The 54,541-nt window shown below is 61.1% G+C and carries 65 protein-coding genes, 2 tRNA genes and 1 pseudogene (2 of these 68 only partly in view); 41 read left to right on the top strand and 27 right to left on the bottom strand.

All coding sequences use genetic code 11. The features are described from left to right. Both ABAC460_RS35215 and ABAC460_RS35210 read right to left on the bottom strand, forming a co-directional pair. Positions 1-645: the 5' portion of a carbohydrate ABC transporter permease gene (locus ABAC460_RS35215; RefSeq protein ID WP_023453394.1), read on the bottom strand. 231 nt of this gene lie to the left of the window's left edge; only the first 645 of its 876 coding nucleotides appear in the window; its start codon is at positions 643-645; its stop codon lies off the left edge, out of view. Next, complete coding sequence (locus ABAC460_RS35210; protein WP_023453393.1) at positions 642-1,745, bottom strand: ABC transporter ATP-binding protein; 1,104 nt, start codon at positions 1,743-1,745, stop codon at positions 642-644. Before ABAC460_RS35210 ends, ABAC460_RS35215 begins: the two co-directional genes overlap by 4 nt. A 166-nt stretch (positions 1,746-1,911) precedes the next feature. Between ABAC460_RS35210 and rsgA the strand changes: the two genes are divergently transcribed. Then, a complete protein-coding gene (rsgA, locus tag ABAC460_RS35205) occupies positions 1,912-2,931 on the top strand; it encodes a ribosome small subunit-dependent GTPase A (protein WP_031236737.1) in 1,020 nt (339 codons plus the stop codon). A 10-nt stretch (positions 2,932-2,941) separates the two neighbouring features. Here rsgA and ABAC460_RS35200 read toward each other — a convergent pair whose 3' ends face one another. The 10 genes from ABAC460_RS35200 to ABAC460_RS35170 form a co-directional block, all read right to left on the bottom strand. Further along, entirely contained in the window at positions 2,942-3,670 is a 729-nt protein-coding gene (locus tag ABAC460_RS35200) for a hypothetical protein (protein WP_023453391.1), read from the bottom strand. Between the two features lie 66 nt (positions 3,671-3,736). Further along, positions 3,737-4,150 (bottom strand): type II toxin-antitoxin system VapC family toxin, encoded by a 414-nt coding sequence (locus tag ABAC460_RS35195; RefSeq protein ID WP_023453390.1) that lies wholly within the window; start codon positions 4,148-4,150, stop codon positions 3,737-3,739. Next, positions 4,147-4,404, bottom strand: coding sequence for a FitA-like ribbon-helix-helix domain-containing protein (locus ABAC460_RS35190; protein WP_023453389.1), 258 nt, complete (start codon positions 4,402-4,404; stop codon positions 4,147-4,149). The genes ABAC460_RS35195 and ABAC460_RS35190 overlap by 4 nt, the downstream gene beginning before the upstream one ends. Positions 4,405-4,468: 64 nt before the next feature. Next, the gene (locus tag ABAC460_RS48290; protein WP_023453388.1) at positions 4,469-5,101 is read right to left on the bottom strand and encodes a LuxR C-terminal-related transcriptional regulator; all 633 of its coding nucleotides are present in this window, start codon (positions 5,099-5,101) and stop codon (positions 4,469-4,471) included. A gap of 154 nt (positions 5,102-5,255) precedes the next feature. Then, positions 5,256-6,482, bottom strand: a complete 1,227-nt coding sequence (locus tag ABAC460_RS49655) for a hypothetical protein (RefSeq protein ID WP_155914629.1) — start codon at positions 6,480-6,482, stop codon at positions 5,256-5,258. Positions 6,483-6,855: 373 nt separating this feature from the next. Then, positions 6,856-6,928: transfer RNA gene (locus tag ABAC460_RS49650), tRNA-Arg, on the bottom strand. 130 nt (positions 6,929-7,058) lie between these two features. After that, positions 7,059-7,706, bottom strand: a complete 648-nt coding sequence (locus ABAC460_RS35185) for a hypothetical protein (protein WP_023453387.1) — start codon at positions 7,704-7,706, stop codon at positions 7,059-7,061. Positions 7,707-8,380: 674 nt separating this feature from the next. Then, positions 8,381-8,635: a hypothetical protein gene (locus ABAC460_RS35180; RefSeq protein WP_023453386.1), complete on the bottom strand. Its 255-nt coding sequence runs from the start codon at positions 8,633-8,635 to the stop codon at positions 8,381-8,383. Positions 8,636-8,725: 90 nt separating this feature from the next. Beyond that, on the bottom strand, positions 8,726-9,733 hold the full coding sequence (locus tag ABAC460_RS35175) for a phage portal protein (RefSeq protein WP_031236735.1): 1,008 nt from the start codon (positions 9,731-9,733) through the stop codon (positions 8,726-8,728). Further along, positions 9,723-11,552, bottom strand: coding sequence for a terminase large subunit domain-containing protein (locus ABAC460_RS35170; RefSeq protein ID WP_023453384.1), 1,830 nt, complete (start codon positions 11,550-11,552; stop codon positions 9,723-9,725). Before ABAC460_RS35170 ends, ABAC460_RS35175 begins: the two co-directional genes overlap by 11 nt. A gap of 154 nt (positions 11,553-11,706) precedes the next feature. On the opposite strand from ABAC460_RS35170, the gene ABAC460_RS48285 reads away from it, so the two are divergent. From ABAC460_RS48285 to ABAC460_RS35140, 7 genes are all read left to right on the top strand, one after another. Beyond that, the gene (locus ABAC460_RS48285) at positions 11,707-12,546 is read left to right on the top strand and encodes a capsid scaffolding protein (protein WP_023453383.1); all 840 of its coding nucleotides are present in this window, start codon (positions 11,707-11,709) and stop codon (positions 12,544-12,546) included. Positions 12,547-12,587: 41 nt separating this feature from the next. Next, the gene (locus ABAC460_RS35160) at positions 12,588-13,607 is read left to right on the top strand and encodes a phage major capsid protein, P2 family (RefSeq protein WP_023453382.1); all 1,020 of its coding nucleotides are present in this window, start codon (positions 12,588-12,590) and stop codon (positions 13,605-13,607) included. A gap of 76 nt (positions 13,608-13,683) precedes the next feature. Next, positions 13,684-14,583, top strand: a complete 900-nt coding sequence (gene gpM, locus ABAC460_RS35155) for a phage terminase small subunit (protein ID WP_023453381.1) — start codon at positions 13,684-13,686, stop codon at positions 14,581-14,583. 104 nt (positions 14,584-14,687) lie between these two features. Next, complete coding sequence (locus tag ABAC460_RS35150; RefSeq protein ID WP_023453380.1) at positions 14,688-15,173, top strand: head completion/stabilization protein; 486 nt, start codon at positions 14,688-14,690, stop codon at positions 15,171-15,173. After that, positions 15,173-15,391: a tail protein X gene (locus ABAC460_RS35145; protein ID WP_023453379.1), complete on the top strand. Its 219-nt coding sequence runs from the start codon at positions 15,173-15,175 to the stop codon at positions 15,389-15,391. Before ABAC460_RS35150 ends, ABAC460_RS35145 begins: the two co-directional genes overlap by 1 nt. A 13-nt stretch (positions 15,392-15,404) precedes the next feature. Then, positions 15,405-15,938, top strand: a complete 534-nt coding sequence (locus tag ABAC460_RS0124550; protein WP_023453378.1) for a phage tail protein — start codon at positions 15,405-15,407, stop codon at positions 15,936-15,938. Then, entirely contained in the window at positions 15,935-16,384 is a 450-nt protein-coding gene (locus ABAC460_RS35140) for a phage virion morphogenesis protein (RefSeq protein ID WP_023453377.1), read from the top strand. Before ABAC460_RS0124550 ends, ABAC460_RS35140 begins: the two co-directional genes overlap by 4 nt. 63 nt (positions 16,385-16,447) lie before the next feature. Here the strand turns inward: ABAC460_RS35140 and ABAC460_RS48280 are convergent, their stop codons facing one another. The 7 genes from ABAC460_RS48280 to ABAC460_RS35115 form a co-directional block, all read right to left on the bottom strand. After that, a complete protein-coding gene (locus tag ABAC460_RS48280) occupies positions 16,448-17,617 on the bottom strand; it encodes a tetratricopeptide repeat protein (protein WP_155914628.1) in 1,170 nt (389 codons plus the stop codon). Between the two features lie 234 nt (positions 17,618-17,851). Beyond that, on the bottom strand, positions 17,852-18,142 hold the full coding sequence (locus tag ABAC460_RS35135) for a hypothetical protein (protein WP_023453375.1): 291 nt from the start codon (positions 18,140-18,142) through the stop codon (positions 17,852-17,854). Beyond that, a complete protein-coding gene (locus ABAC460_RS35130) occupies positions 18,139-19,149 on the bottom strand; it encodes a phage head spike fiber domain-containing protein (RefSeq protein WP_023453374.1) in 1,011 nt (336 codons plus the stop codon). The genes ABAC460_RS35135 and ABAC460_RS35130 overlap by 4 nt, the downstream gene beginning before the upstream one ends. Then, complete coding sequence (locus tag ABAC460_RS35125) at positions 19,149-19,781, bottom strand: hypothetical protein (RefSeq protein ID WP_023453373.1); 633 nt, start codon at positions 19,779-19,781, stop codon at positions 19,149-19,151. Before ABAC460_RS35125 ends, ABAC460_RS35130 begins: the two co-directional genes overlap by 1 nt. Before the next feature lie 14 nt (positions 19,782-19,795). Continuing rightward, positions 19,796-22,447, bottom strand: a complete 2,652-nt coding sequence (locus tag ABAC460_RS35120) for a right-handed parallel beta-helix repeat-containing protein (protein WP_023453372.1) — start codon at positions 22,445-22,447, stop codon at positions 19,796-19,798. After that, positions 22,434-22,574 carry a hypothetical protein gene (locus tag ABAC460_RS49645; RefSeq protein WP_023453371.1) on the bottom strand — a complete coding sequence of 47 codons (141 nt, stop codon included), beginning with the start codon at positions 22,572-22,574 and terminating at the stop codon, positions 22,434-22,436. The genes ABAC460_RS35120 and ABAC460_RS49645 overlap by 14 nt, the downstream gene beginning before the upstream one ends. Next, the gene (locus ABAC460_RS35115; protein WP_006272295.1) at positions 22,571-22,912 is read right to left on the bottom strand and encodes a hypothetical protein; all 342 of its coding nucleotides are present in this window, start codon (positions 22,910-22,912) and stop codon (positions 22,571-22,573) included. The genes ABAC460_RS49645 and ABAC460_RS35115 overlap by 4 nt, the downstream gene beginning before the upstream one ends. 146 nt (positions 22,913-23,058) lie before the next feature. On the opposite strand from ABAC460_RS35115, the gene ABAC460_RS35110 reads away from it, so the two are divergent. From ABAC460_RS35110 to ABAC460_RS35045, 16 genes are all read left to right on the top strand, one after another. Beyond that, a complete protein-coding gene (locus tag ABAC460_RS35110) occupies positions 23,059-23,931 on the top strand; it encodes a baseplate assembly protein (protein WP_031236730.1) in 873 nt (290 codons plus the stop codon). Beyond that, complete coding sequence (locus ABAC460_RS35105) at positions 23,928-24,476, top strand: phage tail protein I (protein WP_023453369.1); 549 nt, start codon at positions 23,928-23,930, stop codon at positions 24,474-24,476. Before ABAC460_RS35110 ends, ABAC460_RS35105 begins: the two co-directional genes overlap by 4 nt. Beyond that, a complete protein-coding gene (locus ABAC460_RS48275) occupies positions 24,473-25,801 on the top strand; it encodes a hypothetical protein (protein ID WP_023453368.1) in 1,329 nt (442 codons plus the stop codon). Before ABAC460_RS35105 ends, ABAC460_RS48275 begins: the two co-directional genes overlap by 4 nt. A gap of 69 nt (positions 25,802-25,870) precedes the next feature. Further along, the gene (locus ABAC460_RS0124535) at positions 25,871-26,473 is read left to right on the top strand and encodes a phage baseplate assembly protein V (protein WP_162150315.1); all 603 of its coding nucleotides are present in this window, start codon (positions 25,871-25,873) and stop codon (positions 26,471-26,473) included. After that, the gene (locus tag ABAC460_RS35100) at positions 26,470-26,808 is read left to right on the top strand and encodes a GPW/gp25 family protein (RefSeq protein WP_023453366.1); all 339 of its coding nucleotides are present in this window, start codon (positions 26,470-26,472) and stop codon (positions 26,806-26,808) included. Before ABAC460_RS0124535 ends, ABAC460_RS35100 begins: the two co-directional genes overlap by 4 nt. A 12-nt stretch (positions 26,809-26,820) precedes the next feature. Beyond that, a complete protein-coding gene (locus tag ABAC460_RS35095) occupies positions 26,821-27,936 on the top strand; it encodes a phage tail sheath subtilisin-like domain-containing protein (protein WP_023453365.1) in 1,116 nt (371 codons plus the stop codon). 47 nt (positions 27,937-27,983) lie between these two features. Then, complete coding sequence (locus ABAC460_RS35090) at positions 27,984-28,529, top strand: phage major tail tube protein (protein WP_023453364.1); 546 nt, start codon at positions 27,984-27,986, stop codon at positions 28,527-28,529. Positions 28,530-28,567: 38 nt separating this feature from the next. Further along, positions 28,568-28,867, top strand: coding sequence for a phage tail assembly protein (locus ABAC460_RS35085; RefSeq protein WP_023453363.1), 300 nt, complete (start codon positions 28,568-28,570; stop codon positions 28,865-28,867). Further along, on the top strand, positions 28,864-28,998 hold the full coding sequence (locus tag ABAC460_RS50795) for a GpE family phage tail protein (protein ID WP_369794100.1): 135 nt from the start codon (positions 28,864-28,866) through the stop codon (positions 28,996-28,998). The genes ABAC460_RS35085 and ABAC460_RS50795 overlap by 4 nt, the downstream gene beginning before the upstream one ends. Before the next feature lie 2 nt (positions 28,999-29,000). Continuing rightward, the gene (locus ABAC460_RS35080) at positions 29,001-31,358 is read left to right on the top strand and encodes a phage tail tape measure protein (protein ID WP_023453362.1); all 2,358 of its coding nucleotides are present in this window, start codon (positions 29,001-29,003) and stop codon (positions 31,356-31,358) included. After that, a complete protein-coding gene (locus tag ABAC460_RS35075; RefSeq protein ID WP_023453361.1) occupies positions 31,358-31,783 on the top strand; it encodes a phage tail protein in 426 nt (141 codons plus the stop codon). The genes ABAC460_RS35080 and ABAC460_RS35075 overlap by 1 nt, the downstream gene beginning before the upstream one ends. A 7-nt stretch (positions 31,784-31,790) precedes the next feature. Then, positions 31,791-32,264 (top strand): M15 family metallopeptidase, encoded by a 474-nt coding sequence (locus tag ABAC460_RS35070; RefSeq protein ID WP_023453360.1) that lies wholly within the window; start codon positions 31,791-31,793, stop codon positions 32,262-32,264. Further along, positions 32,261-33,271 carry a contractile injection system protein, VgrG/Pvc8 family gene (locus ABAC460_RS35065; RefSeq protein ID WP_023453359.1) on the top strand — a complete coding sequence of 337 codons (1,011 nt, stop codon included), beginning with the start codon at positions 32,261-32,263 and terminating at the stop codon, positions 33,269-33,271. The genes ABAC460_RS35070 and ABAC460_RS35065 overlap by 4 nt, the downstream gene beginning before the upstream one ends. 419 nt (positions 33,272-33,690) lie before the next feature. Further along, positions 33,691-34,035: a thermonuclease family protein gene (locus tag ABAC460_RS35055; RefSeq protein ID WP_023453357.1), complete on the top strand. Its 345-nt coding sequence runs from the start codon at positions 33,691-33,693 to the stop codon at positions 34,033-34,035. 65 nt (positions 34,036-34,100) lie between these two features. Continuing rightward, positions 34,101-34,382, top strand: a complete 282-nt coding sequence (locus ABAC460_RS35050; protein WP_023453356.1) for a hypothetical protein — start codon at positions 34,101-34,103, stop codon at positions 34,380-34,382. 38 nt (positions 34,383-34,420) lie between these two features. Then, complete coding sequence (locus ABAC460_RS35045) at positions 34,421-35,575, top strand: SGNH/GDSL hydrolase family protein (RefSeq protein WP_155914627.1); 1,155 nt, start codon at positions 34,421-34,423, stop codon at positions 35,573-35,575. A gap of 75 nt (positions 35,576-35,650) precedes the next feature. Here ABAC460_RS35045 and ABAC460_RS35040 read toward each other — a convergent pair whose 3' ends face one another. The 5 genes from ABAC460_RS35040 to ABAC460_RS48270 form a co-directional block, all read right to left on the bottom strand. Further along, positions 35,651-35,851, bottom strand: a complete 201-nt coding sequence (locus ABAC460_RS35040) for a hypothetical protein (protein ID WP_023453354.1) — start codon at positions 35,849-35,851, stop codon at positions 35,651-35,653. A gap of 48 nt (positions 35,852-35,899) precedes the next feature. After that, complete coding sequence (locus tag ABAC460_RS35035) at positions 35,900-36,175, bottom strand: hypothetical protein (protein ID WP_023453353.1); 276 nt, start codon at positions 36,173-36,175, stop codon at positions 35,900-35,902. A gap of 160 nt (positions 36,176-36,335) precedes the next feature. Then, positions 36,336-36,635 (bottom strand): hypothetical protein, encoded by a 300-nt coding sequence (locus ABAC460_RS35030; RefSeq protein ID WP_023453352.1) that lies wholly within the window; start codon positions 36,633-36,635, stop codon positions 36,336-36,338. A gap of 8 nt (positions 36,636-36,643) precedes the next feature. Beyond that, a complete protein-coding gene (locus ABAC460_RS35025; protein ID WP_023453351.1) occupies positions 36,644-37,147 on the bottom strand; it encodes a hypothetical protein in 504 nt (167 codons plus the stop codon). Positions 37,148-37,231: 84 nt separating this feature from the next. After that, positions 37,232-37,801, bottom strand: a complete 570-nt coding sequence (locus ABAC460_RS48270) for a helix-turn-helix domain-containing protein (RefSeq protein ID WP_023453350.1) — start codon at positions 37,799-37,801, stop codon at positions 37,232-37,234. Positions 37,802-37,878: 77 nt separating this feature from the next. Between ABAC460_RS48270 and ABAC460_RS35015 the strand changes: the two genes are divergently transcribed. From ABAC460_RS35015 to ABAC460_RS34980, 11 genes and pseudogenes are all read left to right on the top strand, one after another. Next, a complete protein-coding gene (locus ABAC460_RS35015; protein WP_155914625.1) occupies positions 37,879-38,112 on the top strand; it encodes a hypothetical protein in 234 nt (77 codons plus the stop codon). After that, positions 38,109-38,291 carry a hypothetical protein gene (locus tag ABAC460_RS35010; protein ID WP_023453348.1) on the top strand — a complete coding sequence of 61 codons (183 nt, stop codon included), beginning with the start codon at positions 38,109-38,111 and terminating at the stop codon, positions 38,289-38,291. Before ABAC460_RS35015 ends, ABAC460_RS35010 begins: the two co-directional genes overlap by 4 nt. Further along, positions 38,288-39,343, top strand: coding sequence for a hypothetical protein (locus ABAC460_RS35005; RefSeq protein ID WP_023453347.1), 1,056 nt, complete (start codon positions 38,288-38,290; stop codon positions 39,341-39,343). Before ABAC460_RS35010 ends, ABAC460_RS35005 begins: the two co-directional genes overlap by 4 nt. Before the next feature lie 27 nt (positions 39,344-39,370). After that, positions 39,371-39,676: an ogr/Delta-like zinc finger family protein gene (locus tag ABAC460_RS48265; RefSeq protein WP_023453346.1), complete on the top strand. Its 306-nt coding sequence runs from the start codon at positions 39,371-39,373 to the stop codon at positions 39,674-39,676. A gap of 84 nt (positions 39,677-39,760) precedes the next feature. Beyond that, positions 39,761-42,457, top strand: a complete 2,697-nt coding sequence (locus ABAC460_RS35000) for a toprim domain-containing protein (protein WP_023453345.1) — start codon at positions 39,761-39,763, stop codon at positions 42,455-42,457. 1 nt (position 42,458) lies between these two features. Next, positions 42,459-43,223 (top strand): N-6 DNA methylase, encoded by a 765-nt coding sequence (locus ABAC460_RS34995; protein WP_023453344.1) that lies wholly within the window; start codon positions 42,459-42,461, stop codon positions 43,221-43,223. A gap of 5 nt (positions 43,224-43,228) precedes the next feature. Next, a pseudogene (locus tag ABAC460_RS50470) lies at positions 43,229-43,423 on the top strand (DNA translocase FtsK); the annotation flags it as partial. Between the two features lie 270 nt (positions 43,424-43,693). Beyond that, the gene (locus ABAC460_RS50465) at positions 43,694-43,969 is read left to right on the top strand and encodes a DUF2312 domain-containing protein (RefSeq protein WP_035426138.1); all 276 of its coding nucleotides are present in this window, start codon (positions 43,694-43,696) and stop codon (positions 43,967-43,969) included. Positions 43,970-43,972: 3 nt separating this feature from the next. Then, on the top strand, positions 43,973-44,302 hold the full coding sequence (locus tag ABAC460_RS34990) for a hypothetical protein (protein WP_023453342.1): 330 nt from the start codon (positions 43,973-43,975) through the stop codon (positions 44,300-44,302). 33 nt (positions 44,303-44,335) lie between these two features. Continuing rightward, entirely contained in the window at positions 44,336-44,578 is a 243-nt protein-coding gene (locus ABAC460_RS34985; RefSeq protein WP_023453341.1) for a hypothetical protein, read from the top strand. Beyond that, the gene (locus ABAC460_RS34980; RefSeq protein WP_023453340.1) at positions 44,575-46,419 is read left to right on the top strand and encodes a DNA cytosine methyltransferase; all 1,845 of its coding nucleotides are present in this window, start codon (positions 44,575-44,577) and stop codon (positions 46,417-46,419) included. Before ABAC460_RS34985 ends, ABAC460_RS34980 begins: the two co-directional genes overlap by 4 nt. A 5-nt stretch (positions 46,420-46,424) precedes the next feature. On the opposite strand, the gene ABAC460_RS34975 is transcribed toward ABAC460_RS34980, so the two are convergent. Then, positions 46,425-46,997 (bottom strand): hypothetical protein, encoded by a 573-nt coding sequence (locus ABAC460_RS34975; RefSeq protein WP_155914624.1) that lies wholly within the window; start codon positions 46,995-46,997, stop codon positions 46,425-46,427. A gap of 68 nt (positions 46,998-47,065) precedes the next feature. On the opposite strand from ABAC460_RS34975, the gene ABAC460_RS34970 reads away from it, so the two are divergent. The 3 genes from ABAC460_RS34970 to ABAC460_RS34960 are packed head-to-tail and all read left to right on the top strand — an operon-like array spanning position 47,066 to position 49,303. Next, entirely contained in the window at positions 47,066-47,788 is a 723-nt protein-coding gene (locus ABAC460_RS34970) for a hypothetical protein (protein ID WP_023453338.1), read from the top strand. Beyond that, complete coding sequence (locus ABAC460_RS34965; protein ID WP_023453337.1) at positions 47,788-48,135, top strand: hypothetical protein; 348 nt, start codon at positions 47,788-47,790, stop codon at positions 48,133-48,135. The genes ABAC460_RS34970 and ABAC460_RS34965 overlap by 1 nt, the downstream gene beginning before the upstream one ends. Further along, complete coding sequence (locus tag ABAC460_RS34960; RefSeq protein WP_023453336.1) at positions 48,113-49,303, top strand: site-specific integrase; 1,191 nt, start codon at positions 48,113-48,115, stop codon at positions 49,301-49,303. Before ABAC460_RS34965 ends, ABAC460_RS34960 begins: the two co-directional genes overlap by 23 nt. 103 nt (positions 49,304-49,406) lie before the next feature. On the opposite strand, the gene ABAC460_RS34955 is transcribed toward ABAC460_RS34960, so the two are convergent. Then, positions 49,407-49,483: transfer RNA gene (locus ABAC460_RS34955), tRNA-Arg, on the bottom strand. A gap of 186 nt (positions 49,484-49,669) precedes the next feature. Between ABAC460_RS34955 and ABAC460_RS34950 the strand changes: the two genes are divergently transcribed. From ABAC460_RS34950 to ABAC460_RS34940, 3 genes are read left to right on the top strand one after another with little or no spacing between them, the layout of a single operon-like run. Next, positions 49,670-51,442 (top strand): gamma-glutamyltransferase family protein, encoded by a 1,773-nt coding sequence (locus ABAC460_RS34950; RefSeq protein WP_023453335.1) that lies wholly within the window; start codon positions 49,670-49,672, stop codon positions 51,440-51,442. Then, positions 51,439-52,293: a hypothetical protein gene (locus tag ABAC460_RS34945; protein WP_023453334.1), complete on the top strand. Its 855-nt coding sequence runs from the start codon at positions 51,439-51,441 to the stop codon at positions 52,291-52,293. Before ABAC460_RS34950 ends, ABAC460_RS34945 begins: the two co-directional genes overlap by 4 nt. A 2-nt stretch (positions 52,294-52,295) precedes the next feature. Continuing rightward, positions 52,296-52,985, top strand: coding sequence for an NAD-dependent deacylase (locus ABAC460_RS34940; RefSeq protein ID WP_031236721.1), 690 nt, complete (start codon positions 52,296-52,298; stop codon positions 52,983-52,985). A gap of 226 nt (positions 52,986-53,211) precedes the next feature. Here ABAC460_RS34940 and ABAC460_RS34935 read toward each other — a convergent pair whose 3' ends face one another. Continuing rightward, positions 53,212-54,541, bottom strand: partial view of a sensor histidine kinase gene (locus tag ABAC460_RS34935; protein WP_023453332.1) — the 3' portion only. It continues 269 nt past the right edge of the window; the window shows 1,330 of its 1,599 coding nt (coding positions 270-1,599); its start codon lies beyond the right edge, outside the window; the stop codon is at positions 53,212-53,214.

The raw sequence follows: 54,541 nt of genomic DNA, 5'->3' as shown, positions 1-54,541 counted from the left end.
CAGGACCAGGGCCGGGGTGATGGCCGGCAGGGTGATCTGGCGAAACACGGTCCATGGCGTGGCGCGGTCCAGGGCGGCGGCCTCAAAGACGGAACGCGGCACCTGTTGCAGCGCGGAGAGGAACAGCATCATCGGCAGGCCCAGACTCCACCAGACGGTGACGGCGGCCAGGCTGGGCAAGGCCAGGTTCGGATCGCTGAGGAACGGCAAGGCGGGCAGGCCGATCGCATGGGCGCCGTGGCTGAGCAGGCCGCCGTCAATGGCCAGGATCTGGCGCCAGATGATGGTCATCACGGTCACCGACAGGACCGACGAGGCGAAGACGGCGCTGCGCATGAAGGCGGCAAACCGGGTGGCGCGGTTCAGCGCAAGCGCCAGGCCCAGCGCCAGGACGACCAGAACCGGCACGCACATCACGACGAACAGCAGGCTGTTGCCCAGGGCCTGCAGGAAGGTGGCGTCGCGGAACAGGCGGATATAGTTTTCGAAGCCGATAAACCGCGCGCCGCCGAACAGGTTGGCGCGGTTGAGGCTGAGGCCCATGCCGGCCAGAAGCGGGTAGACCAGCAGCCAGCCATAGACCAGCAGGAACGGCAGGGCGAACAGCAGGTTCGGCCAGCCCTGGCGGTTCAGGCGCCCAATCATGCCGGTTCCGCGTGGTAACCGCGGCCTTCGGCGTCGAACAGGTGGGCGCGGGCGCCGTCGAGGGTGAGACCGACGGCATCTCCGGGTTGGTGCGGGCTGATCCCGGTCTCGTTGGCCACGATCTCGCGGCCGTCGGCCAGGCGGACATGAATCCACGACTGCTCGCCCAGGCGTTCGACATAGTCGACCGTGGCCGGGATGGCCGTAGCGGAGGGTGCAGTGATGGCGACGTGCTCGGCGCGCAGGCCCACCTGCCAGCCCTCCCCGGCCGGCAGGCTGGTATGGGTGATGGCCGTGTGGACCTTGTGGCCCGACAGGTCGAAGTCCGCCTTGCCATTGCGGGCTTTGGCGATGGTCCCGTCCAGCACGTTCATCGGGGTGGCGCCGACAAAGCGGGCGACGAACAGGTTGGCCGGCCGGGTGAAGATCTCCAGCGGCGTGCCGACCTGCTGGATGCGGTGTTCGTGCATGACCATGATGCGGCTGGCCAGGGTCATGGCTTCGACCTGGTCGTGGGTGACCATGACGAAGGTGGCGTTGAGGCTGCGGCTGAGCTGCGCCAGTTCTCGCCGGGTGTGCAGACGCAAGCCCGGGTCCAGGCTGGACAGGGGCTCGTCGAGCAGCAGCAGATCGGGCTTCTTGACCAGGGCACGGGCCAGGGCGACGCGCTGTTTCTGGCCGCCGGACAGGGTGGCGGGCTTGCGGGCCAGCAGGCCGTCGATGGCCAGGGCGCCGGCGGTGGCCTTGATGCGGGTGTCGATCTCGGTCGCCGGCACCTGCATGTTGCGCAGGCCAAACGCCAGGTTCCGTTCGACCGTCATATGGGGATAGAGGGCGAAATCCTGGAAGACCATGGCAACGCCGCGATCGCCGGCGGGCAGGTCATGGATGGGACGGCCGTTCAACCGGATCTCGCCGCCATCGACCGTTTCAAGCCCGGCGATCAGGCGCAGCAGGGTGGTCTTGCCGCAGCCGGACGGCCCCAGGATGATGAAAAATTCACCGGGCGCGATGGCGACGGACAGGTCATCGAACAGGCGCAGGTCTCCGAAGCGTTTGACAACGCTGCGTATTTCCAGTCCCTGCGTGTGGTTCGGCATATGCGTGTCTGTCGGCCGGCGTTAATTGCGCCAGCTCCGCCCGCACGATCTGTAACCCAAAGCCTGGAAAAGCAAAAGAGCCGATGGCGGTGGATGGGCATGTGGATTGGACGATACTTTGCCGCCGCAATGCGATAAAAGCCGTCGTCATGATGATGCCAGCCAAATGACCAATCTCGGCCAAGAAACAAACCTGGGCCAAAGAGCAAACCTGGGATGGACGGATTTCTTCGCCGACCAGGTCACCGACGACGAAACCCACCTGGTGCCATGCCGCATCGCCCAGGTTCACCGCGCCCGTCTGAGCGGCCTGTCAGCGGCAGGGCCCGTCCGGCTGAACCTGCCGGTCGGGACCAACACCGGCGAATACGCCGTCGGCGACTGGGTCCTGGTCGATCCGCAGACGCAGGATCTGTGCCGGCGCCTGGAGCGACGGACCCTGCTGCAACGCCCCGTCGACGGTCAGGTCCTGCCGCAGCTGGCGGCCGCCAATGTCGACACCCTGTTCATCGTCACCTCGTGCAATGCCGATTTCAATCCGGCGCGGCTGGAACGCTATCTGGCCATGGCCAACGAAGCCGGGACCACGCCGGTCATGGTGCTGACCAAGGCCGATCTGGTGACCGACGGCCGCGCCTATGCCGACGAGGCCGCGGCGCTGCAAAGAGACCTGGCGGTTGTGACCGTCAACGGGCGTTCGGCTGAAGCTATCGCCGCCCTGATGCCGTGGTGTCAGCCGGGCCAGACCATTGCCCTGGCCGGGTCGTCAGGCGTCGGCAAATCGACCCTGGTCAACACCCTGTCCGGCGCCGATCAGGTCACGGGCGGCGTGCGCGAGCACGATGACAAGGGCCGGCACACGACCACCGCGCGTTCGCTGCACGCCATGGCTGGCGGCGGCTGGATCATCGACACGCCGGGGATACGCAACCTGCATGTCGGCAATTTTACCGCCGGCATCGACACCCTGTTCGCGGAAATCACCGAGCTGGCGCCTCAGTGCAAGTTCAGCGATTGCAGCCATGACCATGAGCCGGGCTGCGCCGTGCGGGCGGCGGTGGCTTCGGGAGAGCTGGACCAGGATCGCCTGACCCGGTGGCGCAAACTGTCCGAAGAAAACGCCGGCAACACGCAGGTCCTGACCGGGCCGCGCGGCAACCGGACGACCCAACGGCCGCGGCGGTAGCTGTGACGGTTCAGTTGGCCGCCACGGCCTTGAGGTGGGCGGCGTCGATATGCCAGCGCAGTTGCTCCGCCGAAGCCCCGTCGACACCATTGACCCGCCGGACCGTGTAGTCGCCCGTGAAGCGCTGGCGTTTGCCGTTGTCGAGCGTCGCATCGATGGTCACCGGAACCGTCTGGTAGATCGACCCGGCGCCGCCTTCGGCGGGCTCCAGCTTGCCGATGGTGACGCGCGTCGATTGGGTGTGGGCAAAGCCGGCCTGGAAGGTTTCGCGGGTCTGGTTGGGCTGGCCGTGGTCACCCCACTGCCGCCAGGCCGTGTCGAAGTCGCGGGCATTGAGCGCGGAATAGTAGCGGGTGATCACGGCAGCGGCGGCTTCGGAGCTTTTCGGCGCCGGAGCGCAACCGTCCATGGCCGGTTCCTTGTCGTCGAAGAGGGCGCAACTGCGGGCGATCTCGTCTTCGATCATGGCGCAGCTATTGGCCGTATTGCAGGGCGGATGGGTCGCCGGCGAGACATTGCGGCAGACTTCGGCGAGGTGGTCGGCGGGGCCAGTGCCGATCTCGGTCGCGCAGGAAATGGGTTCGGACGTCAACACCGTCGAAACGGTGGACGAGGCAACAATGGAACTTACCGTCTCCGTGGTCTGCACGGAGGTCGTTGTCTCCGCCTTGCCGCAGCCCGTTATGGCTATCGACACTCCGAACAAAAGCGAGAGGCCGGTCATCATGCGAAACATCATCTTATTCTCCTGGCCTCACCTAAACCGGATCGTCGGTAAAAATCCAATGCGCCGGGACGATCCGCCTCAGGCGGAGGCCCATGGATTGACCATGTGAAGCGGGAGCGATTCGAAGTCCTTGATATTTCGGGTCGCCAGGGTAGCCCCCGTTGCCGCAACAATACCCGCGATCATCAGGTCGGCCGACGACACATTAAATCCAGCCGACTTGCGTTCGGACCGAAATTGCCCCGCTTTCAGCGCCGCCGGGTGATCCAGGGACAGGACCTTCATGGTATCGAGCAGGCGTTCAAAGCGGGAATGAAGATCGGTTCTGCGTTTGCCCTCCGGAAGCTGACCCAGACCGAATTCGATTTCAAAGACTGTGATGACCGTTGTCGCAATCGGGACGCTGGTTATAGCTGTCAGCCAGGTTTGAACACGTACATCAGGTTCGGCCTTCATCAATTCCGAGACGACATTGGTATCCAGAACGATCATTCACCGAAGGCTTTGCTGCTGAAATCGGGGATGGAACGCTCCGATTGACGATCGGGCTGTTCGAGTTCGACGGCGTTCGCGCCGCCAAACAGTTCGCGGGACAGTTTCCACAGTTCAGGCCCCGTGACGCCGCTCACCGCCTGCCGCAGAATTACCCGCACCTCTTCTTCCATGGAATGGCCGTTCATGGCGGCGCGCACACGCAAGCGCTCTTTCGTGCTGTCTTCGAGATTTCTGATGGTCAACATGCCCATGGCGCACCTCTCTGCACAGTACAGTGTACACGCTGCCAGCGTTGCATGCAATGCATTCAAGCCATCACGTGGGCGCGACCTGTGCGACCTGCGCCATCAATGCCAAGGGGCGGCCTTCGTTGTCGTTGAAGAAGGCCATCCATTCTTCGACGCCGTTGTCATGCTTGTGGATCATGTGCGGCGCATTGATGAAGACCACGCCACGGGCTTCCAGTTGGTTTTGGGCGGCATGGATATCCGCCACCTGGATGTAGAAGATCGAGTCGCCCTCCCCCTTCGACGGCGAGAGAAAGAGACGCGTGCCGCCGCAGTCGAAAAAGGCCAGGTCGCCGAAGGAATAGAGGTGCGTCAGGCCCAGCACGTCGGCGTACCATGTGCGGGCTTCCTCGATATTTTTGACGCCTCGGGCGATCTGGCCAACGGGTCCCAGTTTCATGGTGTCTCTCGTTTCATGTCGATTGCGGAGGGCGCTGCGCAGGGCGACACCCGGCCATTGCCGCAGTTGCGCCCGGCGCGTCAGCCCCAGCTTGGTGAGCGCATTGCTGACGTGGTATTTCACCGCGTCGAGACTGACGTTGCGCAGGGCGGCGATCCGGCGATTGGTCAGGCCGTGGCGAACAGCCTCGACGATCTGCCATTCCGTCGGAGTCAGGATATCGGGATCCGGCGGTCGCCCCCGGGAAGATCGATCGTTCATGCCGGAAGGTTAGCATGGGGGCGGAGGATTTTCCCTACCCGTTTGCAGTCACACGGTCGTGTGCAGGACACGACCCAGCGAATCCTCAATGACGCAATTGATACAATATACATATATTTTTCAAATTATAAATATAGTAAAAAAAAATAGAAAATTACTTATTTGAAATGGAAATTTCTATTGCGTTTATTTCAGATTGCGAAAAATGATGACGTACAAGCGATTGTATAGACTCAACTTTCACAAGATTTGAAAAAATCTTTGACGTTTGAGTACGATCAATTACGCTTTCCGATTCGAGGACATATTCATGTATGTTCGTTGCGTAGCCAAGAACATCATCGTAGCTAAGTCCAGTTTTCATAACAAATCCAGCCATAAATTTTACGATAGGTCGGACAATTTTATGTATATTGAATATTTTTCTGGAAATTCTCTGGCCAGAAGTAAGCCCGGCTTCCGGTAAAATTGCTTCAAATGACTCATCAATCCACTTGACCATTTTTGAAATTTCTATCTCACTTTTAGGCTTTGTAACAATTTGATTAAAATTCAACAATTCCTTTCGAACAATGGAAAGTTCATCACGTAAATCACGTATTACATTTTTAATATCCTGCCTATTATTGGCTCTATCCAGAACTATAGATAATAGTGGCGGAAGCCTGAATGTGCAAACAATAGGAGGGCTATTCCCAACCGATTTTTCCCAGGAAATATTCAAGCCACCGTAAAATCGCTTTTGAAAACCATCTCCCCGGCGTGATTGATTAAGCCTACTATCAGAAAAATATGCCGGAATTCCGAAGCCTGACACGGATGCGTTAATCGCATCGGAAACATCCTTGCTCCAATATTCATCAATAGAAATTTCCGATAATTTTTTACCTAACAATGGACTTTTCGAGAAACTCGCATCAACAATTACACCATTTTCTGATTTTACATATTCGGGCGCGATAATATAATCTATAGAATGAGCCATCGACATTAATTCGTAAGAAAATTCAGACCTATTTTCACTACCCCTTAAGTAAGTTATCAATCCAGAATCAATTTCAACTTTCGCGCCGTGACAAATAACATGAACAACTTCATTCAGCAAAAGAGCCTGACAAGCTAGTTCAGCCCGCTCAATGTCCAAATAACTCGTGACGCCCCCCTCTGCGATTTTTGATATAGCTGCTACCGAAGCGACATCCAGGAATGATGCCCCCATATCCGGGAGATTCGTATCATAAATTGAAACTGCTCTATACTGATCAACAGCTTGCGTCACAGCTCCAAAGCTTGGAATTACTGCTGTCGAAATACCAGTCCTGAGACGCGCTTCCTCAGGCCGAGTTACTAAGAATTGATTATATCCGTGGTATTCGCTCATATTGTGATCACTCAGGTCGAGAAGGCACGAGAGATAAAAAACTTCTCATATCTCAACTTTCGTTTGAAACATACACTTGTTCTCTCACGCCTTAAGTCCACGAGCAAATCCTTCCTCCAAAAATCTATCCAATGGCTTTCGAGATTTTTGCGGGTCAGGGCGGGCACCACTCAATAATAATCCTACCGCTGGTGACGGTGCGGAGCAATTGATGCGCGGCGTTTTAACGCCGCTTACCCCTACGGGGCGCCTCCGCTTCGCTGCGGCGTCGCGCGCCCTTTCGGGTCGCGCCGAACGCAATGGGCGTTCGAACGATCCGGGTGCCATCCAAACCAAAAAGGCCTCCCGCAGGGGGAGGCCTTTTTGGTTTGGATGGCGCACTCGGAGCGATTCGAACGCCCGACCCTCAGATTCGTAGTCTACCAAATTTTCACCATCTTTCATGCGGTTAGGCAGGCTTAGCCTGTAACAACGCCGCATGGCATTCTCACACGTACCTCACCAAGTCCAACGGCCTAGTCTTTTCAGCCCCAGAGTATCGGACGACTTTCGTAACTGTCGATCCTTACTGCCTGGTCAAAGATAATCGCTCAAAAAGGTTCCCACAAAACGAATAAGCTCATCAACATCTGACTTTGTAAACTCCTCCGGTTTTCCGTGCGCCGCGCTGTTGCGTACTGCGGCAGCGGCCGTAATTCGCTTTTGAACGAGGTTATTGTATACGTTCGCTTTCGCAAGATCGGCGTTCATCCTGTCCATTTTGCCGTGGTCAATACTATGATCCGTGCAGAGGCTCCGAAGAGCCGTTTCAAGCACTATGCCGGCTACGACCGCCGCCGGCGACACATATCCCGAGACAAACAATTCCCTCGATATTTCCAATTCTTCGCTAAAAACCTCCGCATGTATCAGGCTACGGAGAGAATTTAGAAAACCTGATTCAAAGTCCTCTTGTGTGGCGCGCAGCGCTGCTCGAATTTTGCGTAGATGGTCAAGGTTCGTCGAGTACATACTAGGTTTTTCGGCGACGAGAACTGCGTGATAATGTTCAGAATCGCGGCCGGATACTAGCTGTATCAGATTTTTAGTCTTAGTTTTCCAAGTTAGATAGGATTCATGGTCTACCATCTCATAGCTGTCTGAACGGTATTTATGCCGCTCAAGTTCGTCCGCTTGGGCGAGCAATTCAGTGAACCGTGCACTGAAGCGTTTTTTATCCTGCATTTGAGCATCCCCTTTTCTACTTCTCGGTCCTACCCCAAAATGTCCGGGGGTACGCGGGAAAAATCTTACCTACCTTACCTCATTGTTTTTACGTGGTTTTCAATCTTATTTTTGTCTTACCTGAGCCTTACCAAGTAACTAACCTATAATATTACTTTTTATAAAAAATAAGTTGTATATATTCAAAGAGGTAAGGAAATCGGCCATCAGATGTAAGACGAGGTTAGACGCCATTTCTTACCCGCGCGAGACACAGCAAGCATCAGAATTAATTACACTTTTTGATATCTGCGACATAGAGAACTGCGCTATTTTAGGCAGGTAAGACTTTTCCCGCGTGCACCCTCAAATTTTGAGCGCAACCATTCTAAAAATAATGTCCAAAAATCCGGCGAAAAACGCCCTCTGACCGCGTCAAACTGCGTCTGGGCTTGGAACTCCGAAAATCCAAACTAAGCCCATGACAGGCCAACATAACACCGCCCTGCCCGGTCTGCATCGCAATCGCCGATTTGCGTCTTTTTCCATGCAAGAAGCCAGCGGGCGAGGCGCGGGGCCTAGCGCGGGCTCGGGGTTTGGCACGGCATGTGTTGCACTTGCGCTACACAATCGAAGAGGCCGACAAGGTCGCCCCTGCCGGCTTGGGATCGTTCTTAGTCTGGGGTTCGCCCGGCCTAGTCGACCTTCGGCTGTCCTTCCCTGGCCATCTGGATAATAGCTTGGGCAAAGTACATCGATCGGGCGAGCTGATCGTTTCCGATCTTGTCGTTATCGCTGTCGAGGATGGCGCCCTTGAGATACGCCCGCGCTGATGCCGGGTTGATATCGCCCACGCCGGGCAGGGATGCGACCACAGCCATCAGGCCGTTGATCTTATTGTTGACGTCACGCAGGTCCGTGGCGTCCAGATACTGGGTTTTAACTTCCATAGATTTCTCCTTATGAGGAGCCCCTATGTAGTTACGGCAAGGCGACAACCTAGGCCCGTGCAACGCGGGTAACGCAACCGTGAAGACTCCCTACGCAGCAGCGGCTCCGGCTGGCGGCTCCCACTTCACGAACGCCACCGCCTCAACGCCCAGCCATTCGTTCAGCTCCAGAAACCGCGCCTGCAACGGCAGGATCTCCACCCGCATGAACGTCGACTCCGCCTTCTCCACATCCCCGAACCCGCCGGTGTTAGACGGCACCACGCCCAGCAGCTGGGGCGGCACGCGGTGCGCAGCCAGGATGTCATCCCGCGTGGTGTTCTTGATGTTGAGGAACTCATCCTTAGCCGAGGCATCCCCGATCGGTATGATCTGCACCCCGTCCTTCTTGCCCTTCGGCGCATGAATGAAGATATTCCGGAAGTTCCCCTTGCCCTTCGTTCCCTTCAGGCTCTCCTCGATCTCATCGGCCGACGTGTCATCGATCGTCTCTTCGTTGAGGTAGAACACGAACCCGGCATGCGCCCCGTTCTTGAAGTACCGACGACGGAACAGCGTGGACTCCTCATTCAGCAGCGCGCTCTGCATCGCCGACAGATACCCGGGCAGACCATAGATTTCCTGGCAGGCGTCATGCTCGATCAGCTGGAAGACCGATCCCTTCTTGAATTCGTGCACATCCCATCGATTATTCACGAAGAAGAACTCCCCGTCCTTCAACCCTCGCTTGGTGTTGATCGCCATCGAATGCCGCAGGGCCATCGGGCGCCCGCCGATACTGTCCACGCGCTCGACATACCCGTTGCCGGCCCACAGGAAGTCGTTGGCCCACTTCGAAAACTCCCCGCGGCTCAACAGAGACGACGGCACAAACAACGAAACCAGCAGGTTACGCTTCACGTCGATAGCCGACCTGTGGTGCGGATTGACGTTCAACAGCCGCGCCAGGTCGCGCATCGCCACCGGCGGCTCGTACCATCGACCATTGCGCCAGGCCTCTGCGTACAAAGCGACATCGCGCCGATCCAGAACGGACTCCGGCTCGCCGAACGTGAACATGCGCCCCTTGCCTGGGCTGGCCTTGGCCTTAGTCGTCATGGAGTACCCTCACTCTGGATTTCTGGCCGCCCTCTCCGGCGTCCAACGGTTCGCAATAAAGACAATTCAACAGCGCCCAGCCGATATCGCCGTGCCCTGTTTCCGCCGACCGCCGCGCGACATAGGTCAGTTCGCGCCCGCCCTTGGTCAGCTCCGGATGGATGGACATCAGCGCCGCGGCCAGATCGGTCCAGCCCAGGTCGAACTCGCACCGGCGATTCCGGAAGACGTTCTGCGCCTTGTGAACCATCAGGCTCTTGGTATGGACTGAATAGTCGATCCGCCGCGCCCGCACGAAGAACTTGGCCACCAAGTCGAAGACCGCCTTGCCGACGCCCGTACAGTCGATGGCGATTTCCGTCACATGGTACTTCTTGGTCAGCTTCCGGATCTCTTCGGCCTGCTGTTCGAAGTCCAGCCCGCGGAACTTCCGCCGCTCCAGAACCCGGAACTTGTCCTGTTTGTTCTTCGGCGCGGCACAGACCACCACGCCGGCGCCGTCGCCCTGCTCGCTGGCGTCCGGATCGTAACCGAGCCACGTCTCGCCGGCATAGGGTCGCAAGGCCAAAGGCTGGAAATCGTCCCACACATCCCAGCTGTCGACCATGCACGGTTTCACCAGCGACAGCGGGAAAGACGACTTGCTGTCGTCGACGAACTCGCACCCGAACAGGTTGGCGAATTCGTCGATCGAATATTGCAGCCGCAATTCTTCGATATCAACCAGGTCGAAGCCCGCCTCGATGGCGTCCTGCAACGTGATGATCTGCCGGTAAATGCCGTCCGGCCCGACCACGCCCGCCTTCAGTGCCTCGTGGCTGATATCGATCTTGACCCGGTCGGCCTTGCTGCGCTTGCGGTTGAACCGTTCGCCCGTCCACATCGGATAGGACGGATGGGCAATCGTCGACGGCGTCGAAAACAGAGTGATCGTAAACCGCTTGTGGGTCGCGATCGCCGACGCCACCTTAAAGATGTCGTCGAAGCCGTAGATCCAGGCATATTCGTCTATGATGACATCGCCGGTATAACCCTGGGCCGTGCGATAATTGGTGCCCAGGAAATACAGGGTCACCGGCTCCAGGATATTGCCGTCCGCGTCCTGGCCGCGGTCGATAACCATCGGGTCGCCGGTCAGCTGGACGCCGGAAACCTTGTAGACAAAATCGACGATATAGTTGCGAAAGATGTTCGCCTGGGCGCGTGACGCCGAAATGAAGATCTGGTTGTTTCCGGTCTCCAGCGCCCGCATGAACCGTTCGCGCGCAAAGTACCAGGTCGCTCCTACCTGGCGCGACTTCAGCAACATCCGAATCCGGCGGCCCGTGGTACTTAGCCAGTTTTCCTGATACCCGAACAACCCCTCCCGGAAGGCAGCATCCAGCTTCTCGACCGTCTCGCGGCTGATCAGGTTCTTGCTGGCCTTCTTGCGGTCACCCTTGTTCCGGTTCTGAACCTTCGGATTGAGGTCGCCTTCATGCCCGCCTGGCGCTTCATAGCGGCGCACCCGGGCCAGCCGTTCCATCTCGCGGCCTAACAGGTCGATTTCCTTGAAATCGTGGCCGGTCTTTTCCTCTTTCATGACCAGCAGATTGAACCGCGTGGTCAGGCAGGTTTCGGCCTGCATCAAAGGTGAAGCGTCATCCCATTTGTCGCGGTCCTTCCAAGACTGGACCGTGGTGCGTGGAAGCTCGATCTCTTCGGCAATCTGCGAAACCGACCATCCGCACCAATACAAAGTCCGAGCATGCCGCTTCGGATCGAAGGGCTTGACGGCCTTGTCTGAGGTGGATGCCGGCTTTTGCTTCATGCCGGCCATGGTTACGCGCGCGCCCGTAGTCTGATGACGTCAACGCCTTGTGATGACGGCAATCACAAGGCGTCCGCGTTGCCAATCCGACCCGGCTGCGCGCGTCAATAGGGCTCAATTTCGGCGTTTCAGACGCCACCCTTTCGACCCTGGAGCCCGTCCCATGAAGCCCAAGAAGTTCCGCGTCGCCGTATCCGGCCCGACCATCGACGGCCGCACGATCGAACCGAACTGGCTGCGCGAGGCCGCCGAAACCTTCAACCCGAACACCTACGGCGTCCGCGTCAATGTCGAACATATCCGCGGTATCAGCGGCGACAAGCCCTTCGGCATGGTCGGCGACGTTGTCGGCCTCTCCGTCCAGGAAGACACCCTGCAAATCGGCGGAAAGCCCGAAAAGCGCACCTGTCTCTACGCTGAAATCCTGCCGAACGATCGCGCCAAGGATCTGAACAAGGCGGACCAGAAGGTCTACACCTCGATCGAACTCTACCCAGACTTTGCCAAGACCGGCAAATATGGCCTGACCGGCATTGCCGTCACCGACACGCCGGCTTCGATCGGCACAGAACGCCTGCAATTCTCCAAGGCCTTCGCAACCGTCCCGACCGACCCGCACGAACACGACAGCTTCAAGTTCGACGAAGACAAGCCGACCGAAACCCAAAACGCCCTGACGATCGCCCTGTCGTCGCTTTCCGCCGCGGTCACCGCCCTGACCGGCGGCAATAAGGAAGTGCCGAAGGTCGAGGTCATCACCCCGAACGCCCCCGCACCCCAAGGCCTGGAATTGTTCGCCGCGGGCATGCAGGCCCAAGCCGATGCCACCGCGGCCCTTGCCAAGTCCGTCACCGAATCCTTCGGCGCCCTGCGCACCGATCTCGACACCCAGCGCCGCGATTTCGACGCGCTGAAGGCCATCGTCGAGAAGACCCCCGACGCCTCCTACACGCAACGCCCAGCCGCCACCGGCGGCGACGGTCGCGTCCTCGCCGTCTGCTGATCGCCCTAACCTCTTCCTGCCCTTCCGGAGCCTAAACGAACATGAAAACCACGACCCGCATTGCGATGAAGCAGTATGTCTCGCACATCGCGCTCATCAACGGGGTGGCCGATGCGACGGAAAAGTTCGTCGCCGCCCCGGAGGTCCAGCAGACCCTGGTCACCAAGCTTCAGGAGTCGAGCGACTTCCTTTCGCGCATCAACATGCCGCTGGTGACCGAAAAGTCTGCCCAGATCATCGGCCTGTCAATCTCCTCGACCCTGGCCGGCCGCGTCAATACGGCGACCACGGATCGTCCGGTGCAAGACCCGTCGGCGCTCGACGATCGCAGCTACGACTGTAAACAGACCAACTTCGACACCGCCCTGACCTATGCCAAGCTCGACCTCTGGGCCAAGTTCCCGGACTTCCAGGTGCGGATCCAGAACGAAATCATCAAGCGCATCGCGCTCGACATGATCATGATCGGCTGGAACGGCACGTCGGCCGCTGCCGCCACCAACCGCGGCACCTATCCGCTGCTCCAGGACGTCAATATCGGCTGGCTGCAAAAGATGCGGACCGAGAATGCCGCCCGCGTCATGACCGAAGGCGCCGAAGACGATGTTGTCACTTACGGCACAGATCCCACGGCCGACTATGCCAACCTCGACGCCCTGGTCTACGATGCAATCAACACGCTTATCCCGGTTCAGCATCGTGACAACCCGAACCTGATCGTCATCACCTCCACCGGCCTGCTGCACGATAAGTATCTGCCGATCATCAACCGCGACCAGGACAGCGAAAACATGGTCGCCAGCGACATCGTCATGTCGACCAAGCGCCTGGGCGGCAAGCCGGCTGTTACCGTGCCGTTCTTCCCGGCCGGAAAGGTCCTGATCACTACCTACGACAACCTGTCGATCTACGAACAGGAAGGCGCCCACCGTCGCACCCTGGTCGATAACGCCAAGCGCGACCAGTACGAGGACTATCAGTCGGGCAACTACGCCTACGTCATCGAAGACCTCGAACTGGCCTGCATGGTCGAAAATATCGAACTGCTCGACGCGGCCTAACCGCCGAAACAGACACCGCAGAGTCGAGAGGGATGGTGTCATGCGCCATCCCTTTCTTTTAGGAGAAACCCCGCCTATGACCAAACTCACCCCGGCCCAGCGCCACCGCGAACGTTACGAAGCCCAGGTCACTGCCGACGGCGTCAAAGCTGCCGAAGCTGAAACAGAACGCGCCGAGAAGGCGCGCAGGCCTAGACCTCAGCAATTCGCCCAGACGCTGACACCGAACCGCGAACGCAAGACCACCCTGTCACCGGCCCAGCGCCACCTCCTGCGTACAACCGCAGTCGAAGCCGTCATCGGCGAATCCGCCCCGGCCCGCCCGACCGATGGCCCCGCCGCCTCTGCCTATGACCTGCTTCGCGCCCAGCTGGGCGAACACATGGTCCAGCTCAAGGGCATCAAGTCGATCGAACGCAAGATCGAGGCGAAAAAGACCTTCCTCGAAGCCTATGACGATCACGTCACCACGGTCCTGGCTACGGCCGAAGAAACCGGCAGAGCCTCCCAGGACGAAGTCTTTGTCGAACTAATGATCTGGCGCATCGATGTCGGCGATTTCGACCTCGGACTGACCATGGCGGAACACGCCCTGAAATATGGCCTGGCCTTGCCGGAACGCTACAACCGCACCCTGCCCACCCTGATCGTCGAGGAAACCGCTGAAGCGGCCCTGAAGGTCCTGAAGCTGGAAAAGGATTTCGACATCGACATCCTCAACCGCGTTGTTCCGGTGGCCGAGTCCTTCGATGTCAACGACATCGTCCGCGCCAAGCTGCAAAAGGCCCTTGGCAAACAATACCTGCGCAACGCCCTGGCGACCGAACCGACCTCTGACGGCCCGGCCGGCGCCAAACGCGCCGCCGCCCAGGCCGCGTTCGACCACCTCACGCGCGCTTTCGAACTCTATGATGATATTGGCGTTGTTAAAGACCTCGATGCCGCAAAGCGCATCCTGGCCAAAACGCCTGAATAGCTGCCCCCGCGGCGCCCGGGGGCGGTGAAGGACCCGGCGGGATTTTCTCCCCCGTCCGGGTCCTGATCCCCACCCCCGGAACTTATTTCCTGCGATGGTGACCGATGACAAACGGCGTTTCCTTCTCCCCCGAACCGGCCCTGTCGCCGGAATGCGATGCCGTCGCCATGGAAGCGGGGTCCTTCTGGCCCCAGCCTTCGGTCAACCATTTCCGCGATGCTATGCGCATCGGCGGCACCTCGATCCCGAACGACCGTATGAAGGAAGCCCTTCTGCAGGCCATGCTGTCCGTCGACCTGGACCTGACGGAATGGACCGCGCTGAAGGTCGAAGCCGGCTATGATCTCCTGATCGAAGTCCCGTCGCCCAAAATCGGCGATGAAACCAAGCTGGTCATGTTGTGGCGCCGCGCCGTCTACCACACCGCCGCCGCGGACCTGTCCGAAACCCACGGCGATATCACTGCCACGCCCGCCGGCGCCGGCCGCGACCAGGAAACCTATCTGACCGCCGGGGATTACCGCCGCAACGCCACCCAGGCTTTGCGCGCGCTTCAGGGCCTGAAACGCACCAGATCGAGCCTGATCTGATGGCTACCCGTACCGCAACCGCCCTTCAATCCGAAACCCTCGACGCCCTGGTCTGGCGCGTCCTGGGCGCCACGGCCGAAGTCGTCGAAACCGTGCTCGGCCTCAACCCCGGACTGGCCGCCATCGCCGACGCCCTGCCCGAAGGGCATGAAGTCACCTTGCCTGCCCTGTCCGTCGCCCCCGCCAAAACCCTGACGATCGTCCAGCTCTGGACGTGACGGATTCCAGCCGATGAAAAAACCCCAGTCCCTCTACACCTTCCTGCTCGACTCCTGCCCGGAACTGAAGCGCGACCCGACCCGGATCAGCATGCAGGTGGTCGACGGCAATCTGGTCACGCGCCAAGGCGACAATCTGGGCTTTGAGATGCGGTACCGCGTCAACATCCTGGTCCTGGGCCTGACCGAACACATCCACAGCGTCCTCCTGCCCGTGATGATCTGGATCCGCACAAACCAGATCGACCTGCTGCAAAACCACGACAAGGCGGACAACGCTCTGGCCTTCGAAGTCGATATCCTAGACCGCTCGACCTATGACCTCTCGATCGAGCTGCCACTGACCGAAGCCATCGACGTCCGACGCCACCCGAACGGCGTCTATCGCATGACGGAACGTGGAGAGCCGCCGCAATGCGGCATGGAAGGCGACGAAGGTCTGGCGCTGCTGCCGGAAGATATCGTCCTGATCGTCAATGACTACGGCGAACTTCGTCTACACCCGGACGGCAGCGTCATGACCAAAGACCCGAACGCACCCGCATGACGGATGATCTTTCACCACTGATCGATGTCCTCGATGCTTGGTCCTTAAACCAGACGCCGGCCATGCGCCGAAAGCTGGCCCGGAAGATGGGCCAGGCCCTGCGAAAGCGCCAGCAGAAGAACATCGCCGCCAACGTCGACCCGGACGGCCAGCCGATGCCGAAACGCAAAAAGCGCCCGCGCGGCTCGATCGCCAATCGGGGAAAGATGTTCAAGGCTCTGCGCCAGCTGCGAAACCTGCGCCTTAAAACCAGCGACACCGAAATCGAAATAGGCTTCCCGCCGGGCAAGGTGTCCGACATCGCCTCGATCCATCACTTCGGTCTGGAAGGCGCCGTTGATAAGGAAGGTCGCATCCGCACCCGCTATCCGGTACGCCGTCTGTTGGGATTTTCGCAACAGGCCGAGGACGAAATCATGGACGCCCTGGCCGGCATGTTCCCTTAATTATCGCCGATCGGGCAATTGCGTACGCCAGGTGCTTGGTCAATTAACTTGCTAGCCATGCCATTAATACGCTTGATCACGACCACAGTTGCAGCTCGCGATATATTTCGATTTGGCATCAGCTATCAGCTTTTCGCCTCGAACGACGTCCTTCGCCACACCCTTTCCTTTGATGTACATCTGTCCAAGCTGCTGCATGGCAAATGAGGATCCTTTAGCAGCAGCTTGCGAGTACAGTGCAGCAGCCTTCTCATTATCTTTTGTAACTCCAAGTCCCCGTTCGTAAAGACTGGCGAGAAGTGCGAAGGATTCTTGGTCCCCTGTAATGATACCTTTTTCATACCATTGGCGGGCTAAGCCGTAGTTTTGAGGAGTACCAAGACCTTCCTCGTAGAGAAGGCCTATCTGGGTAGGAGCAGACCTAGCGCCAAGTTTATTCGCTTTGTCATACCAGGACCTCGCTGTCACATAGTCCTTCTTAAGGCCGCCGACGCCGAACCTATAAAGTCTTCCCAAGTTAACCATCGCATTCGGTTCACCCGCTGCAGCACCTTTTTCAAACCAGTATCTGGCGCTTGAAAAATCCCCTTTCGGCCCCAGTCCGGCCCAAGAATGTTCGCCGAGATAGTACATCGCCTGCGCATTTCCCAAGTCAGCCGCGGTTTTCAGCAGTGGCAACGCTTTCGCTACATCGCGAGTGAGCCCGTTTCTCCCCCATAAATAATCAGCGCCCAGAGTTGCTGTAGCGGTGTCGTTGCCGGCAGCGCTAGCACGGCTCAGCAACTCGAAAGATTTACGTGTATCAATATCTGTCCCGATACCGTCTGCATAAATAGTTGAAAGTGCGACCATCGCTGCAGTGCTTCCTTGATCGATCGCCCGTTCAAGAAAAACGTTCCCCATCGCATAATTCTTTCCAGACACATATGCTCGGCCCAGATTGAACGCGACATGTCGATCGTTGCCCCGCAAATCAAACGCTTTTTGGCAAGATGATATAGCCTCGACAGGGTTGATCGCTACGAACTCCACGTAGCCGTTCTTGGTTGGTCGATCCTTGTCATAAAACGCACCCGCTTTTTCGTCGCATTCAGCCACCATCTTATCGATGCTCAATGTAGAAGTCGTAGCAGCTGCTGCCGTCTGTGACAGTGGGGCGATTGCACTGCAAACAATGCAGAACGCAATCAATGGAGAAGTGCCAATTTCTCGTACACGATGATTAACTTTCACGCTCGTCTCCTCCCAGTCTGTCGCTACTAGCGTCGCTAGATCGTTAGGTGAGACAACAGGAGGCGGGTAGATATGTGACCAAAATAAGGCGAAAATTTCGTGTATTGGATGATTGCCGCTGCGTTGCAACACTGCCGGACTTTAGTCTGAGTCGAGGTGGTCACGCTAGAAACGCAAAAGCAAGGCAAACCCGCGCAGTCGCAGACTAAGCGGATAACATTTCGCCGAAGGTTACTATCTACGTACGAGAGCGAAAAACTCTGCCGCCGCCGCTTCATCGGCAAACCGCAGAAACACATTGTCCGCCCCGGCAAAGGCCTGGCTGGGCGATTCCGGATAGACCCGCACGCCTTCGGGGATCTCGCGGCCCTCAATGACCGAAGGCGCGACATTGAGATGATAGCCAGGCGACCAGGCCGTCACATCGCGAACCGTCTCGCCCGACTCTTCGTCGATCCGCTCCGGGCCCCACGACGCAGCCACAGCCACAGGCCCGTCCATCACGGAAGGATTAAACCAGCTCATGTTCGCACGCCTATGATGTCCACAATATACCGCCCGTTCAACGTTGCCGGATCCGGCGTGTAGCCGCTTCCGGTCACCACCACGCCGGCGACCGTTTGGTCGGCTGTGCCGTCGCCAAACTTGAACGTCACCGTGTAGGTTCCTGCTGGCGGGAAAAGCGCCAGGGCGCAGGCCGCCCGCGTTGCCGCCGACGTAGTGTTATCGATCGGAGACCCCGGCTTCGAAGACGCCGAAACCATGCACGCATGAATGACCATGGTCGCCGTCGATGACGATGTCGCCAGCCGCGTCGAATTGCTTGCCGGAATAAAGGCAATGATCGGCGTGCCCGAAGAAGACGCCGTTGCCGGCGCCTTGATCCAGATCCGGTACTTTCCGACTGCCAGACGCTCGATCCCGTAGTCTGTGACAGCGCTGCCCATCGTGCCGGGCGCGCCGGCGTCCGTCAGGTCGAAATTCCCCCAGGCGTTCGACCCGAAGGCCGCCGATGGGCAGGCCAGCTGCACAAAGCCACCGCTCAGACCGCTGACAATGGCCTGGGTGATATACGAGGTCGTATTGACCACGCTCGCACTGCCGCCCGTGGCATAATGCGCCACCGCAGCCGTGCCGTTCGACGTGTAGAGGACGGCATTGGTACCGCCGAAGGTGTCAGCCTGGCCCGTGGTGCGTGTGACATTGGTGCCGCCGCCCCAAGATCCCGGCCGCATGGTATAGTTGGCAACCGTCGTCTCCGACGGCTCATACAGCAGCCCGCGATCCGTGATGGCGGCATTGCCCGAGGTAAATGCCGTGAACGACCCGGCCGAGTTGCGGGCATACTGGACCGACGCGCGCGTAAAGGTCGCCGAGGTCGGCGCCGCCATCAGATTGGCCCAGCTGGTCCGCGCCTGGCCATTGATCCACGACAGACCCGCCGCTGGCTTGATATGAAACGCGGCGGCGGAGGCGACCCACAAAGGAATCGCCGCGGAAGCCAGTAAAGCGCGCCGGACCCCGATGTGCATCAGCCTGCGTCCGTCAGGGTATTGAGGGTGACGGAAATATCCGACACCGAAGCCAGGGTCGTTGGACTGACACAGATCAGGACGCCGTACAGATCGTCCGACGCCGACGCCACGGCTTTGCCGATATTCGGCAGCTCCCAGATGGTGTGCGTCCCCAGCCCGTTGTCCGCCGCCCCCAGCGTCAGGACGCTGACAAGCTTGTTATAGTCGTTGACGTGGATGACCGGCGCTTCGTTGTTGGTGAAGGTTGAAGACGTCGGATCGTCGCGGAACAGATACAGCTTCAGGCCCGTGCTCTGGACCGACTTGCAATTGACCCTGAGGCTCTGGATCACGCCGGAAAACAGCGCCCCCATCACCCCGTCAAACGTCAGCTTGCCGCCGACGACTTCGCCGGCGGAATAGGCACCCGCCGTCACGGCGGGGGAAACCGTCACGCCCTTGGTGCGTCCGGCCACCACGAACGACGGATCGGCCGCGGTGCCCAGCGGGGCTTCCACGCCGGCAGAATTGATCACGGTCACCGTGTCGTTGATCTCGCCATGCACCGTGTCGTCACTGGACGAAATGCGGCGGACCCGCTGGCGGTTCCACTTGTCGGTATAGTCCTCAGTCGTGATACCTGCCGTCATGGCGGTCTCTCCTCTTATAGGCCCAGTCGCTGGGCCACGTTTTCCGGGGCTTGGCGCTCGAAGTCGGCATCAGTGCCGGCCGGGGCCAGCATGAATTGTTCAACCTTGAACTTGTCGGCAGGCCCAGCCACGCCGACCGGTGTCACACTCGACCGGGCGATGACGCGCGCGGCGTCAATGGGCAGAATACTGGTCGTGGTGAACATCCATTCGCCGGTGACACCGCTCGGCACCATAGTGCCGCTGCCGATAACCACGGCGCCACTGGGCGCGAGGTCGCTGTCGAGCGCTCCAGGGACCGTCTCGTAAAAGATAGAGCAGGTCGGCGCGCCATCTGCATCCGACAGATTGGCTCCGGGCGTCATCTTGTACTTTGCAACGACCTGTCGGCCGCGCAGGTCGGCCAGTTCGTCCTCACTGTCGACCACAGCAGCGAAATACAGCGGCCCGACACCATTGGTGCCTTCGTCACGCTGATATTCAAAGCCATACCGGCCATAGCTGCCCTGGGCGCGAACCAGCGTCGCCTGTCCACCAAAGCGGGCCGCCCAGAAGCCGTGCACAAACTCTGTCGGCACGGTACCGACGGCGACATTGGTGTTCAACCAGTGCTGAAACTCGCCGTTCTTGACGATCGGCCGCCCGGTAAACCGGCCACCTGCAGGACGCCCCTGCACAGATCCGCCGACATGCGCCCAGATGTAGTCGTCGAACGCGCCGACCTGGATAAACTCGATTGTGTCGTTGTTACCCAGCGTGACGGTATAGCCGCCCATCATGCGCAAGGTGTCGGCATTGTGCACAAAGGTCCAGCGGCGGCTGTTGCCGTTGCGCAGGATAACGCGCTGATGAACCACGCCCAGCGGCGACTCGATCGCGGTGACCGTCTGGTTGCCGTCCTCGACGCTCGCATTCAGCTTGACCAGGCCCGCCGCGGGAACCGTCAGCACGCCGGACTGGGCTTTTGCGACGACCTCTTCGACGGCGTAGACATAGGCGTCCGACACACTGACGGCCGGATTCTCAAAGCTGTTGCCGGCGCCCGCCGGAATGAAAGAGCTTTGATAATAGTTCCGCGTCGGATGGTCGCCATAACAGCCGCGCCACGACGTTTCGCACGCCCACGGACCTTTGCCGATCTTGACCGAGGACCGGAAATAATACCACTTCAGACCGTCAAACCAACGGACATAGCCCTCATTGTCGCCGGTCGAAGGCGCATTCTTGGGAAGGCCGGTCGCCGCGTCGATATCGATGCCGTAAGCTACCGGCGACACGCCACCCATGGCAGTCGGGACCGCTGTACCCTCGGCCGTCCACACCGTCGTCCAGCCGTTGATGTTATACATCGCATAGCGCTTGACGTTGTCGACCGCGTTGCTCGGCTGGCCCGGAGGTGCCGTGTTGGGCACATCGGCCTTGTTCGCTTCCCAGAACCGGTACAACTGCGCATCGCCATCGCTGAAATCGCCCAGGCGGTTGCCGATGCTGATACAGCCCAGGATGCGGTTACCCAGCGCACAGGCGCCGGCATTCGGTCGCACGCCAACGCAATACCCATTAGTCGGCGTGCTGCTGACGACTTCGCCCGTCTCCGGGTCAATCTCCTGACTGTACTTGCCGTTGTTCAGCCCCGTGACGTTAACCGCGACGTTGAAGCTGCCGTAGAAGTGCAGACCGTCATGCTTGTTGTCGCGCAGCAGAATATTGCTGACCCGGCAATACTTCGCCGAAATCGAAATTCCATTGTCGGCGACATTGGCGATCTCACCGCCCGTTACGGTCCAGCCTTCATTGTCGACCGTGACGCCGACGCCCTCTTCGCCGATATACTTGCTGGCCGCGTACGAACCGCGCGAGTCCGAACCCGCCGCCGAATACTCGACTTCGTCCAGCAAAAGTGTCGTCAGCTTGGATTCGTCCATCCACTTGCGCGGATTAACGACCGTGCCGCGGTGGGACCATCGGTCGCCATAGATCAGGAAGCCCGCCAGGTTCCGGCCGGAAATATTGGTGAATTCACAGCCGATGCTGCCGCGCGTTGCCTTGATCCCGACGGCCACCATCTCGCGGAAGGTGATGTCGCTGAACTTGCAGAACGGCGAATTATAAGCCTCGATGCCGGAATTTCCGGTCGAAAAGTTCACACCGCGAAAGACCAGGCCCGGACTGTCAACCGCACGGACCTGATACTGCGACGTGTTGTGCGGCCCGGTAAGGGTTCCATTACCGACCAGTCCGCCGCCGATGCAGCCGCTGAATTCGAACGCCTTGGCCCCGGTATGCCGAAGCGCGCAGCCTTCGATGTCGATGGTGATGTTGCAGTTCGTGATCGAGACGGCTGTACCGCCCATGTCTGGCCCGAAAGGCTCCGACACGGTCGCCATCGCCGAACCCGCCACGACCAGAGTCGCCGCGCTGCCGGCGGCCATGGCCTTCAGCGTGTTGACAGCAGTCTGCATCCACAGTCGGAAGGACTGCCCCTCCGGACGCGGGAAATCGGCCAGCTCAAGCCGCAGCCTGGGCGTGCGATCTTCCAGCGAGCGCAGGACGCCGCCGGTGTAGCTGGCATATTTCGCCTTGCCGCCCGTCAGAGGAACCAGCGGTTCCGCCCCCAGGGCGTGCAGGATATCATTGCGATTAAGAGGTGATCTACTGCCCGTCACGACGACGCTCCCGCATCAGATCATGCTGGGCGTGAACTTCCTTCACCTGGTGGCGACAGGCGCGATACAGCGCCGCCAGACTGAGGACAGCGAATACGGCCGCGAGGATCCAGAAGAGGCCAATCATTCGATCTCTCCGATTTTGCGCTTGGCGAAATACCGAACAGCGTTGAGCAGGAAGCCGAATCCGAGCGCGCCCAGGACCATCGAAATCAGGACCGATGTGATGGCCGGCAGGTTCCAGTAGATCGTTGCGGTCACGCCGATCGTCGCGAACGCCGGCAGGGCCGACATTTCGGAAATGGCCAGCCAGCGCCGCTTGCGGTGCCAGTGCGCCGCCTGCGCCGGGTCTTCGGGGGGAGCCGAGCCCAGGCCGAACAGGAGCATGCCCAGCTTGCCGACCACCATGGTCAACGCGCCGGCAAACCCCAGTGTCCAAAAGATCGCGATTTCGAGTTTCGACATACCCCCACTGTGGTGGCGGCCCTCACGCGCGCCAGCGCGCCCCCTTGTGATGACGGCAATCACAAGCCCCGGCGCTCGCCCACGCGAAGGCCATCACCACACTGCGCATTTTAAGGAGCTGTACCGCTCCGATGCAGAGCGCGCGCATGTCCACCAGCAACGCCATTGACCTGTCCCAGCTGCCCGCCCCGAACGTAATCGCGGCGCTGGATTATGAGACCATCCTCGCCGAAATGGTCGCCCTCATGCAGACCGGCGTCGTCGGCGTCTTCGACGGTATCCCCGATTTCGACGGAACGAACGAAGCCGACCCGGCCGTGAAGGTCCTTCAGGTCGCCGCCTGGTGCCGCCTGCTCGATCGCGCCAAAGCCAATGACGACGCGAAAGCCGTCATGGTCGCCTATGCCACCGGCGCGGATCTCGACAATCTGGGCGCCCTGTTCCAGGTGACCCGTCTGGAAGGCGAGCTGGACGATCGTTTCCGCCGCCGCATCGTCCTGGCGCCGGATGGCTATTCCGTGGCCGGCCCGGAATCCGCCTACATCTACCACGCCCTGTCCGCCAGCCTCGATGTCCTGGACGCGACCGCCACCAGTCCGGAACCCGGCGAAGTCATCGTCACCATCCTGTCGGCCATCGGTAATGGTGCGGCCTCCGGTGGCCTTATCGCCACGGTACAGGACGCCCTGTCGTCTCAGACCGTCCGCCCCCTGACTGACCAGGTCACCGTCCAGTCGGCGACGATCGTCAACTATGCCGTCGCCGCCACGGTCTACACCTATGACGGCCCCGACAGCTCCGTTGTCCTGGCCAATGCTGCCACGCGCGCCGAAGCCTACCGCCAGTCCCTGCGCAAGCTGGGCCGCGATGTCACCCGCGCCGGCTATACGGCCGCCATGATGGCCGATGGCGCCCAGAACGCCGTCCTGGCTTCGCCCGTGGCCGATATCGTCATGGATGACACCCAGGCTGGCCATTGCACCGGCATCGTCATCACCCCGGGCGGCGTGGCGGAATGACCCAGCTGCTGCCACCCAATGCCACCAATCTGGAAAAGGCTCTGGCCGCCGCGGTGCAGATCCCGGCCCTACCCTCGACCATGCGCAACCTGTGGAACCCTGACCTGTGCCCGGTTGCGCTTCTGCCCTGGCTCGCCTGGGCGCTATCGATCGACAACTGGAACCCGGACTGGTCGGTCGAGGTGCGACGCGAACGCATCCGCCAGGCCATCGCCCTTCAGCGCATCAAAGGTACCCGCCAAAGCGTTGCCGACGCCATCGCCGTCCTGGGCGGCCCTGACGTTGATATCGTCGAATGGTTCGAAGCCGACCCGCCCGCGCCCGCCTACACTTTCGCACTTAGTCTCGATCTCGAAGGCCTCGACGGCGCGCCACCGACCGGATCGCACCTCGCCGCCATCCTCCGCGAAACCGTCCGCACAAAGCCGGTTCGCGCCCACTTCGACCTCACGCAAAAGCACCGCACCACTGGCGGAATCGGCTTCATCGCCGCCGCGCGCCTGACCGCCTACACCCGCCTGACCATGGAGGCACCCGCCGAATGACCCTGCAACTGATTGTCACCACGGCCGGCCGCGCGGCCATCGCCGCCCTGGGCGGTACCGACGCTGTCGTCATCTCCGAAGTTGGCGTCTCTCCCACCAACACCGCTGTCACCGAAGCCACCACGGCTCTTCCGGGCGAAGTCAAGCGCATAGACACGATCGCGGGCGCCCCTGTGTCGGCCGATCAGATCCATCTGACCATCCGTGATGTCACATCCGACGCCTACACCCTGCGCGCCTTCGCCCTGTATCTGGACGATGGCACCCTGTTCGCGGTCTATAGCCAGGCTGGCGTCATCATGGAAAAGACTGCCCCCATTACGATCCTGCTGGCCCTTGATATCGCCCTGGTCGACATCGCCGCGGCCGATATCACTTTCAACGACGCCGACTTTGTCCTGCCGCCCGCAACAGAAACCGTGCAGGGCGTGGTCGAGCTGGCCACAAATCTCGAAATGACCACGGGCACAGATACCCAGCGCGCCGCTACGCCTGCCGGTGTCCGCGCGGCGATCGACGACCGCGTACCCCAGGCCACCGCGACGACGCAGGGCAAGGTCGAACTGGCCACCAATGCGGAAATGACCACGGGCACGGACACCGACCGCGCAGCCACGCCCGCCGGCGTCCGCGCGGCGATCGACGATCGCGTCCCCCAGGCCACCGCGACGACGCAGGGCAAGGTCGAACTGGCCACCAATGCGGAAGCCATCGCGGGCACCGATACCGACAGGGCCGTCACGCCTGCCGCTCTGGCGGCCAAACTGGCCGACTACGCAGCAACGCCCGCGGACCTCGCTGCCGCCGTCGCCGACCTTGTCGCGGCCATGGAAAACAACCCGCACAGCACGCAGCTGGGCGAAGGCCGCACCTTCCACCGCCAATGGCCGGAATCCGACTATTACAAATACCCGAACGGCCAGCTTCTTCCGCTGCCAGCCTATCAGGATCTCGCCGACGCGCTGGACGGCGACCCGTTTCTTGCCACGACGATCGAGGAAAAGGCGGCCAACCCGTCGATGTGGTACATTGTCCCCGGATCGCACGTCCACATGCCAGACATGCGCGGCCAGTTCACCCGCATCTGGCATGATGACCTGGTCGATGGCGTCGTTCGCCCCGCGCTCGGAAAGCGCAAAGATAACCAGAACAAGGAACATGATCACGATTTGCCGACAGAACTCGGCGGGGCGCTGAATATGCAGACCCTGACCCACAGCGACAATAGCGACGAGCAGTTGACGGGCGGTGTCACAGGGTCAGAAGGCGGCGACGAAGCTGTGCCCGACCACACCGCGATCTGGTACCTGATCCGCGTCCTTTAGGGCTTGTGATTGCCGTCATCACAAGCCCCCGCTCTGGCGCGCGTATGACCCGCGCCCATCATGCCGCTCATGAGCGATAGCGCCAACGAAACCCTGACGGACCTGATCCGCTTCGGCACCGTTCAATCGGTTGATGGCGCGCGGGCAGTCGTCAAGTGTGGCGACGTTATTTCCCCGCCCTTGCCCTGGCTGGCCATTGTCGGCGCCTGGCTTGTCTGGATGCCGCCTTCGCAAGGCGCCCAGGTTACAGTGATCTGCCCGGACGGCGATATCGCGGGTGGCATCATCCTCAACGGTCTCTATTCCGACGCCATCGCTTCGCCGGTGACCTCTCTTCTCTCGGCCCTGCTGAAGGCGCCCGACAACGCCACCTTCGTATATGACGCCGCGGCCCACGCCCTGACCTTCACCCTTCCGGCTTCCGGCACGGTCAAGATCATCGCGCCCGGCGGCTTTGAATTCGAAGGCGACACCAAGGTCACCGGCAAGCTTGAAGTGACCGACGACGTGACCCTGTCCGCCAAGCTGGACGTCCTCGGCACAACGACCATCGATGCGGCTGTCGACATCAAATCGCTGACCGTCGCGGAAGACAGCGTCCTCGGCGTCGGCGCTACCAAATTTGTGATGCTGGCCGATATGACGCCTTCCACGAAGGTGAAGGCGAAATGACCGGCATGAACCGCAACACCGGCGCGCCCATTTCCGGCATCGACCAGATCATTCAGGACATCGGCGACGTCCTGACCACGCCCAGGGGCTCGCGCGTTATGCGCCGCGACTACGGCTCCGACCTTCCCGACCTGGTCGGCCGTCCTCAGAACCGCGAAACCGCCATGCTGCTGGTCGCGGCTTCGGCCGGCGCCATCACCCGCTGGATCCGCAAGGTTCGAGTCCTGCGCTGCCAGCCAACCTTCTCGGCCGATGGCCGCGGCACTCTCACCCTCGACGTCCTGCCGCTGGGCATCGTCAACGCTCAACCGGTCAACCTGACCATCCCGTTTTAAAAGGCTTCGCCCATGACTCACGGCATCACGCAGACGGAATCGCTTGTCGGTCCGCGCCCCCTGGTCACCGCCGCCACGGCCGTCATCGGCCTGGTCGCGATCTCGGCCACCGCCGAAACCGACACCTTCCCGCTCAACACCGCCGTCCTGTTGACCAACCCGCGCGCAGCCATCGCCGACGCGGGCGCGGGCACGCACCTGGCCAAGTGTCTGACCACCATCACCACCATCTGCTCGCCCCAGATCGTCGTTGTGCGTGTCGCGGCCGGTCTCAATGCCGACGCCACCGAAGACAATATCATCGCCGGCATTGCCTTACTGGAAAGCGCCCAGAGCGTCACCGGCGTCAAGCCGCGAATCCTGGGCGTTCCCGGCTATGACACGCAGGCCGTCACCACGGCCCTGGTCGCCACCGCCAAGAAGCTGCGCGCTTTCGTCTACGCCAGCTGCGACACCGCCGACACCGTGGCCGAAGCCGTCGACTACCGCGACGAATACGGCGACCGCGAACTGATGCTGCTCTATCCGGACTTCACCGGCTACACCGGCGAAGCCATCGCCTCGGCCATGGGGCTGCGCGCCCTGATCGACCACACCAAAGGCTGGCACCACAGCCTGTCCAACAACATCGTCTCCGGTGTCACGGGGATCAGCCGGGCGATCAGCTGGAACATGCAGGGAAGCGGCACCGATGCCGCCGCTCTCAACGCCGCGCCGGTCACGACGATCATCCGCAACACGGGCTACCGCTTCTGGGGCCTGCGCACCTGCTCGGACGAACCGCTCTACGCCTTCGAAGTCGCCACCCGCACGAACTTCGTCATTCAGGACACTATCGACGAAGGCCTGCTCTGGGCGATGGACAAGCCCATCACGGCCCAGCTGATCAAGGACATCATCGACAGCCTGAACAACAAGGCCCGCGAGTTCGTCACCTCCGGCCGCGTGATCGGCCTGCGCTTCTGGTACGACCCGGACGTCAACAAAGCCTCGGACCTGGCCGCCGGCAAGGTGAAGATCGACTACGACTTCACGCCCTGCGCCCCGCTTGAAGACCTCGGCCTGACCGGCCGCATCACCGATCGTTATTACGCCGACCTCGGCGCCCAACTCGCCCAGCTGGGTTAAGAAGCCAAAGGCTTCCACAGGAAGCCGTCTTAAAAGAAAGTTCGACCATGTCTCTGCCCAAGAAGCTAAAAAACTTCAATGTCCACGGCAACGGCGAGTCCTACCTCGGCCAGGTCGCGGAAGTCACCATCCCCAAGATTGTCCGCAAGATGGAAGGTTTCCGCGGCGCCGGTATGGACAGCGAAGCCCGTATCGACATGGGCGGCGAGCCCATGGACTTCGAATGGAAGCCGGGCGGCCTGATGGTCCCCGTTCTGCGCCAGATCGGTCTCCCCAGCCTGACCGGCGTCCAGCTGCGCTTTTCCGGCGCCTATCAGGACGACAGCAGCGGCACGTGGACCCAGGCCGAGATCCTGGTCACCGGCCGTCACGAAGAGGTCGACATGGGCACCGCCAAAGGCGGCGACAACAACGAATGGTCCGTCAAGACGAACGTTGCCTACTACCGCCTGTCCGTCAACGGCGTGGTCGAGATCGAATACGGCCTGCTGCCCCCGATCTTCGTTGTCGGCGGCGTCGATCGCCTGAAGGAAATGCGCGAAGCCCTCGGCATCGGCGGCGGCCCGTCCTTCACCTTCGGCGTCTCGCTGTAACCCGCGCCTGAGGCGCCACCCCACTTCCAGGAGAAAACATGGAAACCCAGACCGTCACCCTGTCCGCCCCGATCAAGCGCGGCGACAACGAAATCACCGAACTGACCCTTCGCAAGCCGAAGGGCGGTGAGTTGCGCGGCCTGTCGATGGCGCAGATCCAGATGGGCGATGTCAACACGCACATCACCCTGATCCCGCGTATCGCCAGCCCGGTTGTGACGGAACAGGACATGGCGGCGATGGAGTCGGACGATCTGGCCGACGTGATCGATACGGCCGTCGGTTTTTTTATGACGAAAGCGGCCCGCGGCCTTCTCCGGAATCCGTCGACGAACTGATCGCCGACATCGCCTGCGTTTTCCATTGGCCGCCGCCGACCCTCTGGGAAATGGACTGTGAAGAACTGCTGATCTGGCACGGCCGCGCGATGAAGCGTTACCGCGCCATGAACGGCATTAAGGACGAATAACCGTGAGCACGCGCTCTCTCAATCTTCGGGTCCTGTTCCAGAGCGGCGGCAACCTCAACAATGCCCTGCGGGGGCTGACCGGTGCCGGTGGCCAGGCTCAGAACACCCTGCGCCGGTTCAACAACGAACTGCGCACCCAGCGTACCGAGCTGCGCGATCTGCAAGCCCAGATCCGCAGCGGCTCCGGAAACCTCACGGACCTGCTCAACCGTGAACGGGCGCTCGAAGAACAGATCCGCCGCACCACAGGCCAACTGGACCGCCAGCGTGCCGCCATGGCCCGCCAGAACCGCGCCGATATGGCCGGTTCGAACATGCGCGCCTCCGGCCAACAGAATATGATGGTCGGCGCCGGCGTGGGCGCCGGTCTCTTCATCCTGGCCAAACAGGCGTCGGATTTCGGTGACGGTATGACGGATATCCGGCTCAAGGCCGACATGTCCGCCGAAGCCACCGCCCAGATGCAGCGCAATATCGAGGCCGCGGCGAAAGCGGCCCATCAGCTGCCGGAAAACATGCGCCAGGGCGTCGACAACCTGATCGGCGCGGGCATGGACACGAAAAGCGCCATGGCTATGACGACGCCCATCGGCAAGGCTGCGACCGCCTACCGGGCGGAAATCGCAGACCTGTCGGCGACCAGCTTCGCCAACTTCAGCAACCTGAAGGTTCCGGTCCAGGACACGACGCGCGCCTTCGACGCCATGGCCCAGGCGGGCAAGATGGGTAACTTCGAACTGCGCGACATGGCGACCTATTTCCCGTCCCTGACCGCCCAGTCTCAGGCCTTCGGCCAGACCGGCGTCAGTGCCGTTGCCGACCTGTCCGCCGCCTTGCAGATCGCGCGCAAGGGCGCCGGTGACGCGTCGAAGGCGGCTACCAACGTTGAGAACCTGCTGGCCAAGATCAACACCGAAGAGACCCAGAAGAAGTTCGCCAAGTTCGGAATCGACCTGCCCAACGCGCTAAAAAAGGCCTACGCCCAGGGCAAGACGCCGCTCGAAGCCATCGCAGAACTGTCACAACAGGCCACCGGCGGCGATCTGTCGAAGCTATCCTTCCTCTTCCAGGACATGCAGGCCCAGGGCGCCCTGCGCCCGCTGATCCAGAATATCGACGAATACCGCAAGATTCGCGCGGCGGCGATGAACGCTTCGGGCACGCTGGACGCCGACTTCGCCATCCGAAGCCAGGACGCCAGCGTGCAGGCGCGCGCTCTGAAGGGCAATCTGATGACGCTTGCCGTCAATATCGGCTCGGCCCTGCTGCCCAGTCTCAACAACCTGGCCCAGTCGGCCATCAAGGTCACCGACAAATTTGCCGCCTGGGCGCAGAAGAACCCGCAGCTGCTGGCCATGATCGTTAAGGGCATCGCCCTCTTCGCCGCCTTCAGCGTCGGCGTCGGCGCCATCCGCTTTGCGCTTGGTACGGTCATCGGGCCCATGGTGCAGCTCTATAACGCCTTTATCTGGCTGAAGAACCTCGGCCCGGTGGCCACGATGCTGGCGCGCGCCGGACCAATGATGGCCACGGCCTTCGGCATCATGCGCACCGCGGCCCTGTTTCTGGCACGCGGCCTGATGCAGGCGGGCATGATGATGCTGGCAAATCCGATGATCCTGGCCATTGTCGCCGTCGTCGCAGTCATCGGCGTTGCCGCCTACCTGATCTATAAGAACTGGGACAAGATCAAGGTTTACCTCGCCCAGGGCTGGGCCTACCTGCAACAAGTCTGGGCGAACGTCAAAGCCGCCTTCGCCGCCGCCGGCCAGTGGATGGGACAGGCCTGGAGCAACATCACCGCGGCCATCGGCGCCGGCGTGAAGATGGCCTTCAGCCTGTTCATGAAGTTCACGCCCATGGGCTGGCTGCTCCAGCTGGTACCGGGCATGCTGAAAGTCGGCGGCCAGCTGATGGACGGTCTGATTTCCGGCATTCGATCAAAGCTGGACGCCATCAAAACCATGATTACAGGCGTCGCCGGTAAGGTCATCGGCTGGTTTAAGGGCGTCCTCGGCATCAAGTCGCCCTCGCGCGTCTTCATGGGCTTCGGCGGGCACATCTCCAACGGCCTGGCGATCGGCATGCAGAAGACCATGTCGCGGCCCATGAAACAGGCCCGCACCTTAGCCGCCGGCGTAGCGGGCGCCTTTGCCGTGGGAACGGCTACGCCAGGACTCGCGGGCATGCCCGCCGGTACCGGCCCCGTCATCGTCCAGCTGGCGCCCGGCTCGATCGTGGTCAATGCCGCGCCAGGTCAGAGCGCTTACGACATCGCCGCCCAGGTCGAGGCGATCCTGACGCAGAAGGCAGAAGCCAAAGCCGCCGCCGAGCGCTCCAAGTACAGGGATAACGACTGATGCACATGATGGCGCTTGGCATGTTCATCTTCGAAATCGGCACCCTGGCCTACCAGGAGCTATCGCGCAAAACCGCGTGGCGCCATGCCCGCGGCGAACGCTTCGGCGCGCTGGCAACCGCCCAGTACCTCGGCCCGGGCGACGACACCATCAGCCTGCCCGGTGTCCTTTATCCCGGCCAGATCGGCGACTACAGCGCCATCACCCGCCTGCGCGATATGGGCAACACCGGCGACGCCTACCTGCTGGTCACCGGCTACGGCGATGTCTTGGGCCAGTACCTGATCACCAGCCTGGACGAAACCCAGTCCCTGTTCTTCGAAGACGGCGCCCCCCGCAAGGTGTCCTTCACGATCGAACTCAGCCGCGCCCCCGATTCCGAACTCCCGGCGGCGCTTCCTGCCGTCCAACCTGTCACCGTTTGAGGCTCCTATGTTCAAGCTGTCCGCCCGCTCCCAGGCCAACCTGCAGAACGTCCACCCCAAGATGATCCGCGTCATCAACCGCGCGCTGGAAATCAGCGACGTCGACTTTATGGCCATCGAAGGCGTGCGCACCCTGCACCGTCAACACCAGCTGTACGGCCAGGGCCGCACCCCGGCAGAGTTGCGCAAGGTCGGCGTCAAGCCGGACCTCTCCCGTCCGGAACTGCCCGTCGTCACCTGGACCCTGCGCTCCAAGCACTTCGTCGACCCAAGGACCGGCTACGGCCATGCCGTCGACCTGCTGCCCGCCCCCTACGACTGGAAAGACCCGCGCCCCTTCAACCAGCTCGCCGACGCCATGTTCGCCGCCTCGATCGAGCTGGGCATACCCATTCGCTGGGGCGCCGACTGGGACCGCGACGGCAAGCCGCGCGAGCGTGGCGAAACCGACTCCCCGCACTTCGAACTTGTCGACGAATGACTGTCGCCAAAGCCTCCTGGTCCGTGTTCCTCGACGGTGTCGACCTGACGCCGGTCATGAACCCGCGCGTCATCGCCGTCACCATCACGGAGAAGCGCAGCGAGGCCGCCGACCAGCTGGACATCGTCCTGGACGATAGAGACGGCGCCGTGGCCATCCCGCCCAAGGGCGCCGTACTGCGCGTGGCCATGGGCTGGATGCAGTGCGACAATCTGCCCATCGGACTGATCGATAAAGGCGCGTTCAAGGTTGATGAGGTAGGAGGGGGCGGCCCGTTCGACACCATCACCCTGCGCGGCCGTTCAGCCGACTTTACCGATGCCTTCCGAGTCCGTCGGCAACGCAGCTATGTCGGCCAGACCGTCAGCCACGTCATCACCGCCATCGCCTCGGCCAACGGCCTCAAGGCAGCCGTCGCGCCCGCCGTGGCATCAAAAGTCATCCCCGCCCTGGGCCATGCCGCCAAGAGCGACAGCGCGCTGTTGCGTGAGCTGGGCCGCCGCTTCGACGCGACCGCCACCGTGAAGGCCGGCGTCCTGATTTTCGCCCCCTCCGGGTCCGACACGACGGCCGGCGGCGCCACCATCAACTCCGTCGCGCTCGATCGCCGGGACGCGCCACAGCGGACCTGGTCCTGTGCCGAACAGCAGGAATCCGCCGGCGTCAAAGCCGTCTGGCATGACAAGGCCAGCGCTACCCAGCACAGCGTCACGATCGGCCATAGCGGATCCGGCACACCCAAACGCCTGCGCAAGGTCTACCACAACGAAGCCGACGCCACCCAGGCCGCAGAAGCCGAGCACGCCCGCATGTCGCGCGGCAAGTGGACCTATGACACAACCCTGTCTCTGGGCCGTCCGGACTGGTACCCCGGCCGCAAGTTGACCCTGACCGGCGACAAGACGGAACTGAACGCGCAAAAATGGCTGATCGAGGAAGCGACCCACACCATGGACGGCAGCGGCGGCCTGACCACCCGCCTGCGCTTGGAGTCGGCAGGTAGTTAATCACGTCTCCCGCGTGCGGGAGAGGACGAGAGCGGAGCCAAGCGAACGCGTTCGGGTGAGGGGCTGGCCTAATTAGCCGAGAGAGCCAAACGCTAAACACATGATTCCGATGATTACAACCAGCGCAAACACCGGCAAGGGCCCGTTCGCAAACGCTTTGAAGCCCTGAGTGGGATCGGAAGACAACCCCAACTCACATTTGCTAAACAGAATATGCAGGATTTTCACCATTGACGCCTCCAAACGAAACCAAAACTGGATTACGGACCAAAAAAACATGGTCTGAAGGCACATCAAAAAGGGGAAGATTCATTCAATACACGGAACAACACTAAAGTCAAATTCAAGCCGCTCAAGCTTGGGGACATAGGTTAGGCCTAAGAGGGAATCACCCTACCGTCCCGGCCATGCTCTTACTCATGGCCGCCCTGTCCTGCCTTGCCACCGACGGCGACACCCTGCGCTGCGGTTCCGAACGCGTCCGCCTGGTTGGCATCGACGCCCCCGAAATGCCGGGCCACTGCGCCTCAGGTCGCATCTGCGTCAAAGGCGACCCGTTCGCCAGCCGTGACGCCCTGTCCGAAGCCATGCGCGGCAAAACCCTCACCATCGTCCGCCTGGGCAAGGATCGCTACGGCCGCACCATCGCCGACGTCCGCGCCGATGGCAAAAGCCTATCCTGCGCCCAGATCAAAGCCGGCCAGGCCATCTACGTCAAAAAATGGGACAACGGCCAGACAGTCGCCCGGCAGTGCGGCGAGTGAAATAAGACTCGCGCAGGTTTCAGAAGCGGCTTTACAATAAATGGTGGCCAGACTTATGCTTCGGAATGTCGGAATTCAGAAACCTGGTCAAACTCAAGCGGATTGCCACGACACCGAGCGAAAGATCTGCTCTGGCGTCCTATGCGCGGCACATGATGTACTTGATGTTAATGGGGGAACTGGCCCCCGAAGAGATTGACGAGGACATGCGAATGGTCGCGCATGAGGCAGCAAAGGGATCGCAAGGGATTGCTAGCATGATCCCATCAAACGAGACAATGCCCGAGGCAGATCTAACTGAAGGAAATCCCACGCTGTTAGAGCTTCTTGAGGTCGGAAAAGAATAGCAATCTGGCGAAAACGCAGGACACAAAATCACGACTATGTGACGAAAATAGTTGCGCCGCACCAATTCGTTTGCTTTTTACGCATGATGGAAAAGCCAGTCATTAAAGCCGTTGTAATCGGCGGATCGAATACGATCATTCAAAAAAACTACCTCTGGGCCGCGATCAAAAGCCTAAAGGAAGCCGGCGTCACGTTAGACGTTATCGAAAATCACGCCGTAGGCGGTACGAACATTTTTAATGGTTTGTTCGGCCTGAAGCGGTCGGAAAAGCTGGCAGAAGCCGATGTCCTGATCATCGAATATGCCTTGAACGACACCCCGACCTATGCCGACGACAGCAAGAATCCTAAGGGCATAGTGACCCACTGGTCCCGCTGTTACGAAGGCGTCATCCGGTATGCCCGAGAGGTCAATCCCAATATCCGCATCGTTTCGATCATCCTGGAAGCCAAGACCAAGCCACAGGCGCGGCGGTTGAACCACGTCTATGCCGGCATTCACTATCTAACAGCCTATTACCAGCTGGAACTGATCGACATAGCGTCGCCGGTCTTGCACGACCTTGGCGCCGAACGCGCCTTCACCAATGAGGTCTACAAGGACGGCTTCCACTATAAACCCATCGTGGTCATGGAAACCGCCAAGCGCCTTGTGCGGCAGCTAACCGGTGATTACCCGCGCCCCGTCCCGCTACCGGATCCGCTCGATCCGCTTCACTTCGGAAACGCCAGTGCTGTTGGCACGAAAGACTTCAACACAGATTTGACGCCGTTTGCCAACAGCCGGTTCTCAGTCGACACAATTGAACTGCAAAACCAGGACCTGAAATTCACCCTTGAGAAGGGTAAGCTCTTGGCCCTCTTCTACGTGGATCGCCTGTCGGGCGGGGTCGCCCATTTTCGGGTAAATGACCTGCACTACGACAGCTTCATGCGAAAGCCGAGCGTCCGATCTGAGGAATATCCGTGGCTTTTGGGCATGATCTCAACCGAGTTCCTGCACAAGAACCTTGTCGCCGAAGAGGAAGACCGCACATATACCCTGACCGTCAAACCCTTCATGAAGAAAGAGCTTAAGCCTTTCCGTCCGTCCAGCAACGTAGCCCATGAGAGTGGCGAATCCCCGACCCTGGCTTTTTACGGACTGCTCCATACAGGAAAGATGACGGACCTGACGCTGAAATCACGCTAAGTCGCTTTCACCATACATCTAAAAGTAAAGCCCCTTCGTCCGGAAACGAAGGGGCTTATTGATTTTAACGCGGCATCAAGACGCCTGAGATGCACTCGCTTTGATAAGTTCGGCCTTGTCGCTGGCCAGCTCGGACGCTGCACCGACCAGGACCATCAGCTCATTGAGGGCGACAGGACGTCCATCAACCACGCTACCGACAGCTTGCGAAATCGCCATATTGATCCGCTGAACATCGCTGGCAGCGTCCTGAATATCGACTGAAAAAACACTCATAAAAAACCCCCAATAAGACTACGCCGATTGTTCCATTCAGAGGTCCGTTTAATCCGCCTCCCCGACATCCATTTCCAACGGCCCGTGGCAGGAATCGCGCCGGCACCGCCACTTCGCCGCCAGATCATCCACTGTCATCGAGCCGACCTTTTCGCGCACCAGTTGCGCCACGCTATACTGACTTTCCGTCCCGCAATCCTGGCACCGCGAGGTCACCATGACGTGTCCGGGCAACCGGCTGATGGTCAAAAAACGCGGCGGAATGACCGTGGCGGCAAGGCTTTCGCCACCATCAACGGGCTCGGGTCTCGGCTGCACATTCATGAGTTTCTCCTCTCGTGTTCTCCGAATGTTCTCATAATGTTCTATTTTGCGACCGAGTCAAGACGCGTTAATCGATATTAACGTTATGCGCGAGCATGCTGACAGAAATGGGTAAGGGCGCCGTCTCCAGCGCCCTTTTGCTTAACGTGTCAATGTGGTCTCAGTTCAGACCTGGCCACAGGTAGCGCCGCCCCGGATTGACGGGTTCGAACAGGTGGGCGCTGATCTCCTGCGGCTTGCCGTCGCCGACGCGGACCAGGAACGTGGCGTTGCCGGCATGACGGTGCTGCCCGCCACTGCGCGTCGATGGCGCGCCGCCATAGATGTCACCGAACACCACGCCGTGCTCAGGCATCGTCTTGATGCAGCGCAGGGCGATGAAGGCCGCGGGGCGCTTCGCCTTGACAACGAAAAGAGGGATGGCGGGTTTGTGGCCTTGCTCGGCCGTGATCGCTTGCATGATGGACCTCAGGAAAACAAAGGGGGAAGAAGAGAGAGAACCGCCGCCACGGCCAGCAGGCCGAGTATCCACGGCATCAAGGTCACTGGCTTGTGGCGGCTGTGATAGAGGGGCGATTTCACGCGGTATGCCGTGGCATCGGACGGCAGCGGCCAGCGCTGCACGCCGTCGGTCCAGCCTTCGCCCGCCACCGGCTCGACCGCCTCGATCGGCGGCAGCGACATCGCCGAAGGCAAGCCCAGCGCCACCTGGTCGGCCTTTCGTTGCAGCATGGCCCGGGCCTCCGGGTCTTTCGCCAGACCGGCCGCTGTGATCAGCGCCAGCTCGCGTGCTTGCTTCGCCGTCAATGAGTCGGCACGCTTGCGCAGATAGTCGCCGGCGGCTTGTGGGGTTTCCGCCGCCGGCTGGGCCGAAGGTGTGGTGATGACCTCCCGCCGTAAGAAAACATTGTCATTGACGTTCGTGGCGCGTCCGAAGATGCCGCGATGATGCAGATGGATGACCTGACCCATGCAAAAGGCTCCCATGGCGCAAGTCGCCACAGGTTGCATTGTGTCACATTTTTTGTTGCTTTTGTCAACCAGCGCGCAACGGCGTTAGTTTCCGCGCACCTTCACCTTGTGGATCGCCTTCACATCTGAGTGAAGATATTGCTCTACCGATTCCGGGTTAATCCGTTGCAGAAAGACAAATCCGTCTTTTTCCCGAAGATACAGGCGCACCAGCAAAGTCCCATCGACCAGTTCGAGAACACAGCCTTCTGATCTTCGCGGATGAAGGCCATGCTGATACCATACCCATTCGCCGGGCTCGACCCACGGCGACATGCTCTCGTCCGTCACCTGATGCTTAAGCAAAGCCGCAAAATCCGAGTACGCGCCGGGGCCTGAATAGGTCGGGCCATCCTCGGACAAGCCAATGATTTCCTTGTCGAGATCAGCCTGCGTCTTGCCGATGGCGCGCAGATAAAGCGGGACCTTTTCCTCAGGGAATGTGGCCGTCTCATTTTCCCAACGGCTGACCGCCTGCCTCGTCACGCCGACGGATGGCTCGATTTCCTTAAGCGACTTCCCCGCCTTCATTCGAAGGATTTTCAGGGCCTGGGCCAGGTGCGGGTCTTGTGAGGCGCGTTTCATCATGGGCGCAAAATAGTTTGCGCCAGTCACTTGCTGCCAGTTCCTTGTTAACCCGGTGTTAAGCATCTTGGTTGACAAAAGCAACAAATCACGTGAAGCGCAACAGAATGATCACGAATCGCCACAGACCTCGCTCCGCTTTTGAGAAATGGTTGCACGAAAACCACCTGACCTTCCGTGACGCAGGCCGTCTTTTCGGCTGCTCGCGTGAGTGGGTCCGGAAGATCGCCAGTGGCGAAGTCGAGCCAGATGCCAACAGCGAGATCGGCCAGCGCATTCTGAAAGCTCTGACCGCCCATGAAGTTCCGTCCCTGCCCGTTTCAAGCGAGGTCCACCAGTGAACGCCGTCATCGTTTCCCCCGTCCAAACCGCCGTTGACCTGGTGAGGTCCGGCGTCTTCGTTGGCGTCGCCTCTGTCCGGGCCAAATGCCCGGCGCGTCTGGTCTTTGCGGCCTGCGCCGAACAGCGCATCGTCCCCGCCGGCCACGAAGCCAACCCGCGCTTCCGGGGGATGGCATGAGCCGGAAAATCTACGCCTTCGGGTATGCCTTCTGTGTCGCGCACTCGGCTGTCGAAGCCTGCGCCAAGATGGGCATGCCGCCCCATTCGCACGTCACCGACGTGACGTGGGCCTTGTCCAAGCTCTGCGAAACCGTCCTCGGGCCTGACACCTTCGCCCCGCCTTCAAAGCCGATCTTCTTTGGCGCCGAAAGAGCCGACCGCACATACATGCACGCCCTGGGCGCTGTCGGCGTGGTCACCGGCGACAAGGAAGCCATCGACGAAGTCGCCCGGCTGGTGAAATTCGAACAGGACGCGAAAGAGGAAATCGCCGGCCACTGGGCAGAGATCGAGCGCATCGGCAACGTGTCGGACAGCCAGTTTTCCGACAATCTGCGACTTGAAGAAAAGCTTGCCCAAGCCAATGCCCGCATCGCAGAACTCGAAGCCGCCGCCAAGGAAACCAACGACCGTCTGGTCTGGCAGGCGGAAAAGCAGGCCATGGCGCTGGAAACCCCAGCCGCCGAACCGGTCATCATCGAAGCCACGCCGCTCACGCCGCTGGCCATCACCGACCCGACGCCCGACCCGGACGAATGGGCGCACCTCGACCGCATTCTGAGGGCAGACTGGCCCGCCGATGTGCCGTTCGCGACCATCCGTGACACCGTCGCCCAGGCTGGCTACGTCATGAACGATCAGGCCATCCGCAACCGCGCCATAAAGCTGGGCCTGCGTCGCACCAATCCGACCGCCATGCAGGGTCACAAGTCCCCAGCGAAGACAGAGGCTACGCCACCTCAGGCCCTGCCGCCCGAAACTTCAGTGAAGGGGGGGCAACCGACCGAAGTTTCGCCGCCTGGCATCACACCGCCCGCCACCGCCTCGCGGCTCGCCAAACTGATCGGCGCCGAAGCCATCCGCCTGCGCGACGAACTGATGAACCCGGACGAAATCGCCAAGGCGCTGAACACAACGCTCGGCCGCAATGACCAAGTCACCGCCCGTCAGGTCACCCAGGTCCTGGCCGAAATGCAGCGCCTGCAGCGCGCCTTCACCATCACCGAATAGTAAACCGCGTACCACAGGGGCCAGGACATGAATAAACCGGAAAGCAAGCGCTGGGGCGCCGTCAACGCAACCGATGGCGCGCGGACCTTTAACCGCCAACCGACCTTCCCATGTCCAGTCTGCGCCACTAAGGCGCTGGTCCGATCATCGGAAGTCCTCAGCCGTCAGGTCATCGAGATCCGCTACGTCTGCCCGAACCACGATTGCGGCCATACCTGGATCAACCACAACACCTACATCACCACGGTTTCGCCGCCTGCCGGCGGCATCGAAAGCGTCCCCTTCCTGAGACTGCGCCCCAGGCAGCAATCTTCGCCACCGCCCTCCGGGTAACCGGCCTTCCGGACAACCCATACCACCACCCGCCGCCCGTCCTGTCCGGGCGAACGCTACCGCCTTGCCGATTGAAAGCCCCTGATGTCCCGACCCGACGACGCACATATTCTCGAAGACGTGGTGCAACGCATCACGGCCGAGTTCGGCTTTAAGGGCAACGGCGACTGGCTGCAAAAGGGCCTGTGCCCGTCCTGCGGCAAGAAGGAACTGTTCACCCGCAAATCCGCCCCATGGGTCCTGCGCTGCGGCCGTGCCGACAATTGCGGCAACGAAGTCAGCGTCCGCAAACACTACCCCGAAATCTTCGATACCTGGTCAAACCGGTTCAAGGCGACCGAAACCGACCCGAACGCCGCCGCCGACGCCTACCTCTACCACAACCGCGGCCTCAACCTGCTCAACATGCGCGGCTGCTACAGCCAGGAAACCTACGCCGACCGCGACCGCCGCCTGACCACGGCCACCGTCCGCTTCCCCCTGCCCAACGACACCTGGTGGGAACGCCTGATTGATCAGCCCGGCCGCTTCGACAAGAAGGCCCGCTTCAAATATGGCGGCTCCCATGCCGGCCATGTCTGGCATGCCCCGGACCAGCCGATTGAGGTCCTGGCCCGCGCCAACGACATCTGGTTGGCCGAAGGTATCTTCGACGCCTGGGCCCTGCGCGATCCCAACCCCGGCGCAGGCCTGCATGCCGTCTCGCTGATGTCCTGCAACAACTGGCCGGAGCACTTCCTCGCCCGACTCCGCCAGGAAGTCGAGCGGCAGAACCTGAAAAAGCGCCCGCGTCTCGTCTTCGCCCTCGATATTGGCCGCGCCGGTACCGAATACACCCGCAAGTTCGTTGCCAAGGCCATCGACGAAGGCTGGCTCGCCACCGCCGCCCAGCCCCGGCCGGAAGGCGAAACCGACAAGGCCGACTGGAACGACCTGAAGCTGGCCGGCAAACTGACGCCCGACGATATCAAGGGCTACCTGTGGAACGGTCGCGTGCTGCTGGCCGAGACCGCCACCGACAAGGCCCTGCTACTGCACGAAAAGCACGAATGGACGTCCTTTCCCTTCGTCCACAAGGCCCGCACCTACTGGGCCAGCTTCAACACCGCCCGCATGGAAGAAATGATGTCGAAAGACGGCATCACGCCCAAGGCCGCGGCGAGACACTGTGTCGAGGTCAACCAGATCGGCAACTGCGCCTTTCAGGTCCTGTATTTCCAGTACGACAAGCTGACCGACGAAGGTCAGTGGTTTCTGCAGCTCAACTTCCCGCGCGACAATTCCAACACCAAGGCCACCTTCAGCGGCTCGATGCTGTCCGCCGCGGGCGAATTCAAAAAGCGCCTGATGTCCGTGTCACCGGGCCAATGGACCGGCTCGACCTTCCAGTTGGACCGCATCATGGCGCGCCAGATCGAGGTCGCCAAGAAGATCGAGGCCCTGGGCTTCACCGGCTATTCCCGCGAACACCAGGCCTGGGTCCTGGGCGACTACGCCGTCCACAAGGGCCGCGTCGTCAACGTCAACGCCGAAGACTATTACGACCTGGGCGGCGTCCAGCTGAAGATCAAGTCGCAGCAGAAAATGCTGTCGCACAAATACGATCCCGACCAGCTCGACACATCCTGGCTGGACGTCGTCTTCACCGCCTGGCGCGGCAACGGCCTGGTCACCGTCGTTTTCTGGGTGATGGCCTTCTTCGCCGAACAGATCCGCGCCGAATACGCCTCGCTCGGCTACCTCGAAATGCACGGCAAGGCCAATACCGGCAAATCGACCATTATTCTGTTTCTCTGGAAATTGGCAGGTCTGATCAACGACAGCTACGAAGGCATCGACCCGTCGAAATCGACCATGGTCGGCTATATCCGCACCCTGTCGCGTGTGGCCAACCTGCCCGTCGTCTTCGTGGAATCCGACCGCAGCGAGACGACACCTCACGCCAAACGCTTTGACTGGTCGGAAATCAAGGGCCTGTTCAACGGCCAGATCGGCCGCGCCACCGGCGTCAAGTCGGGCGGCAACGAAACCTATGAACCGCCCTTCCGCGGCGCCCTGATCATCGAACAGAACAACCCGGTCAATTCCGAAGAACCGGTATTGTCGCGGATCATGTCCACCGAATGGACAAAGGAAGGCTGGTCGCCGGCCACCAAGTCCGCCGCCGAAAAGATCGAACAGTGGCCGCGCGATTCCGTCTCCGGCGTCATGATCCACATCATCAAGCGCGAGGCCGATTACATGGCCGCCTTCCGCGCCGGTTTCACCAAGTGGGAAGCCGACCTCGGCAAACAGAAGATCCGGCACGCCCGCGTCCGCAAATGCCATGCCCAGCTGCACGCCGGCCTCGATGCCTTGGCAGCGGTGATGAAGATCCCGGACAGCATGCTGTTCGAAACCCACGAACACATCAACGGCCTGGCCGCCGCCCGCGACCGGTCGATGGAGTCCGACCACCCGATGGTGGCGAACTTCTGGGAAATGTTCGACCTGCTGGAAAGCCGCGAAGACCCGACCGCCAATCTGGAAGACCTCAAGAAGAAGCCGCCGGTCAACCTGCACCGCTCGCCTGCTGAAAAGATCGCCATCAACCTGTTCCAGTTCGAAGCGGCCTGCCGCAATTCCGGCAACACCTGCCCGCCGCTGGACGATCTCAAAAAGCATCTGAAATCCTCGAAGTCCCGACCGTTCGTCGAGGCCACGACGGTCAACACCGTCATCGAAAAACACCTGCACTGCTGGGTGTTCCTACGCTCCCCTGCCAACAAGAAAGGTAACTGACATGAAGGTCGCCCCTCATGTGATCGACATCCTGCGCCGCGCCGAAATCCTGCCCAACGGCATCCGCATCGTCGAACAGCTCGACAAAGGCGTGTTCCCCCAGGTCAAAAAGGCCCTGGAAGCCGCCGGTTTCAAATGGGCCAAAGGCCCCAAGGTCTACCAGCACGCCGACGTCGAACACGAAACCGCCCTGCACGAACTGATCGAAGCCGGCACGGTCACCACGCCCCAGGAGATCGGCTTCTTCGAAACGACCGGCGCCGCCCTCGATCGCGTGATCGAAAAGGCCGAACTTTCGGAAGGTCTCGACGCTCTGGAACCGTCCGCTGGTACCGGAAAGATCGCCCGCCGCCTGCTGGAAGCCGGCTGTAACGTCACGGCTATCGAATACGACCGGAAGAACTACGACAAGCTGGCAAGGCTTTTCGAAGATTTTAAACCCAAGCACTTCGCCGTCGCCAACATGGACTTCCTGGCGCTGGATTCCGAGCTGCGCAAATACGACCGCGTAGTGATGAACCCGCCGTTCGCCAAGCAGGTCGACCTCGACCACGTCCTGCGCGCGATTGATTTCCTCAAAGTCGGCGGGCGCCTGGTCGCCGTCATGGCCGCCGGCGTCATGTTCCGCGAGAACCGCAAAACCCAGGCCTTCCGCGAAGCCATCGCCGCCCACAGCCCCGAATTCGAAGAACTGCCCGCCGGTTCGTTCAAGGCCAGCGGCACGGACGTCAACACCGTCATCCTGACCTTGGTCAAGGCGTCCTGACCATGGCCGACGATCTGTATAACAAGGCCGTCTTCGCGGTGACCAACGACCGCAAAGCCTCGACCAGCTTCATCCAGCGCAGGCTGCAAATCAGCTACAACTCCGCCGCCGAATTGATGGAGCGGATGGAAAAGAACGGCGTCGTCACCGCTGCCGACCACGTCGGGAAGCGTGACATTCTGGTCGGCCCGACAGATCCGTCTTCCTTCTCCTCTCCACAGCGTGGGGAGGGGGACCGCGAAGCGGTGGAGGGGTATCTTCCTTCAACTCCGGCCCCGCCCGCACCTGCCGAGCCTAAAGGCCCGCCGAAAACCTACGAATGCGCCCGGTGCGATGCGACCGAATATTGCAGCGGCCTGCCCGCTGGCTGGGAAACCCGCGAGAGTATCTCCCTGGGCACGTACCTGGTTTGCCAGCCCTGCGGCGGTACCGACCGCGCCAAGATCGAGAACGCGGCCCTGTGCCGGACGATCGCCAGCGGCGATGCCGCCTCGATCAGCTCGAACGACGTCATCACCGGCGCCGCCCAGACCCGCCTGCGTACGATTATCGAGCGCGTGGAACGACTGGAAGAGGACAAGGCCGTCATCGCGAACGACATCAAGGAAGTCTACGCCGAAGCCAAAGGCGAAGGCTTTGATGTCCAGATCCTGAAGCGCGTCGTGACCTTCCGCAAGAAGGACAAGGTCAAACGCGAGGAAGAGGACGCCATCTTCGACCTCTACATTTCCAGCATCGGCATGTGACCGATGGCGTTCGTCAGGATCTACCTCACGCGGGCGGCGCCGGGTTGCGAAGACCTTCCCGGCTCCGACTTCGCGCGCTGGCCGGTCATTCCGGAGCCCACGCCGTCGCAGGTCATTCAGTACCTGGCCCAACTGCTCCAGATGCCGCCCAACCAGTTCACGCTGTCGAGCGGCATCGGCTTCGATCCGAACGAAACCCTGGTCCACGGCCGCGACTGGACGGTCGGCAACTCGTTTCTGCTGATGGCCAAAGTCATCGACGGCATGAGCTTCGCCGACCTTCGAACCGCCCAGGCCGACATCACCGCCACCCTGAAAAACAAGGCCGCTTAGGCGACCACCACCCCAATGCTGAGGAGAAACAGCATGTTCATTCTAACGATTATTGCCCTGGCAGTAGGTGTGACCGCCCTCGCGATCGCCCTTTCGGCCGCCACCCTGTACCACATCGGTAAGGGCAACGAAGCCGACCGCAAAGGCAACGCCGGCGGCTACTGGTACTACGTCAAAGCCGTATCGTGGTTCTGGATTGCCGGATCCATTGCCTATGGCGTCGCCGCCGCTCTGTGGACGATGGCCTGCATCTTCATGATCGTAGGTGCAGCATGAGCCTGCGCCTCGAAACCCGCGAATTCACCCACTTCCACTTCTTCTGCGGCATTGGCATGGGCGCCGCCGGCTTCAACGAAGGCACGGCCCGCCTGGGCAACCTCGAAGCCCAGATGCGCTGCATCGGCGGCATCGACGTCGATAAAGACGCCATCGCCAACTTCGACCGCTTCGCCGGCGTGAAGGGCACCTGCATGGACCTGTTCACCCTTGAACAGTACATCGCCTTTCACGGCAAAGCCCCGCCTCCTGGCTGGCGCGAAGCCACCCCGGCCGATATCCAGCGCGCCGCCGGCTTCGAACGCCCCGACATCGTCTTCCTGTCCGCCCCGTGCAAAGGCTTCTCCGGTCTTCTGTCTCAGACCACGTCTTTGACCGACAAGTACCAGGCCCTCAACGAGCTGACCCTGCGCGGCGTCTGGCTCATGCTCGAAACGTGGAAGAACGACCCGCCGGGCCTGATTATCTTCGAAAACGTCCCCCGCATCCGCACGCGCGGCCGTCGCCTGCTCGATCTGATCCAGGCCTTGTTCCGGTCCTACGGCTACCAATACGCCGAGACCGAACACGACTGCGGCGAAATCGGCAACCTCGCCCAAAGCCGCAAGCGCTTCCTGATGGTCGCCCGTCACCCTGAAAAGGTGCCGCCCTTCCTGTACCAGCCGCCGAAGCACAAGCTGCGCGGTGTCGGCGAAGTCCTCGACCTGATGCCACTGCCCGGCGACCCTGCCGGCGGCCCGATGCACCGCATCCCCTCGCTGCAATGGAAGACATGGGTCCGCCTGGCCTTCGTCGAAGCCGGTAGCGACTGGCGCAGCCTCAACAAGCTGAACGTCGAAGACGGCTATCTGAAGGACTTCCTGATCGTGCCGGAATACCGCGCCGGTTACCTGGGCGTGAACACCTGGGGCGACCCGATGGGCACCGTGGCCGGCCGATCGACGCCCAGCAACGGCGCCTTCAGCGTGGCTGACATGCGCCCGCCTGCGAACGCCGAACAATACAGCCAGTACGGCGTCCTGCGCTACGAAGACACGGCCGGTGTCGTCACCTCGGCTCGCTCGCCCGGGCAAGGTAACTTTTCCGTCGCCGACATCCGCCATACTGGACCGGCTAAGCACTCCAACGAATTCCGGATCGTTCCCTATTCCGCTAACACCGGTGCTATTTCGTCGGCTCACGGCTCCGGTCAATGTGTGCAAGATCCGAGACCCGCGCAGCGCGAAGACTACAAACAGACCAAATACCGCGTCACGGCGATGGACGAAGCCGCCGGCACTGTCATCGCCGCGAGCACCACGGGCAATGGCGCTTTTGCCGTGGCCGACCCGCGCCCCAACGGCATGACGCAGGACCGCGACCACTACAACAGCCAGCGCCACTACGGCGTCCTGGCCTATACCGACACCAGCCTGGCCGTCCCCGGCTTCGCGTGCCACGACAACGGCGCATGGTCCGTCGCTGACCATCGCCCCACCGTCCTCGATGTCGAAAACCCGATCATCATGCCGGCGGCGGCGGACCGCCTGACCTGTGTCATCACCGCCCAGGACGGCACATGGCACCGCCCGTTCACCACCTTGGAACTGGCCGCGCTGCAAAGCCTGATCGACCTCGATCATCCCGACTCGTGGTGGCTTCACGGCAGCTCGGACAGCCAGTGGCGCGAGCAGATCGGCAACGGCGTCCCGCGGCTGTCGGCAAAGGCCATGGGCAGCTGCTTTGCGATGACCCTGCTGCTGGCCTCGGCCGGCGAAACCTTCCTTCTCAGCAACACGCCCATCTGGGTCCGCCCCCTGGCGGTCTCCCTGGCCGTCGATACGTCACAGGTGCCGGCATGAAGAAACTATCGAAAATCCACTACTCTATCGACAAAGGTCTCATGATGTGTCGTGTCGAAAACATCGAAGTAGTCGAACCAACCTTGAATGCCAACTATAGCTCCAGGGGCCATAGCGTAACCAAAATCGTCGTCCGTGAGCTCTTTCTCCAAACAAACAACGACTTCTTTAGCTTCGCCAGGATGCAGATTTTGGACACTTCTCATACCTGTGTACGGATATTCTTGTATGTTGTTGTTCAGCATTCTCATCTGAGCATGGAGGATAAATTTGCACGGGGTTCGACCATAGTTTCGTACCTTGAAGGTCACCTCAACGAATTTCAATATTGCAATCGACGCTTTGACGGGTTCGACTTCAACATAAGCCCTGTGCTCACGGCGCCCTGTTTCTTCGCTGGAAAGATACGCGACAATGGCTGCGATAAGCGCAACGGCCGCGACCATTGCACTTACCCAGTCCGGGTCAAAATCTGCACGGCCCAGCACAAACCCGAAGAAGAGAGCAGCAAAGGCCGCCGCCATTCCTCCCATCCATCGCTCGCGAATAGTCCAGGATTTGAGGTTTGGCAGCCGCACTTTCGTCCCCTTCAAAGTCAACGAGCAAACGTAAAGCAGGCTGAGATTGAATTCAATCAGTGTGCAGCATGAAACTGTCCGACGCCCAGCGCGCGGCCCGTGGTACCGCCGTCAACGAAGGCTCAAACCGCTACATCCAACAGCACGAACAGTTCGATATGTTCCTATCTCAGGAAGAAAAAAAGCGGATGCAGGAACGCGAACTGTTCCCGACCCAGCCTTGGAACGTCCGCGCCATGGTCCAGACCCTCGCCCCGCTGATCTTCGGATCCTGGCCGACGATTCCGCAAGACGTAGTTGTCTATGAGCCATGCGCAGGCCTGGGCCACCAGGTCGCGCCCCTGCGCGAATTTTTCCCTGACGTTCGCCCGTCCGACATCGAGGACTGGAACCGCGGCTTCCCCCTGGCCGATGCCCTGGCCTTCGAAGCCGTGACGCCGCCGGCCACAAGCCTGATGTGCACCAACCCGCCGTTCACCCTGGCCGAAGACATCGTCCGTCAGGCGCAAAAGACCTGCGACAACGTCATCATCTTGGCCCGCCTGGGCCTGATCTGCGGCGCCGGGCGCTACGAACTGCACCACAGGAACCCACTCGGCAACCTGAAGACCTTCCTGCCCTGCACCGAACGGACGCCGATGGTCCTGGGCTTCTATGACCCGGCGGCGAACAAACCTCAGGAATTCGCATGGTTTCACTATCAGCGCGGCTACACCGGCCCCGCGACCGTGGTGAACCTGCCCCCAGGCCTGAAGGCCGAACTGATGCGCCCTGAGGACGTCAAAATCTGATGCGCGAAGGCGGACTCCATCCCATACCTGAAGCCTGGCCGATGCTGATGACCATCGACCAGGCCTGCGCCTACTTGGGCGGGATGGACGGCCGTACCTTTCATAAAATCTGCCCAGTCTTTCCCGTCGATATCGGCGCCAATATCGTCCGGTACCGGCGCGCGGATCTCGACACTTGGGCATCAGGCCTGCGACCGCGCTTGAATTCCACCGCCCCGGCGGTTAACGATTCCGCGCCGGCCGCTGAAACTATGGTCGACACACCCGACCAACGTCGCGACGACGCCATCACCCGCGCCATCGCCAGAGCTACAGGGGGACATCATGGCAAACGACGCCGCGCCTGAATGGATCGAGGTGAAGCACGTCCAGCGCGTCAAGCGCGCCAACGGCCATACCGACCTGTATTTCCGCAAAAGCGGCTACCGCGAAGGCCCCCTGAAATCGCCAGACGGCACCCAGGCCCTGAAAAACGAAGTCGATGCCATCCTGAAGCGCCTGGCCGCCAGCTCGGCCGCCGTCGCCCGTCCCAGGGCGGGCACTCTGGGCGGCGCCCTGAAGGAATATAACAAATCTGCCGACTTCATCACCTTGGCCCGGTCCACCCAGGACGGATATCAGGACTATATCGACGAAATCACGGACGATTCCGGTGATGTCCTGCTGTCCGACATCACCCGAAGCTGGATCATGTCCCTGCGCGATGCCTGGGCCCTGCGCGGCTACCGCGCCGCCAACATGCGCCTTCAGCTGCTGAAAAACGCCCTGACACCCATCATCGCCGACGAAAACGACAACCGCATCAAGGGCGATCCGTTCAATAAGGTCGATAATGTCCGCCGGCCGCACGATCTGGACGAAGGCAACCCGACCTGGGAAGATTTCGAGGTCGAGACCGCCATCGCATCGGCGATCGAGCGCCAACACCCCGGCTTGGCCCGTGCCATCGCCCTGGCCAGATATGGCGGCTTCCGCAAAGGCACCATCATGGCCGTTCCGATGCGCGCCCGCGTGATCGGTCACAACGCCGAAGGCCTCCCCGAACGCCGCATCCACTGGATCACGGAAAAGCGCAAGGTCCTGGCCGACCGCCGCGAAGACGAACGCCTGACGGCGATCCTCGATGCGACGCCGAATCGCGCACTTACCCTGTCCTATGACGCCAACGGCACGCCGTGGAAGTCGCGCGCCCTGGGCCATGCCTTCGATCGGCTGATGAATTCGCTTGCCCGCGCGGGCAAGGTCCGCGCCGATATGAACGAAGAGGGTAAAATCTTCTGCCCCCTGACTTTGCACGGCTTGAAGCACAGCCGCGGCGTTGAACTGGCCATGGCGGGCGCCAGCGATGCCGGCATCATGTCCCAGCTGGACCACGCCACGACTCGGGCGGCGGCGATCTACCGGCGGCAGGCCGAACGCCGCGGCATGGCCGACCACGCCCAGGACCAGGTTGACAACGTCCGCCACCTCCGCGCCGCCCGCGCGGCCGAGCTTCGGAACAAGGGCGGAACCTGAGCTGTAACAAGGCCTGTAACAAGGCTGTAACAGCCCCTTTGAGGCTCATACCCCAGACGCAAAAACAGCCCCGTAAGGGGCTGTAATTGTTTAAAAAAGTGGATGGCGCACTCGGAGCGATTCGAACGCCCGACCCTCAGATTCGTAGTCTGATGCTCTATCCAGCTGAGCTACGAGTGCATTTCCACAAGCCGCAAGGCCTTAAGCCCCGCGAAGAGGCGGGACATTTAGTTGAGCTTCCCGGCAAAGGCAAGGCGGAATCGCGCATTTTTTCACATCTATTCGCGATTTTTGTTGTTCCCCACAGCAGCGCCGCGCTCTAATCGAACCCATATAAGGCCTCCCCGCCTGTATGGAGTTCACCCGGTGCCGCGATTTGTCGTCAAAACCCTGCATGTCGTGACCCTGGTCGCGGTCGCCCTCTCAGCGCCAGGCTTTGTTTCAGCATCTTGGGCGAAGCCGCAAAAGGTCGAGCCGATCGTTGCCGCAGCCGAGCCCGTCGCCGTCGAAGCCGGCATGGCCGTGCTGAAGCGCGGCGGCACCGCTGCCGACGCCGCCGTCGCCGTCCAGTCCGTGCTGGGGTTGGTCGAGCCGCAAAGCTCGGGCCTGGGGGGCGGCGCCTTCATGCTCTATTACGACGCGGCCACCGGCGAGATCACCGACTATAACGGCCGCGAAGTCGCGCCGGCTTCGGCCACCGCTGATCGTTTCTTAGGGCCTGATGGCAAGTCCCTGCCCTGGCCGACGGCGGTGACCTCAGGCCGCGCCTCTGGTGTGCCGGGGGCGGTGTTCATGCTTGACCAGGCGCACAAGGATCATGGCAAGCTGGCGTGGAATACGCTGTTCGATGCCGGCATCGGCCTGGCTGATACGGGTTTCACCGTGTCGAAGCGCCTGGGCAACTATCTGCAGAACCGCGACTTCCCGCAGAAGACCACGGCTGACACAAAAGCCTATTTCGGCAACGGCCAGGGCGGCTTCCGCAAGACCGGCGACGTCATGACCAACCCGGCCTATGGCGACACCTTGCGCGCGCTGGCGGCGCAGCGCAGCGACGCTTTTCGCTCGGGCCCGATCGCCGAGGCCATCGTCGCACGCAGCAATGCCGAGCCCCTGCCCGGCGGCATGACGTTGGCCGATCTCGCCGGATACAAGGTCAAGTCGACCACGATCAAGCCTTACAAGGCCACCAGCGACTATCGCGGCCGGCCTTTGTGCGTGCCCTACCGCGTCTATATAGTCTGCACCACCAATGTGCCGTCCGGCGGGATCGCCGTGCTGCAGGGGTTGCGCATCGCTGAGGCCTATCCGCTGGGGCAGTGGGGCGTGCATGATCCGCGCGCCTGGCAGGTGCTGATCGAGGCCGAGCGGCTGATGTATGCCGACCGCGACTATTATGAAGGCGACACGCCTTTGTTCGCCGCCCAGCAGACCGCCTATCTCAACGGCAACTATGCCCTGTCGCGCGCGGCTTCGATCACCATCGGCAAGGCCGGCGCGACGCCGAAAGCCGGCCAGTTGCCGGTTGTCACCGTTCAGCCCGGCATCGACGCGACGTTGGAGCCTGCCGGCACGACACATTTCGTCATCCGTGACGGTTATGGCAATGTGTTGAGTATGACCACGACGGTCGAGAGCATCTTCGGCTCCGGGCGGATGGTCGGCGGGTTTTTCCTCAACAATCAGCTGACTGATTTTTCGTTCAGCCCGACCGCGCCGGACGGCACCCCGGCCGCCAATGCCGTCGCCGGCGGGAAACATCCGCGTTCGTCCATGGCGCCGGTGATCGTGTTCGATGCGACGGGCCGGAAGGTCGTGGCCGCGGTCGGTTCGCCCGGCGGCAATTCTATTTTGAGCTATAATCTGAAGACGTTGATCGGGGTGCTAGACTGGAAGTTGCCCATGCAGGACGCCATCAATCTGCCCAATGTGGTGGCGCGTGGCGATTCCATCCGCATCGAAAAGGAGCGCATGGAGCCCAAGGTATGGGACGGGTTGGTCGCCATGGGTTATCAGATGACGGCGGTGTCGGGCGAGGAATCGGGGCTGAACGGCATATTGCGTCAGAAGGACGGCAGTTTCGATGGCGGCTCGGATCCGCGCCGCAGCGGGGTTGTGATGAAGGGGGGGAACGAATGACCGAACCGGCCACAGGCCAGATTTACGCTTTCCGCACAACGCCGTTCAACGAGTTTTCGCCTCCGCAAACCGGTCGGTATGCCGTGTTCAAGGTCTTGGTCGTGACACCTAAGCAGGTCGCGGTTGTGGTCCTTGATGGGATCTGGCCAAAGGTCCCCACGTTGGAAGACGCCCAGACCGCCGACATTTTGCACGAGAACTGCTTCTTTCACATAAACAGCGGACAGCCTGCCGTCAGGGGATTGTCACGGGACGGGTGGAGACTCGACGGCTTTGAGGACATCGTCCTCCTGGGCGTTGCCGGATTGACCGATGCGGAACGTAAGCGCGCCGATCTTTTCGGGCGCAGCACCATTGGGGTTTCTTTCGGGCCGCTGCATTCCGTCAGTTGGTCCGCCGAGGGCGAATGGCGATGGGCTCACGATCGGGATGCCCTGCTGGCGGAAAACGAACAGCAAAAGGCCAGGGACCAGGCCGAGCGTGCCGCAGCTGCCGAGCGCTTCCGCAGCCGGCTGAGCAAGCTGACCTGGGAGCAGCTTCTGTCGGAAACGCCGTTCGAAGGCTGGACGCCTTCGCCACCGTTTCCGCCCGAGGATTTTACCCTCGCCGCCCGATCGGTTGTGCGCCAGGCCTGCATGGACCTTCGCGGTCTGGGCGCGAAACCGCGTAAAGCCGATGTCCGCAGGATCCTGAAGGCCACTGTCGAATGGTTCAATACCGCCGGGGCCGAGGCCGGTGACGTCATCGAAACCGAAGAACGCGAGGATATCTGCGAGCTGCTGGAAGAAATGGCCCATGTGGCGCGCCAGGACGCTTTGGTGGATGAGATCGACTCATGGCGGGACTGGTAAGCATGAGAAACATCGTCATTTTGACCGGCGCCGGCATATCGGCGGAATCGGGTGTCCCGACCTTCCGAGCTTCGGACGGGCTGTGGTGTGGTCATCGCGTGGAAGAGGTCGCTACGCCGGAAGGCTTCGAGGCCAATCCAGCCTTGGTTCAGGATTTCTATAACCAGCGCCGCCGCCAACTGGCCGAGGTTGAGCCCAATGCCGCTCACCATGCCTTGGCCAAACTGGCGGCGGAATGGGATCGCGGCGAGGTGTTGGTCGTCACTCAGAATGTCGATGACCTGCATGACCGCGCCCATGTGGCGACCGGAACCGTGGATCGGGTGCTGCATATGCATGGCGAATTGCTGAAGGCGCGTCATCTTGAGACCGGTCATGTTTCGGCCTGGTCCGGCGATATGGCCGCTGACGGCGATGTTCGTCCGCATATCGTCTGGTTCGGCGAGATGCCGCTGGATATGGACGTGATTGGTCGGGCGCTAGGCAATAGCCATCTCTTCCTGTCGATCGGGACCTCGGGCAATGTCTATCCGGCCGCCGGCTTTGTCCAGGAGGCCCGCCGCGCCGGTGCCCATACGGTCGAGTTGAACCTCGAACCGTCGCTGGGCCATTCGCTGTTCGACGAGAAGATTCTCGGGCCGGCGACGCAGGTCGTGCCGGAATATGTCGAGCAATTGTTGGCTGGGAAGTAAGAAAGATACCCCTCCCCCCCTTCGGGGTCCCCCTCCCCACTTCGTGGAGAGGAGAAGGAAGTAAGAATTTTCAGCGAACTCCTCACTTGATGAAGAACCGGCTACGGTCTAACCGACGGTACGGCGCTTCCGAAAGAAAGTCGCCCCACCACCACCCTTCGCCTCCGCTTCGCTTTGGCTTCGGGTGGTCCCCCTCCCCGCTCGCGGGGAGGTATAAGCGGGGGGATTACCCCTTCAGCGGCAGCTTGATCTCGAACGTCGTGCCGCCGGCGCCGGTGGCAGCCAGGCGCACGTCGCCACCGTGAATCTGCGCCAGTTCGCGCGCGATCGCCAGCCCCAGACCCGAGCCGCCCGGCGTCAGCGAAGACGTAAACGGCTGGAACAGCTTCTCGCGGATCTTTTCCGGTATCCCCGGGCCGTTGTCGGCTACCAGCAACAACACTTCGTCCGCCGTCTTCAGCGCCGTCACCGTGATCCGGCCCTTGGCCTTGCGATTGGGCTGAAGCTCGATTGCCTGGCGGGCATTGCGCATCAGGTTGACCAGGAGACGGTGCAGTTGTTCCGGATCGGCCTCCAGGTGGAAGCCCTTCGACGCCTTCAGCGAGAATTTCACGGTTTCCGGCGCCTGCGCCGTCATGCCCAGGCCGGCATCCTCCGCCGCGGCTTCGGCCAGGTCCTTGAGGTTGACGATCTGGATTTGCGGCGCGTGTTCGTCCGACTTGCCGTAGGTCAGTACATTGGTGGCCAGCGACAGGGCCCGGTCCAGGGCGCGTTCCAGGCGCGGCAGGGCCTTGGCCACGGTCGGGTCGTCCGACACGGCCGACAGGCGGTCCGACGCCATCTGGGCCGAGGTCAGCATGTTGCGCAGGTCGTGATTGATCTTCGACACCGCCTGGCCCAGGGCCGCCAGCCGCGCCCGCGAGCGCAGCGAATTGCGCACCTCTTCCTGCATCGAGGCCAGTTCACGCTCGATCTGGCCGATTTCGTCACGACGATGGGAATGGGCCGCCTTGAGTTTCGGGTCTTCGGGATTCGAACGGAAGGTCTGGATGACCTTGGTCAGGCGCCGGATCGGCCGCACGATGAACCCCGACAGCGCCGCGAACACCAGCACGCCAGCGGCGAACGAGATGCCCAGGCTGACCCGCAGCATGTTGAGCAGACTGGATTTCAGCACCTGGCGCAACGGTTCGGCCCTGACCACGATTTCGATCAGCTGGCCGGAACGCACGGTGGGCGGCGCCTGGACGTGGATCAGCCGGTTCGGCGCGCCCATCAGGGTCTTCCACGGCGCCCACAGATAGCGCAGGTCGTCGATCGGGTTGTTGCGCGGCCGGCGCAGTTGCATCACCTGGTTGGGCACCACGGTGTTGGGGTCGAACAGGCGGTAGTTGCGTGAGCCGTCCTCGATGGCCAGGTACAGCACATTGGCGCTGCTTAAGAGCTGCGACGACATCTGTTTGGAGACGGTGTTTTCGACCGAGGTGTCGATGGCCTGGGAGGCGATTTCGGCGCGGCGCATGGTGTCGTCCAGCCAGCGTTCCTGGTCGGCGGCC

The organism is Asticcacaulis sp. AC460 (genome assembly GCF_000495795.1).
Lineage (GTDB): Bacteria > Pseudomonadota > Alphaproteobacteria > Caulobacterales > Caulobacteraceae > Asticcacaulis.
This window is presented reverse-complemented; position numbering and strand designations above follow the sequence as displayed.

Excerpts from the sequence above, each read along its gene's own strand:
- ABAC460_RS35210 (WP_023453393.1), bottom strand. The coding sequence starts at position 1,745 with ATGCCGAACCACACGCAGGGACTGGAAATACGCAGCGTTGTCAAACGC.
- rsgA (WP_031236737.1), top strand. The coding sequence starts at position 1,912 with ATGACCAATCTCGGCCAAGAAACAAACCTGGGCCAAAGAGCAAACCTG.
- ABAC460_RS35200 (WP_023453391.1), bottom strand. The coding sequence starts at position 3,670 with ATGATGTTTCGCATGATGACCGGCCTCTCGCTTTTGTTCGGAGTGTCG.
- ABAC460_RS35195 (WP_023453390.1), bottom strand. The coding sequence starts at position 4,150 with ATGATCGTTCTGGATACCAATGTCGTCTCGGAATTGATGAAGGCCGAA.
- ABAC460_RS35190 (WP_023453389.1), bottom strand. The coding sequence starts at position 4,404 with ATGGGCATGTTGACCATCAGAAATCTCGAAGACAGCACGAAAGAGCGC.
- ABAC460_RS48290 (WP_023453388.1), bottom strand. The coding sequence starts at position 5,101 with ATGAACGATCGATCTTCCCGGGGGCGACCGCCGGATCCCGATATCCTG.
- ABAC460_RS49655 (WP_155914629.1), bottom strand. The coding sequence starts at position 6,482 with ATGAGCGAATACCACGGATATAATCAATTCTTAGTAACTCGGCCTGAG.
- ABAC460_RS35185 (WP_023453387.1), bottom strand. The coding sequence starts at position 7,706 with ATGCAGGATAAAAAACGCTTCAGTGCACGGTTCACTGAATTGCTCGCC.
- ABAC460_RS35180 (WP_023453386.1), bottom strand. The coding sequence starts at position 8,635 with ATGGAAGTTAAAACCCAGTATCTGGACGCCACGGACCTGCGTGACGTC.
- ABAC460_RS35175 (WP_031236735.1), bottom strand. The coding sequence starts at position 9,733 with ATGACGACTAAGGCCAAGGCCAGCCCAGGCAAGGGGCGCATGTTCACG.
- ABAC460_RS35170 (WP_023453384.1), bottom strand. The coding sequence starts at position 11,552 with ATGGCCGGCATGAAGCAAAAGCCGGCATCCACCTCAGACAAGGCCGTC.
- ABAC460_RS48285 (WP_023453383.1), top strand. The coding sequence starts at position 11,707 with ATGAAGCCCAAGAAGTTCCGCGTCGCCGTATCCGGCCCGACCATCGAC.
- ABAC460_RS35160 (WP_023453382.1), top strand. The coding sequence starts at position 12,588 with ATGAAAACCACGACCCGCATTGCGATGAAGCAGTATGTCTCGCACATC.
- gpM (WP_023453381.1), top strand. The coding sequence starts at position 13,684 with ATGACCAAACTCACCCCGGCCCAGCGCCACCGCGAACGTTACGAAGCC.
- ABAC460_RS35150 (WP_023453380.1), top strand. The coding sequence starts at position 14,688 with ATGACAAACGGCGTTTCCTTCTCCCCCGAACCGGCCCTGTCGCCGGAA.
- ABAC460_RS35145 (WP_023453379.1), top strand. The coding sequence starts at position 15,173 with ATGGCTACCCGTACCGCAACCGCCCTTCAATCCGAAACCCTCGACGCC.
- ABAC460_RS0124550 (WP_023453378.1), top strand. The coding sequence starts at position 15,405 with ATGAAAAAACCCCAGTCCCTCTACACCTTCCTGCTCGACTCCTGCCCG.
- ABAC460_RS35140 (WP_023453377.1), top strand. The coding sequence starts at position 15,935 with ATGACGGATGATCTTTCACCACTGATCGATGTCCTCGATGCTTGGTCC.
- ABAC460_RS35135 (WP_023453375.1), bottom strand. The coding sequence starts at position 18,142 with ATGAGCTGGTTTAATCCTTCCGTGATGGACGGGCCTGTGGCTGTGGCT.
- ABAC460_RS35130 (WP_023453374.1), bottom strand. The coding sequence starts at position 19,149 with ATGCACATCGGGGTCCGGCGCGCTTTACTGGCTTCCGCGGCGATTCCT.
- ABAC460_RS35125 (WP_023453373.1), bottom strand. The coding sequence starts at position 19,781 with ATGACGGCAGGTATCACGACTGAGGACTATACCGACAAGTGGAACCGC.
- ABAC460_RS49645 (WP_023453371.1), bottom strand. The coding sequence starts at position 22,574 with ATGATTGGCCTCTTCTGGATCCTCGCGGCCGTATTCGCTGTCCTCAGT.
- ABAC460_RS35115 (WP_006272295.1), bottom strand. The coding sequence starts at position 22,912 with ATGTCGAAACTCGAAATCGCGATCTTTTGGACACTGGGGTTTGCCGGC.
- ABAC460_RS35110 (WP_031236730.1), top strand. The coding sequence starts at position 23,059 with ATGTCCACCAGCAACGCCATTGACCTGTCCCAGCTGCCCGCCCCGAAC.
- ABAC460_RS35105 (WP_023453369.1), top strand. The coding sequence starts at position 23,928 with ATGACCCAGCTGCTGCCACCCAATGCCACCAATCTGGAAAAGGCTCTG.
- ABAC460_RS48275 (WP_023453368.1), top strand. The coding sequence starts at position 24,473 with ATGACCCTGCAACTGATTGTCACCACGGCCGGCCGCGCGGCCATCGCC.
- ABAC460_RS0124535 (WP_162150315.1), top strand. The coding sequence starts at position 25,871 with ATGAGCGATAGCGCCAACGAAACCCTGACGGACCTGATCCGCTTCGGC.
- ABAC460_RS35100 (WP_023453366.1), top strand. The coding sequence starts at position 26,470 with ATGACCGGCATGAACCGCAACACCGGCGCGCCCATTTCCGGCATCGAC.
- ABAC460_RS35095 (WP_023453365.1), top strand. The coding sequence starts at position 26,821 with ATGACTCACGGCATCACGCAGACGGAATCGCTTGTCGGTCCGCGCCCC.
- ABAC460_RS35090 (WP_023453364.1), top strand. The coding sequence starts at position 27,984 with ATGTCTCTGCCCAAGAAGCTAAAAAACTTCAATGTCCACGGCAACGGC.
- ABAC460_RS35085 (WP_023453363.1), top strand. The coding sequence starts at position 28,568 with ATGGAAACCCAGACCGTCACCCTGTCCGCCCCGATCAAGCGCGGCGAC.
- ABAC460_RS35075 (WP_023453361.1), top strand. The coding sequence starts at position 31,358 with ATGCACATGATGGCGCTTGGCATGTTCATCTTCGAAATCGGCACCCTG.
- ABAC460_RS35070 (WP_023453360.1), top strand. The coding sequence starts at position 31,791 with ATGTTCAAGCTGTCCGCCCGCTCCCAGGCCAACCTGCAGAACGTCCAC.
- ABAC460_RS35065 (WP_023453359.1), top strand. The coding sequence starts at position 32,261 with ATGACTGTCGCCAAAGCCTCCTGGTCCGTGTTCCTCGACGGTGTCGAC.
- ABAC460_RS35055 (WP_023453357.1), top strand. The coding sequence starts at position 33,691 with ATGGCCGCCCTGTCCTGCCTTGCCACCGACGGCGACACCCTGCGCTGC.
- ABAC460_RS35050 (WP_023453356.1), top strand. The coding sequence starts at position 34,101 with ATGTCGGAATTCAGAAACCTGGTCAAACTCAAGCGGATTGCCACGACA.
- ABAC460_RS35040 (WP_023453354.1), bottom strand. The coding sequence starts at position 35,851 with ATGAGTGTTTTTTCAGTCGATATTCAGGACGCTGCCAGCGATGTTCAG.
- ABAC460_RS35035 (WP_023453353.1), bottom strand. The coding sequence starts at position 36,175 with ATGAATGTGCAGCCGAGACCCGAGCCCGTTGATGGTGGCGAAAGCCTT.
- ABAC460_RS35030 (WP_023453352.1), bottom strand. The coding sequence starts at position 36,635 with ATGCAAGCGATCACGGCCGAGCAAGGCCACAAACCCGCCATCCCTCTT.
- ABAC460_RS35025 (WP_023453351.1), bottom strand. The coding sequence starts at position 37,147 with ATGGGTCAGGTCATCCATCTGCATCATCGCGGCATCTTCGGACGCGCC.
- ABAC460_RS35015 (WP_155914625.1), top strand. The coding sequence starts at position 37,879 with ATGATCACGAATCGCCACAGACCTCGCTCCGCTTTTGAGAAATGGTTG.
- ABAC460_RS35005 (WP_023453347.1), top strand. The coding sequence starts at position 38,288 with ATGAGCCGGAAAATCTACGCCTTCGGGTATGCCTTCTGTGTCGCGCAC.
- ABAC460_RS48265 (WP_023453346.1), top strand. The coding sequence starts at position 39,371 with ATGAATAAACCGGAAAGCAAGCGCTGGGGCGCCGTCAACGCAACCGAT.
- ABAC460_RS35000 (WP_023453345.1), top strand. The coding sequence starts at position 39,761 with ATGTCCCGACCCGACGACGCACATATTCTCGAAGACGTGGTGCAACGC.
- ABAC460_RS34995 (WP_023453344.1), top strand. The coding sequence starts at position 42,459 with ATGAAGGTCGCCCCTCATGTGATCGACATCCTGCGCCGCGCCGAAATC.
- ABAC460_RS34990 (WP_023453342.1), top strand. The coding sequence starts at position 43,973 with ATGGCGTTCGTCAGGATCTACCTCACGCGGGCGGCGCCGGGTTGCGAA.
- ABAC460_RS34985 (WP_023453341.1), top strand. The coding sequence starts at position 44,336 with ATGTTCATTCTAACGATTATTGCCCTGGCAGTAGGTGTGACCGCCCTC.
- ABAC460_RS34980 (WP_023453340.1), top strand. The coding sequence starts at position 44,575 with ATGAGCCTGCGCCTCGAAACCCGCGAATTCACCCACTTCCACTTCTTC.
- ABAC460_RS34970 (WP_023453338.1), top strand. The coding sequence starts at position 47,066 with ATGAAACTGTCCGACGCCCAGCGCGCGGCCCGTGGTACCGCCGTCAAC.
- ABAC460_RS34965 (WP_023453337.1), top strand. The coding sequence starts at position 47,788 with ATGCGCGAAGGCGGACTCCATCCCATACCTGAAGCCTGGCCGATGCTG.
- ABAC460_RS34960 (WP_023453336.1), top strand. The coding sequence starts at position 48,113 with ATGGCAAACGACGCCGCGCCTGAATGGATCGAGGTGAAGCACGTCCAG.
- ABAC460_RS34945 (WP_023453334.1), top strand. The coding sequence starts at position 51,439 with ATGACCGAACCGGCCACAGGCCAGATTTACGCTTTCCGCACAACGCCG.
- ABAC460_RS34940 (WP_031236721.1), top strand. The coding sequence starts at position 52,296 with ATGAGAAACATCGTCATTTTGACCGGCGCCGGCATATCGGCGGAATCG.